Raw genomic sequence first — 57,671 nt, 5'->3', positions numbered from 1 at the left:
AAACAGATTATAATCGTCGCGGTGTGGTGCAGGGAAGCGGTATTGATGCACATCTTAACGATCTTGGCGTAGCGCAGGCTAACGCTTTTTTTGAAGTTTATCAAAACATACCCTTTGATAAAGTATATACATCAAAGTTGATACGAACGTTACAAAGCGTACGCGGATTTTTAGATAAAGGACTGCCTCATGAAGCCTATGAAGGGCTCAATGAGATCAGTTGGGGAATCAGGGAAGGACGCACACCCAACAGCATGGACAATGACTATTATCGATGGCTGATTACAAGTTGGCAGGAAGGCAAAACCGACCTGCAGGCCGAAGGAGGAGAAAGCCCCGAAGACGTTCAAAAAAGGCAATTGCCCGTCATGGAACTGATCCTTTCCCGCCCTGAAGAAAAAACAGTGTTGGTGGCAATGCACGGAAGAGCAATGAGAGTACTGTTGGCTACTATTTTTAATCGACCTTTGCACCTGATGGATGAGTTTCTGCACACCAATCTGGGCTTATATTTGTTGCAGTACGATTATAATTCAAAAAGCTTTTCCATGCAAAAGGAAAACGATATTGCTCACTTACTATCGCTCGAAACCCTTTGATTATGAATCGTACTCAACTGATTGAACAAATAAAACGAAAAAAATCTTTCCTCTGCGTAGGCCTTGATCCTGATTTAAGAAAACTTCCCAAACATATTCTCAAAGAGCCGGATGCCATTTTTGAATTCAACAAACGGCTTATTGATGCCACAGCGCAATATGCGGTAGCCTATAAACCCAACATTGCCTTTTATGAAGCTTTGGGGCCGCGCGGCTGGAACAGCTTACAGCGCACGTTAGGATACATTCCCAAAGATTGTTTTACAATTGCCGACGCCAAACGCGGTGATATTGGCAATACATCTTCCTTATACGCTCAGGCTTTTTTTGACAAAAGCTCGTCCGGAATGTCGTTTGACAGTATCACGGTAGCGCCCTATATGGGACGTGATTCGGTCACGCCTTTTCTGGAATTCAAAGATAAATGGGTGATATTGTTGGCCTTAACTTCCAATGAAGGAAGTGCGGATTTCCAAACGATGATGATGAATCCGAAACTGTCTCGCAGCGACGATGATGATTTTGGACTTTCAAACAGTCAGGTAGTATTGGATAATGAAAATGAGTATTTGTTTGAACGAGTTATTCGCGTATCACAGGAATGGGGCGGTTCAGATCGTCTTATGTACGTAGTAGGAGCTACGCAGGCGCATATGTTGAGTCAAATTCGTAAGATCGCTCCGTCGCATTTTTTACTGATTCCGGGCGTTGGTGCGCAGGGCGGGAGTTTGGAAGAGGTTTGTAAATATGGCATGAACAAAGACTGCGGATTATTGGTCAATGCTTCGCGCAGCATTATTTATGCTTCTTCCGGAATAGATTTTGCCCAAAAAGCGACCGAAGAAGCAAAACGAATGCAGCAGGAAATGGAACAGCAACTGCGCTCATTTAAGATAATATAAATGAGTCGCTAACTTTTGATTCTTAGTTTCTTAAACAACCAGGCCTTTTCAACCTCAACCACTTCGGCGGGTTGCAAGGACTCCAATTTAATGTCTTCAATGGCCCATCGCACTAATCGTAACGTAGGAAACCCCACGGCAGCCGTCATTCTGCGCACCTGACGATTTTTGCCTTCATGAAGTGTCAGCGCTATCCAACTTGTAGGGATGTTTTGACGGACACGAATAGGAGGGTTGCGGGGGGGGAATGGTGGTTCATTGACCAACATCATTACTTTGGCCGGAAGTGTTTGGTGAGGTTTACCGTCAATCGAAATTTTCACTCCTTTTTGAAGTTCTTCACAAGCTGTATCGGTAATTTGTCCATCTACCTGTACAAAATAAGTACGTTGGTGCCTGAATTTTGGATTAAGCAAGCGGTTATTCAGAAAAGAATCATTGGTCAATAAAAGCAATCCTTCACTATCCGCATCTAAACGGCCGACGGGATACACATCTTTTGAAAAATCAAATGACAGATCGGCCAACGTGGGCTTATCTCCCTCACGTGAAAACTGTGAGAGCATCCCAAACGGTTTGTAAATAAGGAAATAACGATGTTGCACGTTTAAAAATATAAAATTGCCGAATCCGGGATTTAATATTTCCCGGGTTCAGTAACGAATAATTTAAGGCTGATTTCAGATCTTTTCAATAACGATTGCCGAAGCGCCACCGCCGCCGTTACAAATCGCCGCAAGGCCGTATTTTCCTCCTTTTTGAGTTAATACATTTTGAAGGGTGACAATGATTCGTGCTCCCGAACAGCCCAAAGGATGCCCCAACGAAACGCCGCCGCCAAATACGTTGACCTGTTCGTGCGAAACGCCCATCTCTTTCATAAAAGCCATTGTAACCACCGCAAACGCTTCGTTGACTTCAAAATAATCAATTTGATTGGTTGCAAGACCTGCTCTTTTGAGGGCTTTGGGAGCTGCTACGGTAGGTGCCGTCGTAAACCATTCCGGTTCATGCTCGGCGTCGGCAAATGATACGATACGGGCCAAGGGCGTAATACCCAATTCTTTTACTTTGCGTTCGCTCATTAAGATCAACGCCGCCGCTCCGTCGTTGATGGTGGAAGCGTTTGCGGCTGTTACAGTGCCGTCTTTGCCAAAGGCAGGTCGCAACGTGGGAATTTTATCAAACTTAACGTTCTTATATTCTTCATCCTGCGTCACCACAATGGCATCGCCTTTTCGTTGAGGTACTTCTACTGAAATGACTTCTTTGTCAAAATAACCGGCGTTCCATGCTTCGGCGCTGCGTTGGTACGAAGCAATGGCAAAAGCGTCCTGCTCTTCGCGCGAAAAGCCGTATTTGGTGGCAGTAGCATCGGCACATACACCCATTGCCATACCGCCGTAAGCATCTACCAATCCATCTTTTGCCAAGCCGTCGATAAATGTACCATTGCCGTAGCCATAGCCGCCAAAACGGGCTTTATCTAAATAAAAAGGAACGTTTGACATGCTTTCCATTCCTCCCGCCACCACAATATCGGCGTGACCCAGTAAGATGTCCTGAGCGCCCATCATGACGGATTTCATGCCCGAAGCGCATACTTTATTGACGGTAGTGCAGGTGGCGTATCTACTGAGTCCGCCAAAAATAGCCGCTTGGCGCGCAGGTGCCTGACCTAAATTGGCAGAAAGCACATTGCCCATGTAAACAGCTTCTACCAATTGCGGGTCGAGGGGTAAAGTAGCCAGCGCGCCGCGAATGGCAGCGGCTCCTAATTGAGTTGCTGAAAGTCCTGATAAAGCGCCGCCAAAACTACCGATGGGTGTTCGAACAGCAGAAACTATATAAACGGATTGCATTAGTGTTGATGCGTTGAAGCGATTTTGGAATGATTATTACTGCCTGATTTTTGAAAACGAAGAACCAAAGGTAAAGGTTTTTCAGTTTAATCAATATGTCTAAAACTTACTATTGGCTGGGCGTCTTTTTTGTTTTTTTTGCGGCATTTTGCTTTGCACTCAAGGGAATATTTATCAAACTGGCGTATCGCTACGAGATAGATACTATTTCGCTCCTTACGCTTCGGATGGGAATTGCGCTTCCGTTTTACCTGTTTTTTGCTTTTCGCGTTTCTTCCAAAGAAAACAATGTTCGATTGAATATGCGTGAGTGGGCGTGGGTAGCGGGTTTGGGAGTTATCGGCTATTATATCTCCAGCTATTTTAATTTTTTTGGACTCAACTACATAAGCGCGGGCCTGGAACGTATTCTGCTTTTCATTTATCCCACATTTGTTTTGCTCATCAACGCCGTTTTTTTGAAAAAAAAGGTGACGAAAGTGCAGCTAATGGCGTTAGGATTGACTTATTCGGGTATTTTGTTGGCGTTCCTGCAAAACATTGAGCCGGGACAGCAGAAAAACGTAGCATTGGGCGCTTTTTGGGTCATTCTGAGCGGACTAACGTATTCGTTATTTTTGGTAGGAGGCGACAGAGTTATTCCGAAGGTAGGAACGCAGAAATTTACCGTTTACGCGATGATCGCTGCCACAATTCCCATTGTCATTCATTGCTTTGCGGTTAATCGATTACAGATTTGGCAGTACCCACCTCAAGTATATTGGATCGGACTTTGCATGGCGATTTTCGTAACCGTTTTACCCACTTTTGCCATCACCGAAGGAATTAAACGAGTAGGTTCAGGCAATGCTTCCATTATTGCCGGTATTGGCCCCATTTTCACCATTTTTCTGGCAACGGGTATTTTAGGGGAAACTATTGCCCCACTTCAAATTCTCGGAACACTTCTGGTGTTGTTGGGTGTATTTTTAATTAGCTGGAAAGGAAAGAAATAACAAGTCGATTAGGTATAAATAAGCTATAAGAATTATTTGTCGGCTGTTTGACCCCATCCGGGGTCACATGTTTGTAGAAATCGGGTTATTATTTATAAGCATATGACCCCGGATGGGGTCAAACAGCCGACAAATAATTTAAACTAATTTTGAGCAGGTACTTAAATGCCATAGGCCGAAACATAGTTTCGGCCTATGGCATTTATAATTTTTGTCAATTTATTTACTGGCTCCAACTTGTCGGTGTACGATCCCAGCGGTGCCCTTTCAGGCTTTCAATCAAGGCGGAATCCAACGCTTTGCCGTCGGAAGAAGCCATGTTTGCTTCTACATTCCGAATCTTACGCATGCCCGGAATGGTTGTTGCCACGTCGGGATTATTCAGAATGAACCGCAGCGCCATTTCAGGCATGTTCATTCCTGATGGAATCAGTGGCCGAAGCGCGTCAGCGTGTTCAACACTCGAATTGAGGTTTTCGGGTACAAAGTACGTAGCGCGCCAATCGTTCGACGGGAAGGTGGTTTCTTTGGTCAACGTTCCGGTCAGGGTGCCTTCATCGAACGGAACGCGGGCAATGACTGCCACATCCAACTCACGGCACAGCGGAAACAAGTTATCTTCCGGTGCTTGGTCAAAAATATTATAAATAACCTGTACGGCTGAAATAAGACCTGTTTTGAGCGTATTCAACACATTATCCGGTTCCCAACGATTTACGCTTATACCCCAATGCTGCACTTTTCCGTCGCGGGTGAGTTGTTCAATCGCTTTTTGCCATTCTTCGTGTTGTGCCCAATCGTCTTCCCAAACGTGAAACTGTTGTAGATCAATGGTTTCTACACCCAAATTATGGAGGCTTTTTTCTGTATACTCAATAATATGCGATGCCGGGAAGCATTCTTCCAAAGGATATTCAGGTTTAGACGGCCATTTGAAGTTTTTTGGCGGAATTTTGGTAGCGATGTATAAACGTTTGCCGGAATTGCGTTTTACCAATTCTCCAAGGGTGCGCTCGCTTTGTCCGGCGCCATATCCCCAGGCGGTATCAAAGAAATTACAGCCAAGTTCAACCGAACGGTCAAGGGCGGCATTGTATTCATTTTCTTCGGAGCCGGTCCATCCTGCCAGCCCCCACATTCCATAACCGATTTCGCTAACCTGCCAATCAGTTCTTCCAAATCTTCTATATTGCATTGTGTTGGTATGATATTTTTACAGATAAAAGTACTGTATATTGTGGTATTACTTTGATAAGCATGTTGTTTTCCAAAATAATTAAAATAGCCCTTTACATATTCGGCGCATTGGTGGTTCTGATGGGAGGTGTATTGGTTTGGGCTTATCAATACCGCGACGATGCTTTTCAGTACATTTTGAAACAGGCAAATCAAAACGTAAATGGCCAATTTACGGCCAAAGATTTTGGTTTTACTCCTTTTGCCAACGGATTTGGATTCACTTTCTCCCTTTTTGATGTTCATTTGCAGGATACCGCCTATGCTCGCCATCATACAGAACTTCTTTCGCTCCAAAAACTTACGATTCAAATAGACGCAAAAAGCCTTTTTAAAAAAGAATTTCAGGTCAAATCGGTCTGTTTTACCGAGGGTAAGATTGATATTTTCGTTGATAAAAATGGGTACAGCAATCTCAGTATTTTTCAGTCGCGGGATACGTCAACTGCAAATAAGAAGAAAGACCCCACTGCTATCAATAATTTATTGAGAAACCTACACGATGTATGTATAAAAAATGTGTCTTTTTCACTGCAAAATTTCCCCAAAAATCAGCGTATTGCCTTTAAGGCAGAAGAGTTGACCAATAATGTACATTTGAGAGATACGCTTTGGGAAATGGACCTGGAAGGAGAAGTTTATTTTGAAGGATTGGCATTTAATAAAAAGCGCGGTGCGTTTCTGGAAAATAAGCCGGCTGAGCTGGATATGAATCTGACGTTTAGTTCCCAAACATCTTTTCTGCGGGTGTTTCCTTCCAAGGTCAAAGTAGATGATGATACCTTTGAACTTAAAGGCAGTTTTGATTTAGCTCCTGAAGGGCATGCACGCCTTGAGATCAAAACCGACACCATCAATGCTGCACGCGCACTTACGATCGTTCCCAAACGATTAGCTGACAGAATCAGCCAATTCAAGATTTTACCCGTTGTCACGGCCACCGTTCGGATGGATGCACCGTTATTTCGGCGTGCAGACCCTGCGGTTTCCATTGATTTTCAGACCAAAGCATTTAATTATGAAAGCCCCATCGGACCTATCACAGATGTAATGGCAACAGGTCATTTTACGAATCAGGCAAATCCGGATTTACCCACAAGCGATAAAAATTCGCGGATTTCAGCCAAGGAGATCACCGGTCTATTTTATGGAAGTGTACCGTTAAACACCGTTTTTACCGTTACTGATTTTGAGGAACCTTTCCTTTCCATGGAAGGAAATTTTAAGGCCCAACTGGTTCAGTTGAATGGCTTGTTTGACGAAAACCATTTTAAGTTAAATGCCGGAAAAGCGGTTGTCAGTTATTGCTATAACGGTAAGATGAATCCCATCTTTAATGATAAAACGAATAAACTCAACGGCAAACTTGATGGTCATGCTAAGCTTGAAAATGCTGCATTTACCTACTTTCCGCAAAAAATGACCTTCAATCGTATGTACAGTTCTATACGGTTCAATGAAAAAAATGTGGATGTATCTTACCTGCATTTCAACCACCGCCGCAATCAGATCCGTATCAGTGGAAAAGTAACGGGACTCTTGCCTTACGCTTTTAATTCTTCGGAAAAGGTGGATGGATACATTGCTTTATATACTCCCGATTGGGGGTTGGACTGGATTCGTGACTATCATAGACCATCAACTCAAAAAAATCAAAAATTCTTCACTAAGCTGATCGCTAAAATCGCGGCGCAACTTGAACTTGATGCGGTAGTAATTGCTAAAAAGGTTCACTACCGTAAGTTTGAAGCTGAGAATGTAAAAGGAAGAATTCATTTCAGCGACCGGGCCATAAAATGTGAGGACGTTAAAATGCATGCATTTGGAGGTGACTTTTTGGTAACGGGCGGTATTGATAATTTTGATCAACCTGTTCATCGTTTATATGCCAAGGGCAAGGTAACTCATGCCGATGTCAAAAAAGTTTTTTATGCCTTTGAGAATTTTGGCCAAAACACAATTTCAGACCGTAATCTAAGCGGAGAGATCAGCACAGATTTTGCCTACAGCAGCCAACTGACTTCAGCCTTTAAACTTGTTCCTGCCAGCATGACCGGACGCCTTGCGTTTGAACTGTCGAAAGGAGAGTTGAATCATTTTGAACCGATCAAACGAATTCAGCGCATATTTTTCCGAAGAAGAGACTTTGACAATGTGCGATTTGAGAATTTAAAAAATCAATTTGTGCTTCAGGGCGAGGAGTTAAACATGGAACAAATGAAAGTGGCTTCCAGCGTTTTGACCTTTTTTGTGGGGGGTACTTATAGTTTCAGAGACAAAACTGATTTGTTGGTGCAGGTACCGCTCAGCAATCTTAAACGAGACGTCAATGATACTGTAAATCATAACTTGAGTGGAAATAATCTGGTTATCAGAGCTCTGGATGAAAAAGGAGAGATAAAACTGAAATACCAACTCGACTGGCGTAAAAAGACAAGACGTAATAATCGCTCCGATTCATTACTTGTAAATTAAGTCAAATCTCATTTGCTCATTATTTGGCTTATTTAGGAGAATTGTGTTAACAATTTCTTAACATACACCTCAAAAGTTTACTTTACCTTTGCCTCCAAAACCTAACTTAGTAATCCTAAAAAGTAGGTAGTTCACGTTGATATAACCCTTTAAGTACCAAAACGGAAGGTGAAAACGGTGAACGGTAAACTATAAACTACGAACTCCTCATGTTTGGCTTAGAAACAGACATTTTTATTCTTCTCTGTATTTGCATTTTATGCGCCTGTGCTTTCGAATTTGTCAATGGTTTTCACGATACCGCCAATGCCGTAGCAACGGTTATCTACACTAATTCTCTTAACCCTACTACTGCCGTAATTTGGTCGGGTTTTTGTAATTTTTTAGGTGTGATCTTGGGCGGAATTGCCGTAGCGATGGGAATTGTCAACCTTTTACCCGTTGAATTGCTTATTGATCAGAACGTATATCACAGTATTGCAATGGTGCTTTCTTTACTGCTTAGCGCCATCATCTGGAACTTTGGAACGTGGTATTTTGGATTACCCTCGTCCAGTTCGCATACGTTGATCGGCTCTATTCTAGGTGTTGGATTGGCATTCTCAATGATGCCGGAAGCAACAGACGGCGCAGGAGTCAACTGGAGCAAAGCCACTGAAATTTTTGGTTCTTTGTTGTTGTCACCATTGGTAGGATTCAGTTTGGCGGTTACGCTCATGTTTGTTTTACGACGTGCTTTGAGCAAAGAAGCACGCGAGCAGGTATTCAGCGAACCCAAAAAGAATCAGAAACCGCCCATGTGGATTCGGGCCATTTTGATCTTAACCTGTACGGGCGTAAGCTTCTTTCATGGCAACAACGATGGTCAAAAGGGAGTGGGTTTGGTGATGCTGATTTTGATCGGAATTGTGCCGACTTATTTTGCCCTTAATACGCAGTTTGAACCACAATCCTTGAAGCAAAATCTGACAGCTATTGAGCAAACAATTGCCAAAATAGACACCACACTTTTGGGAATTGATGAGAAAAAACAAATCCTTGCCATCAGAAACAGCAGCAAAGACTTGAATACGTTGGCTCAACACAGCACGCAGGGGAAAATAAAGCAAGATGAAAGATTAAATGCTCGTCGTGATATTTTGTTGATCAATAACAACTTAAAAAAATTGACATCAAGTGGCTCGGTAAACTTAAGTGACCAAGACAAAGCAGCCATCAAAGAAAACACAGACGATAAAAAAGGTCTTCGCCGTTTCACGGATTATGCACCTTTTTGGGTTGTTCTCATGATCTCTCTTTCATTAGGTTTGGGTACGATGGTAGGTTGGAAACGAATTGTGGTAACGGTAGGTGAAAAGATCGGCAAATCTCACCTTACCTATGCACAGGGAGCATCGGCCGAGTTGGTAGCCGCCAGTACCATTGGCTTAGCTTCCGGGTTTGGACTTCCTGTAAGTACTACGCACATGCTTTCGTCAGGAATTGCGGGTACGATGGTGGCGAGCAAAGGAATCAAAAACCTTCAGGCCAAAACAGTTCGGAATATTTTACTCGCCTGGGTTTTAACCTTACCGGTATCTATCTTCTTGTCGTTTACCTTATATGTATTCTTTCGCTGGATATTGTAAATCTAAAGCGTTACTATAAACTTCATTTCAGCACCTGATGGAATTTCGACTCCATCAGGTTTTTTTATGCAACATTTGAACACTATTTAGCGTTAAAGTTTAGCAGAAATTAATCATTTTGCTAACTTAGCCGCTTACGCATCGCACCCGACTTATTATGCAAAAGCATACATTCATATCCGGCTTGGCCTTTGTGGGCTTATTGGCCGTTTTAACCGCGTGTAATTCTACACAAGCTATTTTTAAACAGGGAGTTCGCAAGTTTGATAACGGCGAATACAGCCTGGCGATCAAAGATTTACAGACGGCTGCTGCTGCCGGTTATGAGCCCGGCCGTTCCAATTACCTCATTGCTGAATCGTTCCGAATGTCGAATCGGTTTCAGTTAGCCGTTCCGTATTATCAAAAAGCCCTTGAGAATGGTGTAACCAATCCGGAAGCGCCCTTTAACTACGCTTTTGCGCTCAAGGCTGCCGGTCAATATGCTGAAGCGGCTACTCAACTCGAAAAATACATTGCAAGCAACCCGACCAATAAAGTGGCGACGGAGAAAGCTAACCGTGAATTGTACACGCTGAAAGCAATTGACATTATTCAGCAAAAAAAGACCTTTTATTTGGTCAAAAATCTGGGTAAACTTAATACCGCAGGGGCAGAGTTTTCGCCTTTTGTCAAAGATGAAGACCTGATTTTTGCCGCCACCCGCAAAGAAACCCAGTACAAAAACAACGGGATGCCGATGACGGGAATTTATAAAGTAAAATTGGCCGAAAATTACGACGAAACGGGTGGCGAGCCGGAGATTTTCAGCCCGTCCCTGTTTTTAGAAGGGGTGAATGAAGCTAACGTTACGTTTACCAAAGACGGAAAAACCGTTGTGTTTGCTCGTGGAAATACGGGTAAAAAGAAAGGAACAGCTGATGTGGATTTGTACCTGAGCCGTTTTGCAAGCAATAAATGGACCGCGCCGCGCCTGATTCCCGTGAGTGATTCAGCTTCTTGGGACGGCAGCCCTGCTTTCTCTCGCGACGGACGTACGCTTTATTTCTGCTCTAATCGCCCCGGCGGAGTGGGAGGAATAGATATTTATCGGGCCAACATGGATGCCTCGGGGCGTTTCAGCAAGCCTGTAAATATGGGTAAAGACATCAATACGCCAGGCGATGAGATGTTTCCGTATGTAGGACCCGATGCTAAGTTATACTTTGCTTCCGATGGTCATCCGGGTTTAGGGAAATTAGATTTATTTGTTGCTACACGTTCACAGGGTGTTATTAGTATTGAGAATCTTGGCGCTCCCATCAACTCCCGCTTTGATGATTTCGGATTGGTATATGCCGACGATGATATGAAATACGGTTTCTTCTCTTCCAATCGGGAAGGAGGAAAAGGCGATGACGATATTTACACGTTTGAAGATGAAAGCGTAGGCTTGGATTCTACCCAAATTGCAGAACTTGAGAAGTTGCCTTTGGATGACCCACGCCGCAAAACTGTTGGCAAGCCAGAGCCGCCCAAAATCGTAAATTACTATTTGGGAGGTACTGTGGCATCCAATGAAACACCGTCAGCTTTGCTCGACTCTGCCATTGTGAAAATATACGAAGTCAGTGCCGATAGTTTGGTAGGACAGGGAGTATCGAAAGGCGGTGGTATTTTTGGAACATTCCCGTTGGAAGAAGGAAAAGATTATGCGCTTTTGGTTGAAAAGAAGGGATATATCACCAAACGAGAGTCGTTTACGATGGCAGGTAAAGGAATTCCGCAGATTTTCCGTAAAAAGCTGACAATGGATACTACCTTCTACGTAGCGCTTAAATTAGATCGTCTGGCGTTGAACAAAACGTTTGTGTTGGAAAACATTTATTATGACCTTAACAAGTTTAATATCAGACCTGATGCAGCGGTTGAATTGGATAAGTTAGTACAGATTCTAACTGATAATCCAACCGTAAATATTGAGCTAAGTTCTCACACGGATGCTCGCGATACCGACTCTTATAACAAGAAACTTTCTCAAAATCGGGCGCAGTCGGCGGTAGATTATATTGCTTCCAAAGGAATAGCCCGCGAGCGAATGGTCGCCAAAGGATATGGTGAAACACAGTTGGTGATCAAAGACGCCAAAACAGAAGAAGAGCACCAGAAAAACCGCCGTACTGAATTTACGATTTTGAGCTATTAGTGCCGGTTGGTTTGTAGCAAAACTTCAGATTTATAGTTGTAGAGACGCATCATGATGCGTCTCTACGTTTTTTTACGCTTTTCAAACATGATCTTGGCAAAAGTTTTTTCAGGATGTATTTCGTTAAATAGGATGGCTTCCTGTACTATCTCTAAAAAACCTTCTTCAATTTCTTTAAACTCCTGAAGGTTACGAACCGTAATTCCCCGAATCAGTTTCCGGCCTTTATCTTCCAAAAGACCTTGCTCATTTGACAATACAAACCCCTTCACAAAGCAAATCTCAACCCCCTTCGTTTTGTGTATTTTGCCGAAATAGCATACATAATCTTGGCACATATAAAAAGGAAGGCTGTTGTACATGAACCGTTCACGCATTTTCGGATCAGCTACAAGCAACAATTGTCGTACATATTGTAGCAATTGCCTGATCTCAGGGGTTTGATGAGCGAAAAAATCGTCGATGTCTGAATACTGAACCATGACGTTAGAAGACTTTTTTGGATTGAATTCGGTAAGCGTTAAGAATAGCCAGTAACGCTACGCCCACGTCGGCAAAAACGGCTTCCCAAAGATTTGCAACACCGCCTGCGCCCAGCGCCATTACCGCTATTTTGACGCCCATTGCTAAAATAATATTTTGCCAAACAACTTGCTTTGTGAGTTTGCCGATTTTGATAGCAGCAACGATTTTGGAAGGTTGGTCATTCTGAATCACAATATCGGCAGTTTCGATAGTAGCATCTGAGCCTAAACCGCCCATCGCAATGCCGGCATCGGCCAGAGCAACAACGGGCGCATCATTTACGCCATCGCCAACAAACGCGATTTTTTTACCTGCGTTTTTAAGCTCCTGCACTTTTTGTACTTTATCCTCAGGAAGTAAGTCACCATAAGCTTTTGAAATATGAAGTTGATCGGCGACTTTCTGAACCACCGCTGACTTATCGCCCGATAACATGACCGTTTCGATACCCAATGCTTTTAAATCAGCAATGGCTTTGGCAGCGTCTTCTTTTACTTCGTCGGCAATGGTGAGATAGCCGGCGTATTTATTGTCAATCGCCACGACTACGATGGTATCTATGATCTGTTCGAGTTCGGCAGGATACGGAATGTTGAATTTTCGGAGCAATTTTAAATTGCCGCACAAAACGGTTTTTCCATTCACAATTCCTTTTAAACCGTGCCCGGCAATCTCTTCTGCCTTTTCTGCTTTGGTCTCAGATGTTTTGCCTATTTGCGCTTGGGCATAGTCCACTACGGCTTTGGCAATAGGGTGCGTTGAGGCGCTTTCGATAGCCGCGACTATTTGAATAAATTCTTTTTTGTCAAGGCTTGTGTTTACCTCCTGAACTTTAAAAACACCTTTGGTGAGGGTGCCTGTTTTATCCGAAACGACGGTGTTTAATCCTGTCATTACATCCAAAAAATTGGAGCCCTTCACTAAGATTCCGTGACGGGAAGCCAACCCGATTCCTCCAAAATAACCCAGCGGTATCGAAACTGTCAACGCGCACGGACACGCAATCACCAGAAAGACCATGCCCCGATACAGCCACTCGTTGAATTGATAAGAATCAACAAAAAAGTACGGCAGAAAGATGACCGCCAATGCCAGAAAAAATACAATGGGTGTATATATCTTGGCGAAACGACTGATAAACAATTGCGTAGGTGCTTTACGAGCCGTAGCATCCTGCACCATTGCGAGAATACGCGACAATTTAGAGTCTTTGAACGCCGTTGAAACTTTCATCTCAATGACTGTATCCAGGTTGATCATTCCTGCCAGCACTATGTCGTCGGCACGTTTGGTGTCAGGTCTGGATTCTCCCGTTAATGCGGCGGTATTAAAGCTTGCTTTTTCGGTTAAAAGCGTACCGTCAAGCGCTATTTTTTCACCCGATTTTACCACAATCGTTTCTCCAATGGCTACTTTTGAAGGATGAACAACCTGTTGATTTCCATTGCGTAAAACGGTCACAGCATCGGGACGAACGTCCAACAATGCTTTAATGGAGCGTTTGGAGCGATTGACGGCCAAGTCTTGGAATAACTCACCGATCTCATAAAAAATCATCACGGCGACGCCTTCGCTGTATTCACCAATGTAAAAAGCACCCAACGTGGCAATAGACATTAACGTAAATTCATTAAAAAAATCACCGCGCCGCACTGAGCGAAAAGCCCGTTCGAGGGTAGGATAACCCGCTAACAGATAAGCAACCAACATCAATCCTATCTCAATAGGTTTGATCACTTTGATAGAAAATACATAAACGGTTACTATAAATCCAATCAGGATCGTTAGGCTCAGCCATAATCGCCAACGGCTTTTCAGAAGGCTTTTTTCTACAGAATGTGGGTGGCTATGTTCGTGGTCATGTTCATGTTCATGACCGACATTTGTTTTGTCAGCAACATCTTGAGAAATATGGGTATGACCTGCTTCGGTATTTTTCATAATTAACGTCGATTTCAAAACTCAATAAAGAAATTCAGAATGGCCAATCCGATGAGTGTCAATCCCGTGATGAGATTTTCGTTGTGTTCAAACCAATGAGCATTCACTAATCGTAATCCGCGACCTGCCACGGTCACCATCAAGAGCATTCCGGCAAGGGTGATCACATTATAGATCAACGCCACTAAGCTCAATGCCTGCCATCCCAACGCTCCTGCACTCAGAAAATAAGCATTGATTTCCATGCAGGGGGATAAAAACATACCAATGCATAGCGAAAACAAGAGCGTAGTGAAGGATTTTCCCTGTTGCTTTTGTGCGTCAATGTGTTCGTGAGAATGTTGATGACGCAAATGCTGCATAAGATACCACAGACCCAACATCAGCAATACGGCAGGAATGACGCTTTCGGCCAATTCGTGGTAGTTTTCGGAGAGTTGGTAGCCGGCCATGCCCACGATTAGACCCAAAATGGTCGTGCTGACTGTATGAGCCAATCCCGCCAGACCCGTAACCATCAACGTGCGACTTTCGGGCCAACGCTCGGTTTTGCCAATCGTGACAAAAGGCAGCCAATGGCTGGGAATCAGCGCGTGTAAAATGCTCAGGATCAGGGAGCCGATAATAATTTGATTCATAATTGTTATGTTTTTTCAGATGTAAAGCTTACGATTATATTCAATGGCCTTTACTGTTTAATATAAAGCTGTTTCCGACTAATAGTTAGTTGTATATACTGAATGTGAGTGTTTAAGAGAAATATTGAAAATGAGCTTTTTTGAATGAAGGAATTGAATTGAAATTTTGATTTTGCATATTTAATTTTGTTTTGTGTATTTTTGTGTCTTAAAACAGAATTAAACGTTGATTATTATTTCTAAGTCAATCATCCGGGAATTTGGGTTAAAACATGCTGATGCACACGATGCTTTGAATGATTGGTACGATATTGTATCCGGAGCAGATTGGTCAAATCTGAATGACATAAAACAAACTTTTAATTCAGTTGACTATGTGGGTAATGAGCGTTATGTTTTTAATATCAAAGGCAATCGCTATCGACTTATTACGATGATTTTTTTAGATATTCGCACCATTTTTATTCGTTTTATAGGGACTCATGCTGAATATAACAAAATTGATGCAACTACCATTTAAGTTATGATAACGACATTAAAAACTGAATCAGAGTATCAACAAGTCATGTCTGAGATTGAGGTTTTATTAAAAAAAGCTACCCATAACGGTGGTTTTGAAAGCCTGACACCGGTTGAAACCGAACATTTACGAATACTGTCTTTACAAGCAGAAGCTTACGAAGATGCTATTCCAATTATGCCTATACAAATACCCAAACCTCAAACGCTTTCTGAAATGTTGAATCTTAAAATGTTTCAGTTAAAACTTAAACAAAAAGAGTTAGCGGCTTTGCTTGATATTACACCTACCAGGCTCTCTGAAGTCATGACAGGGAAGCGAAAAGTCAATATGGATTTAGCAAAACGCCTGTATCAAAAGTTAGCCATTGATCCTACTTTTATTTTGGAACATGCTTAAAACTCTTCTCGTTTTTTTATAGTCTCAAAATAGGTATGTAACGCTTTTTTACCAAAAGTATAAAACACAACGGGCGTTACAATAATATCCAACAACGTACTCGAGAGCAGGCCGCCCAAAATGACCGTTGCCACGGGATAAAGTATCTCTTTGCCTGCGGCTTGCGGATCAAGTGTAAGAGGAATGAGCGCCAACGCCGCCACCAACGCCGTCATTAATACCGGAACGAGCCGTTCGAGCGAACCTCGGATGATCATAGACGCGCCGAATTCTTCGCCTTCTTTTTCCACCAAATGAATGTAGTGCGAGATCATCATGATTCCGTTTCGACTGGCAATCCCCGTCAGCGTAATAAAACCAACCAGCGTAGCGACCGAAAAAGTGCCCCCCGTAAGCATGACCGCCACCACGCTTCCGATCAATGCCAATGGAATATTGAGCATGATCTGCAATACCATGCGGACAGATTTGAAATGCGTATAAAGCACCAGAAAAATGGATAAAACCGAAAAAATAGCCAAAAAGATAATCAGTTGAGAAGCAGATTCCTGGCTCTCAATTAAGCCCGAATACACAATAAAATACCCTTGAGGCAACTGCACCTTGTTCATTTTTTGCTTGATCTCTTCAACGGTACTGCCCAAATCGCGACCCGCTACATTGGCTGAAACCACCATGCGCCGTTGGGTATTTTCGTGTACCACTTGGTTGACCGTAACGGTTTGTTCGATGTCGGCAATTTGGTGCAACGGGATCAACTCACCTTCGGGCGTAGCGATCTGTGTATTTCGGATGGCTTCCAAGTTGCTGCGTTCGCGCTCGTTGGTGCGAATCAGAATATCAAACGATTTTTGGCCTTCGTAGATTTGCCCGGTTATTTTTCCATTATAAAATACTTCCAATTCTTCTGCGACCTTACCGGCCTGTAAGCCAAAACGTTGGAGATCATTGCGTCGAATCCGAATCAATAATTGAGGAACGAGCGTTTGTCGTTCAATGGCAAGGTCTGTAATGCCTTGGATGCCTTGCATATTCGCCTGCACTTTCTGCGCGGTGTTGCGTAATTCGGTCAAATCATTGCCGTAAATCTTCAGCACGACCTGCGCCTGTACGCCCGATAACAAGTGCTCAATACGGTGAGAAATCGGCTGACCGACACCAACAGAAACGCCTTTTAGAACGCTTAGTTTTTTACGAATATCGGCAATGATCTCGTTGCGGGTACGCTCAACATTGGGTTTTATCGTAACGTCAATTTCAGACCGACTTACAGGCTCAACGTGCTCATCCAGTTCGGCGCGGCCCGTTCGGCGACTGGCGTACTCCACTTCGGGAATTTGCAGCATCAATTTTTCGGCCAGTGTTCCGATCTTATTGGATTCCTGAAGCGACGTGCCCGTTGGCGCAATTAAATTGACCGTAAAAGCGCCTTCATTAAAAGGAGGCAGAAATTCGGTTCCGAAAAAAGGAATGGTGCCTAATGAAATCAAAATCAATACAATAGCTGAACCGATAATGGCCTTTGGGCGATTGAGCGACCAATGAAGCAATTGTGTATCTTTCTTTTTTAACCATTTGACGAGTGATGTGTCGGTCTCCGAAGCAGTTAAATTGGAGGAAAAGAAACCGGTAATGCTTTCCCAAAAACCTTTTTGCTCTTTTTCGACTTGCTGACTTCCGGTATTTAGTTTTAAAAAATAACTGCACAGTACGGGCGTAAGCGTAAGAGAAACAAACAAAGAAGCAGTAATGGACGTAATATAAGCAATGCCCAACGGCGCAAAAATGCGGCCTTCGATGCCTTCCATGTAAAACAACGGTATAAAAACCAACACCACAATAACCGTTGCGTAAACGATGGAATTACGAACTTCAGAACTTGCTTCGTAAACTATTCTTAAAGTAGGTTTGGGGTTTTCAAGTTGTTGATTTTCGCGCAATCGACGAAAGACGTTCTCCACATCCACTATGGCATCATCCACCAATTCACCAATCGCAATGGCCAAGCCTCCCAATGTCAGGGTATTAATGGACAGATCAAATGCTTTGAAGATCAGAGCGGTAATAACCAACGAGACCGGAATGGCCGTTAAGGTAATCAGGGTAGTGCGGAGATTCATTAAGAATAAAAACAGCACAATAACAACCAAAATAAATCCATCACGCAGCGCTTCTACCACGTTGTCGATGGATGTTTGGATGAACTTGCTTTGCTGGAAAATATACGGATTGATCTTAATGTCTTTGGGCAATGATTTTTGAAGTTCACTGCATGCTTCCTCAACTTGTTTTGTCAGCCCAACGGTATTAGCGCCGGGTTGTTTTTCTACGGCCATGATTACGGCGGGTTTTCCATTGATGCTGCCGTCACCTCTTTTAAAGGCGGCACCAAATTTCACTTCCGCCACTTGCGACAATAGAATTGGCACACCTCCCTGACTTGTTACGACGGTATTGGCCAGATCTTCCAACGATTGGGCACGACCAATATTACGGATCAAAATCTCACTTCCGTATTCATAATAGAAGTTGCCCGACGTATTTTGCGAAGCTTTCGACAACGCATTTTCCACTTGGTCTAAACTTACATTGTACTGTTTGAGGCGTTGGCTCGAAACCTGTACTTGATATTGACGGCGCTCACCGCCGATCGGAATGACCTGAGATACTCCTTTGATACTTAAAAGCCTGCGCCGAATGCTGAAATCTGCCAACGTTCGAAGGTCAGCGGGATTAGTGGTGTCGGCGCTGACGCCCACGTACATGATTTGGCCCATGACCGAACTTATCGGCCCCATAATGGGCGTAATGCCGTTGGGCAATTGTACGGTTTGCAGCTTTTCGGCTACCAACTGCCGGGCTTTGTAAATTTCAATATCCCAACCAAATTCCACAAAAACCATCCCCAAGCCGATGGCCGAAGTACTTCTGACAATCTCTACCCCCGGGGCGCCGTTGAGAGCCGTTTCGACCGGCAATACTACCTGCGTTTCTATTTCTTCGGGAGCTAATCCGTTGGATTCCAAAAAAATAGTAACGCGTGGACGATTCAAATCGGGCAAAACGTCGATGGGAAGGTGAAGGCTTACATACACTCCGTACACCAATAGCATCGCCGATAATGCAATGACCAATAGGCGGTTACGAAGTGAGAATTTTATTATTTTATCAAGCATTTTTTATTTATCTAATCATGAAGACTGTTTTTTAATTAGACGCAAGAAGGGCAGACGCAAGGCCTGCCCCTACGGCCGAATGTCAAATCACTGTAGGGGCAGGCCTTGCGTCTGCCCTACTGATTCAGAAAGATCATTTTTAATTGGTACGCCGAGGCCACTACTACTTTATCGCCGTTGTTGATACCTTTGAGAATGGTGGTAAAATCGCCGTTGTTGTGCCCCGTGGCTACGTATTCAATTCGATAGATTTCGGGAGATTGTTTTATAAATACACACGGTTTTCCATTGTGCTGACTTAAGGCTGAATTAGGCAAAGCCAATGTGTTTCCATTCGATTTTCCCTGCACGCGTATTGTTACAAACTCGCCGATCTTAAAATCTCCATCGGGGTTTTCAACTTCAAAAAGCGCTTTTTGGGACTGATTGGCATTGACGGATTGAGCCGCTGAAAGAAGCCGAACGCGCGTTGTACGATGCTGCCCTGCTTCGCGTTGGCATATTACCTCATAGCCATTGGCCGAAAGCAGGCTTTCTGCATCTCGCTCAAACACCTGAGCTTCCACGTATACTTTAGACAGGTTCGTGAGTTGGAAAACGGTGTCGCCCGTGCCGACCGTAGTGCCAATGGCAACGGTGAAGGGTGATACCAAACCGCTGATGGGCGCAACGAGGGGAAAACGACGGTGAGTGCCTTTGCCGCCTTGCGCAATGTCATTGAACACTTTAAGGTTTTCTTCGGCTTTTTGCAGTCTGGCTTCGGCTTCTGATACATCTCTTTTGGCGGCAATGTCTTCAATTTTTTTGAGGCGGTCGTAGTCTTTACGAGCCACGGAAAGCTCGGCTTCGAGCGTGTTGCGTTCGGCTTGGAGGCTGACCAACGCCGTTGCATCAAGCGTTTGCTCAACAACAGCTAATGTCTGCCCTTTTGATACTTTTTGTCCAACCCGAACATTCAAGGATACAATTCGCCCTGATTGAGGAGGCTGTACTACCGCAAGGCCGGTAGAAGAAGGGATAACAGTGCCGTTGAGCTGTGTAGTAGGCAGAAAACCGCCCGCATTTACTTGCTGAGTCAATACTTCAAATAAGAATTGGGTTTCTTTGGGAACCTCAAATTCGTCGGTTAACGTCGCTTTCGCTTGGCTTTTATTTTCTCCTTCATGGTCGTGATCATGGTCATGTTGCGCCACGACAGGTTGATAATGAGCCAAAGGCAAAAGACAGAATCCCATAATTAAAATGATCAGTAACGTACGGTTGCGGCTTTTCAATACCAGAAACATCACCAATAAACCGACCAAAAGCCCTCCGCCAAAAATAGCCCATGTTTGCCAATTTCCTAAGGCAGTTTTCCAACTGCTCTCTTCCTCGTGCGCGTGTTCTTCTTCGTCATGTCCTACTTTGATGCCTTTCAAAAGCAGTATGTCATCGCCATTACTTCCTTTGATTTCCAGCGTCAATGAAAAGGTTCGTTCCCGCGAAAAAGTGGTTAAAACCTCATATATTCCCGCTTCTTTGGCTGTGAAGGCAAATTTGGCTTTACTGTCCAATGACGTAGACAGCTTTAAAACAGCACCCGCAATGGCTCGATTTGTGGTAGGGTCGGCCAAATAAACAGTCATCTTTTCGGGCTCGTTGGCATGAAGATGTTCGTATTTCAACACTACTTCATATTTGTCGGAAACAGCCTCGGATTTCTGCATTTTTACTTCTTCTGTCGCCGCCGCTTCTTCGCCATGACTATGGCCGTGGTCATGATCGTGGTCGTGTTGAGCATAAGCGGAAGGAGTTAGGGAAAATGAAGCAATTGCAGTTGCGATAACGAGTATCAGTAAAAAAATGCCTCGTTGTCCCTTATGTCTTGCCTCCTCCACTTTAAAATGGTTAATTTTCATAGTGTTCCCGTTAAATAATTGATGGTCAGAATAGATTGATGATAATTTCGCAGGGTTTCCAGGTAGCGCAGTCGGATACCGTAAGCGTCGTTGGTGGTTCTAAGAAAATTGATGTAGTCGGTTTGGCCGCTTTCAAAAAAACGCCGTGCGGTAGTTATAATATCGTTGGCTTGCTGTAAGGCAACGGTTTCGTAAAAATTGAGTGAATTTTTAAACTTAACGGCATCGCCTTGGCTTGCCTGCAAATCGACCGAAAGCGCGTTGGTTTGCGCTTCGGTGCGTTGACGAGCTACTTCCTGCCCCGTTTGGGCGGCAGCAATGCGACTTTTGTATTGTCCTGCCCACAGCGGAATACTTACACCTGCTCGCCAGCGAAGTCCCAAATTGGTTTCTTGGGTGCCTTGGTTGTAATAGCCTACCATAAATCCGGGCAGGGCATTGGCTTTTTCTACATCGAGTACTTTTCGGTTTATGATTTCCTGTTGTTTGGCCGTTTCGATCAAAGGGTTTTGCGAAATAGCTTCCGGTTGCAAATCAGGGCGTGGCAAGCCGGTAAGTGGTAAAACGGCAAAACCTGTTTCTTGTCCTTTGCTCATTAATAGTGCCAATTGACTTTTACGTATTGTCAGTTCCTGCGAAGCAACAGCTACTTGATTTCTTAAATCAGCGGATTGGGTTTCGGCAAAAATCAGGGCCAGTTTATCAATGGTACCGGCCTCAAAATTACGTTTGGCCGCTTGGCTGATTTGTGCATAAACACTGTCTTGGCTTTGTAATTGTCGGAGATATATTTCCGTAAACTGTATGGCCAAATACGCTGTTCGAACGCTGAATTTAAGGTCGTTTTCGGTAACGGTTTTTTCCTTTTGAGCCAATACAACTTGCTGTCGTTGCAGTTTGGCCTGTTGGGTATAAACTGTAGGAAAACGAAAACTTTGCTGAACGCCTAAAGTGTAAAAATTACCGGTAGGGCTATCCAACGTAATATCAGGATTCGGAATATTGCGGGCTGAGCGCACCAATTGTTCATTTTGCCGCACCACCAAGCCCGAAGCTTTCACCGCAGGACTGTTTTTGAGGGCAGCGTCTACCGCTTCATTGGCGGTAAGAATAGTTTGGGCAAAAGCCGAAAAAGCAGGTATGGAAAACAATGCCCATGCCAAACCCCAAAGGATTTTCTTTTGCATGATTGAATGGGTAAATGATAAAATAGGAAAAGCGTTCCGGTAAGCACAGAACGTAGATTGTCATTGAAGGTCAATGAATTGGAAGGAGTTTTAAATCAAAAAAGATTGTACCCAAGCCAAAAGGGAGCGCCCCAACGTTCGTCGAAATACGCTTGTTGGTAAAGGAGAAATGTGAATTTCCGAAGAAAAGCCGGTCGCTTTAAAAAGAAACGAGTATGGTAAAGCAACTTGAAGAAACGGAGTAATTACGACCGAAATAACCGAAGTTTTTTGTGGGGTTTCGGCGTAGAAATGAATAAAACTTGCTTGTTCTTCTGAGTGTGAAGTATGAAAACCCGAATCGGTGTGTTGGTGTTCGTGCGATTCGGGATCTTGATGATGATCGTGTTCGCAGGAAGTATTAATCCAATTGGTGAGAATGTGTTGGTGCTTTCCGTGTTCCTCGCATGAATGTTCCAGCACTCCATAGCCATTGCCCGCCCAAAGAACGAGAGCTGCCATAGTAAATGCCAAAAATTGTTTGAAGGTTTTCTTCACCGGTGCATTAAACAGTTTTAGCAAAAGTAACCTAAAATACGATGCAACAGGGAGTCAAAAAGAAAAAATCACTTTACGGCCACGATAACCATGAATGAAACCGAGTCGATGATTGTCTAAATGATTTTATAGTTTCGGTATTCGCCGATGTACCAACCGGTCAATTGAGCTACCCACATCTTAAGTCGGTATTTCAGGCTTAGATTTTTATGAGAGAGATCATGACTGAACTGCCAATTTTGATGTTTCAGTCGTTCGTGCATTACGCTTGGGTGCGTACTCTTAAACTTTGCCAACGAATCAATTTGTGAATAATCAAATCCTTCAGAAGAGATATCCACGGGTTGTTCGTGTTCGCTCTCATGCCAATATTTATGAATATGCAGGTGTTTTTCCTGCATTACGCGTGGATCTTTTACCCACCCATAATGATAAATACTCGCCTCAATGGGCTTAACACGTAATTTTTGATTATCGTCTTTGCGGAATCCCTGAGCGTCGCGGTAAGAATAAATGCCCTTCTTGTTCTTAACTACTCGGATCTCATTTCGGTACCATTTAGGCGAATCGCCTACGTAGTCATAAGAGCCGTAAAAATGAATGTAATTGAACAACAACCCATCTACTGCGTTATCGTCTTTCCAACGTTGCATAGCTGCTTTAATGGTTGGGAGGTCTTTTTCGTGAATTACTTCGTCTCCCTGAATGTAAAATGCCCAGTCTGATTTGGCCGAAATTGCCTGAAATGCCTTGTCTGTTTCTTTGGCATATACCGTTCCACCTTCTCGCAATGACTCGTCCCATACAGTTTCGATGATACGGATTTTGTTGGGGTCTATCCGGCGAATAAGTTCGAGCGTTTCATCTTCACTTTTTCCAACGGCCACCACAAAATCATCGCAAATAGGTAAAATTGAGGTGATTGCCTCAACAATCGGAAAGTCAAATTTGACAGCATTGCGGATGAAAGTGAAGCCTGTTATGTGCATAGTATTTCTGTTATTGCCACAAAGGTAAGGGCTTTCTTCCGCTTTATGGCCTTTTTCGTCCGTTTCAAAAACCTTCACTTTGACATTTGTCATAGGTAGAGTTGTTTTGAATCGTAATCATTGCCAATACAATAGGTACTTAGTCCATACAGCGTAATGAAAATAGCCCTTTTTATCTCTATCCTTGTTCTCTCATTTACCGATGGGCTTTTCAGCCAGATAGTTATCAAGGATGTAAATGAAGCAATTGAATTGGCCCGTAAAAATAACCTCGACCTTCAGATCTCGCGTCAAAACTCCCAAGTGCAGCAATGGAATGTAACAACCGCCAAAGGCACTCGATTGCCGCAATTGAAATTTACGACCGCTTTTGACTATAATTTTCTTTTACCTACTCAATTGATTCCCGCGCAGTTTTTCGGCGGCAAAGAAGGAGAGTTTCGCAGTATACAATTTGGGGTTCCGTACAATCTTACGGCGGGTTTGGAAGGAAACATACCTATTTGGAATGCAGGACTGAAACAGGATGTGGAGATCGCCAAAGCCAACCAAAAAATAGGGAATATACAAACGTTGGTATTGCAGGATGATATTAGTACCCAAACTGCACGCCTCTATTTTGCAACGATATTTACAAAGCTATACATTGATATTACTCAACAAAATCTCACCAATACCGACAGCATTGTCCGCATAGCCTCCGAGCGCAAAGAAAAAGGATTGATCGATCAATTGGAATACAACCGCGTACGCTCCACTCGTCTGACCATAGAAGATGTACTTCATCAAAATGAAATGGCGTACCGGAAAAACTTGAATCAGTTAAGGTTAATCGTTGGCGATTCAACGGCTTCTGTGATAACCTCACCCCCGGCCCCTCTCCTTAAACAAGGAGAAGGGAGCTATAAGGGAGATGAACTCCCTTCTCCTTATGCAAGGAAAAGGGCCGGGGGTGAGGTTCCCCGACTCCAACTTCGTGCTGCCCAGTTTTCATTGGCGAAAGAGCAACTTAAAAAAGAACAAAAGCTCAGGTTACCAACGCTTTCGGGGTATGCGCGCTATTCGGAACAGGCGCAGCGAAATCAGCTGAATTTTTTGAACTTCAATGAGAAATGGTTCGGAATAGGGGTAGCTGGGCTGCGATTTGAAGCGCCGATCTACAGCGGCCGCATTCGTGAAAGCGGTATAGCGCGTGCCCGTGTCAACGCCGAAGTCGCTCAAATGCAGCTGGACAATGAACACCGCAAGTACGATTCCGAAACGCAGGATTTGCTCATCACCTACGATCAATCACTGAACTCGCTCAAGATCAACCGAGAGGCCTATCAATTGAATGAAGAAAATATGAAATTGGTGCTCATCAAATACAAAGGAGGCATCTTGAGTTATGATCAATACCTCAATGTTTTCAACGAAGTACTCAATGCCCAAAACAAATACCTGCGCACGTTGGCGGATGTGATGATCAATGGTAAGTTGTTAGAAATAAGGGCTTCCTATTAGCAGTAATATTTGATATTAGATGTTAGAATTGACTATAAAATGAAAAAGATACCGGTTTTCCGCTTCGTAAAGGCCTATTGTACAGCAGGGATATTGTTGACTATGTGTTTCTTTCTCACTTCCTGCAATCAGAAAGCCGAAATTGCATCGCCAACCTACAAAGACCTTACAGAAGCGGTATATGCTTCCGGGAATGTATTTCCTAAAAACGAGTACAAAGCCGTTGCCAATGCTGATGGTTATTTACAGCAACAGTTGGTCAACGAAGGCGATGTGGTAAAAGAGAATCAGTTGATGTTTTCGCTCGAAAGCCTTTCTCAGGATGCTCGTGGCGAAGCGGCAGCCAATATCTACCGACAGGCCGAAGCCAATTATGCTGATAATTCCCCCGTTTTGGCCGAATTGGAAGCGGCACTGCGCAATGCCCGTACAAAGCTTGAAAATGATTCAGTGAATTACGTGCGCTATAAAGCATTATATGACCAAAATGCAACGGCTAAAGCCGACCTTGAACGCGTAGAATTGGCCTATCGTACGTCCAAAAATGATGTGTCGGCGCGCCAAAAAGCGTTGGCACGAACTAAAAGCCAATTGTACGTGGATCTGCAAAATACGCGTTCCAATTTTCGGGTCAATGTCCGGGAAGCAGATAACTATCGTATTCGCAGCATTGAGCCGGCACGGGTATACGAAATATATAAAAAAGTAGGCGAGTTGGTTCGGAAAGGCGAAGCCATTGCGCTGCTGGGAAATCCAAACGCGGTGTATTTGCAATTGGCCGTGGACGAGACCGATTTTTCCAAACTTAAAGAAGGTCAAGAGGTATTGATCAAAATGGACGCTTACGGCGACAAAGTGTTTAAAGCTAAAGTCATCAAGATATATCCAAAGCTTAATAAAGTAGATCAATCGTTTCGGGTAGATGCCGATTTCATAGGTGAAAGCCCCTCCGCTTATTATGGTCTGACGGTCGAAGCCAATATTATTATTTCCCAAAATCCTAAAGCATTGACCATTCCTAAGGCGTATTTAGTAGGTAATGACAGTGTATGGATTGAAGAAGGAAAAGAAAAGAAAAAAATAAAAGTGCAAAAAGGCGCCGAGAATTTTGAACTGGTAGAAATAAAAGGCGGCCTAACGGAGAAAAGCGTTTTGGTAAAAGAGTAACATGAAAATGAAGCAAGAGCCACTTTAAAGAGAACAGATAGATTATTTCAGCATGATAAACTAAAATTTCAATGCCTGACTATACTCAAATATTCGACGGAGAACAGCCAATCACCAAACATGAGTTTGAAGATTGGCACAAAAAAACTGTCCTTGAAATGATCATTAAAAAACCGACATCATCTGTTGGGTGGGCTGCAAAAGCCCTGAATTATTTTTTAAAAACAACGGTCAACATCGCAGGTTTTGGACGTCCCGATTTGGTAAAATGGATTCATCCACTGATCGACAGAGGCTTGTGGGAAGGAATCGAAGATGCTTATAAAGACCGACTTGATATTTTGGAAAAAACCCATTATCGTCAAAAAGAGAAAGACATTGTGACTTACAACGATTACAGAATCATCATTGAAGGCATGGAAATCATTGCCAAAGAACGTGGGTATTTACTGATCGGGGTAGAAGAGTTTCGGGAAGAAAGATGCAATGGAAAATTTGAGATACTATGAACCTGAATCTGTCTTTCCAAATCGCTAAAACCCACCTTTTAGCCAAAAAACGCCAAACGTTGGTAGCCATGTTGGGTGTCACGTTTGGAATAGCGATGTTTATCGTGATGATAAGTTTTATGCAGGGTGTTAACCAATTTTTGGAAGACTCTGCATTGGATGCCAGCCCGCACGTTCGTATCTACAACGAAGTTAATACCCAACGCGAAAGCATTCTTGATGCCGCCGATAAAAAAAACGGCCATATAAATATCGTTTATCACCAAAAGCCAAAACAACAGTTGGCCCGCATTAAGAACGGCCTTCAAATGGTCAATATGATTGAGCAAATGCCCGGCGTATTAGGTGTATCGCCCGAAGTGAGTTCTCAGGCTTTTTTTAATAACGGTCCCATTCAGATTTCAGGGGTGATTGCGGGTATTGATTACCCGCGTGAAAATCGCCTTTATAACCTTGACAACAGGATAAAAACGGGCAGTTTCAAATCGCTTTTGGCCAATCCCAACGGCATTGTCGTTGGAGCTACTCTGGCTCGTAAACTGAACGTAGGTGTAGGCGACAAAGTCAGCGTAACCACACCGCTCGGCGGGAATCTTACGTTAAGAGTAGTCGGTACTTTCGGCTTTGGGATTGGTACGGTCGATAATATCCGTTGTTACACAAGCATCAGTACGGTTCAGGAGATATTGGGCAAAGATGCGAGCTACATCACCGACATTCATATCAAAATGAATGATCCGTTGCAGGCCATTACTTTTGGCAAATCGCTGAGCAAACAATTTAATACTTATACCGAAGATTGGTCTACGGCCAATCAGGCTATTTTAGCGGGTGAAAAAATCCGTAACGTAATGACGTTTGTGGTCTCGATGACGCTATTGGTAGTGGCCGGATTTGGGATCTATAATATCATGAACATGAACGTTATCAATAAACTCAAAGACATTGCTATTCTGAAAGCGACCGGTTTCGGCGGGAAAGATGTAGTGGCGGTGTTTTTATTGCAGGCCATCATCATTGGCTTGGCGGGAGGATTGTTGGGTTTGGGAATAGGATTTGGTATCAGTTATCTTTTATCCATAACTCCCTTTAATACCGGCGATATGATCAGTCTCAAAACATTTCCCGTCATTTTTCGAGCCGAATATTATGTGATGGGGTTGGCCTTTGGGTTGATTACCACGGTGTTGGCGGGCTATTTTCCTTCCAAAAAAGCTGCTAAAATTGATCCCGTAGCGATATTAAGAGGCTAAATAGCGTAATGATTACGGAAAGTATTTATAAATATCTTTTCGATGGTCAAATGTTACAAAGTATACGGTATTGTCAACAACATTTAAACCGATACGATAATCACCGACCCGAACGCGATAATACGTGGTATAGCCCGTCAATTTTTTGATTTTGGGAATGTCCTCTATGGTTTCAGCATTTTCCACAGAGATAATAACCTTATAGATGGAATCCTGTAAAGCTTTATCCTTCAGCTTTTGAAGTTGTTTCAGAAAACTTGCTTTAAATTCAACGGTCATTTACCCAGTGCTTTCATGATTTCATCACGGCTTACGTTGGAGGATTTCATTCCTTCAGAAATATTGTGAGCAATAACATGCTCCTCAAATTCTTTAGAACTCAAATAACGAGCGCGGATGCCTAATTTTTTGGCAAGTTCCATAAGAATTTTCAAATCATTTTTTGATTCACTTTCGAAGAGTGCCGCTGTCATACGTATCTGTTTTTGCAAAAATAATCAAAAGTTAAACACTAACTATGAGTACTGTTCTTCAAGCCGGCCATATCAACAAATACTTCTACGAGCCTGAAAAGTTTCAGGTGTTGCAAAACGTAAATTTTGAGGTAAAAAAGGGAGAGTTCTTATCTATTATCGGCAAATCCGGCTGCGGTAAATCCACCTTACTCTATATTCTCTCCACCATGGACACCGACTATGAAGGCAACTTAGAAGTAAACGGCAGTCGCCTCACAGGACTGAGTCAAGATCGCTTGGCTGATTTTCGCAATGAACATTTGGGGTTTGTATTTCAGTTTCACTTTTTATTGCCTGAGTTTACGGTATTGCAAAACGTGATGTTGCCTGCGCAGAAATTGGGAAAATACAGCACCAAAGAAATTGAAGCACGTGCCTACGAAAAATTAAAGCTGGTCAATATGGAAGAGTACGCCCGTAAACAATCGTCGAAGCTGTCAGGTGGACAACAACAGCGTGTAGCCATCGCCCGTGCGCTTATTAACGACCCCACCATCATTATGGGAGACGAGCCGACGGGCAACCTCGACAAAGCAAATTCGAATTTAGTGTTTGATATTTTTCGCAAAATTTCTCACGAAAACCACCAAACCATTATCACCGTCACCCACGATCCCGACTTCGCCAAAGGCGGTGACAGAATCATTGAAATGTCAGATGGAAAAATTGTGAGCGGATGGTAAGTAAATGCATGATTTTCAGTTTATTATTCCACCAAATGTCCCACAAACTGTGCAGTATTGTCAATGATTTTCCCACCTCGGCGGTAACCTAAACCGCAGGCGTCGCCGGCCCAAAATACGCCTGCCTGATAGCGTTGGCCTAACGCATCACGCGGGAATTCTACGTATTCCTGGTATACTTTTTCGTAATCACCATAGTCACCATCAGCGGCGGTGATCACGGTGCCATTGGTTTCCAGAATACGCACATTGGCACCTTCCCGGCCAAAGAGCACTTTTTCCACACTTATTTTATTGGAAAGAGGCTGCGAAGTGGTTGGCAATAACAACGGGTGATTTGGATATAAGTCCCACAGTAATTTCAGAATGTATTTCGATTGAAACAGCAATGTATAGGCAGGATTGATGATCATTGCTTTGCCGTTTTTAACGATGCTTGTCAGCAACTCGGCCAATTCGGGTTCTTCGTAGCCGATGTATTCCCACGGTACTAATTTAAACCAGAAATCAAATTGCTCAAATTGACCGTTTCGGGGATTTTGCTTGAAAATGCCTTCCGTTGGAGTAAATTCGACTTCATCCATGTAGCTGAATTCCACATCAAAACCCGCCTCGCGTGCAGCTTCACCCAGTACCGCCACGTTGGTGTCATCTTCAGGGGCGTCGCGCATGGTCGAAAACAACAGCGTGGGCGCAAGGTGCATATTGCGGCGACGTAATTCGGCAAACTGCGCTTTCAACGCTTCGTAAACGTTGTTGAACTGCTTGCTTTCATCCATAGTGTTGGCCTTGAGGTGCGCCCATTGAACTACGGCCGTTTCAGGAATACACGTAGCGGTATCAGCGTTGAACTCAATAAGTTTGATGGGTTCTCTGCTCACGCCACCGGCTAAGTCAAAGCGCCCATAGATATGCCAATGGCGGTCGTCTTCCCAAGAAATTTTGATCAATTCAATAAGGCTTTCGGGAATACCCATTTCTTTCCAAAGATTACGATCAATCGCGTGTTGAGCGGCCTCTGCGTAAATTTCGTACAGCTCATTGGCGGCATTGTAATATGCTTCGGCCTCATACGATTTAACGGTAACGACTTCATTGGTCAGATAAGGCAATGTATCTGCTCCCAGCATCCAATCCCAGCCAACATTGCGTAATTGAGCTTCAGGACTATTATTTAAATATCGTGTATTTATCATTTGTATATCAATTGTAAATTTGCCGAAGGAGAAATTGCTTTGCGACTTTGCCCCTCATGCCTCTCTGCGTAAAAAAACTACCCGCCAAAACTCCGTCCGCTGCGGCTGAAAAATCCACTGCGACTGCGACTTGGACGTGCCGCTACGCTTTTGCGATGGCTATGATAACTTTCGTGAATCCCTGCTGAACGCTGATAAACAGCAGAATTGGCATAGGCTCCTGAACTATAACCGCGCTCACGACCTTCATTATAAAATTGAGAATTGTTGTTCCGTCCCAACATATAGCCCATTCCTCCCCAAAGCAATGCATTTGACAAAGAACTGCTGTGGTGATGATGCGAATGATAATGATTAGGGTTGCTATAATACTCGCGGGTTGTGGAATCGGTTTTAACCAGATTTTTCGCCTCGTTGACGGTCAATGTATCGCGCCGCCCGTCGTAATAACGCACAATGGCGCCCGCTTCCGCATCGCTGTTGACGGCTACCTCGTCCGTAATTTTAAATTCTCCCGGCTTTAATTCTGTAATATATGTTTTTACCGGGCGTCCTTTGTAAGGCGTTTCCTGTTGGTCGTTGTCGTCGGATGAACTGCTGCAACTTTGAAGCATCATGCCTCCGTTTAATAATGCCACCGTCAGGGCAGCGCCGATTGTAATTTCTTTGACAGTCTTAACGACCGCTCCTTTGCGTTTAGGTGTCATGTTTGAAAAGATTGGGTGATAATCAATGTAAAGTTAGTGTTTCGTGGCTGAAAAGGGAGAACAAAGATAAGGCATTGATTTAAAGGCCTGCAACCGAAATCGGATGAGCAGTCTTTTTCAGGAAAGACGCTCTTGTAAACAGTGGATGAACGGTAGTTGTCGCTATGCATGTGACGGTTTGAACGGGGTGTCCTGCCCGTCGGACGCATAACCATTACCAACCATTCCTGTGCATGTTCGGAGAAAATCGTTCAAAAGAAATGATTATTAATAATCAGATAGGCAAAAACGAATAAATAGCCTTTCCTTACCATTTTTAGCATTAAAAATACCGTTGAGAGTAGCTTTAAAAGGTTTTCACCCTATCTTTACGCCTGGTTTTAAAAAAACGTTAATTCACTAATAAATTCATAATCCCAATGAAAATTACCGTAGTAGGAGCAGGAGCAGTAGGCGCAACCTGCGCTGACAACATCGCTCGCCGTCAGTTGGCTCAGGAAGTGGTATTGCTCGACATCAAAGAAGGCTTATCGGAAGGAAAAGCTTTGGATATGTTTCAAACAGCTACTTTGAACGGATTTGATACTAAAATCACCGGTTCGACCAACGACTACGAAAAAACCAAAGGTTCGGAAGTAGTTGTAATTACTTCAGGAATTCCCCGTAAGCCGGGCATGACGCGCGAAGACCTTATCGGTATCAACGCAGGTATTGTAAAAGGAGTGGCCGAAAATATTTTGAAATACTCTCCTAAAGCCATCATTATCATTGTTTCCAATCCAATGGATACCATGACCTATTTGGCATTTAAAGAATTGGGATTACCTAAAAAACGCATCATCGGAATGGGTGGTATTTTGGACAGCGCACGTTTCAAAACGTATTTGTCGCTGGCCATGAATGTCTCTCCTAACGACCTTCACGGAATGGTAATTGGTGGACACGGTGACACAACCATGATTCCGTTGACTCGTCTGGCTACTTATAACGGTATTCCGGTAAGTCGTTTCTTATCCGAAGAAAAACTGCAACAGGTAGCTGCTGATACAATGGTAGGCGGCGCCACATTAACCAAAATGATCGGTACTTCAGCTTGGTATGCACCGGGTGCAGCCGTAGCGACATTGGTAGAAAGCATCGTGCGCGACCAAAAACGCATTTTCCCTTGTTCAGTATTTCTTAATGGAGAATACGGCCAAAAAGACATTTGCTTGGGCGTACCTGTAGTGATCGGTGCCGGCGGTTGGGAAAAAATCGTTAGCCTGCGTTTGAGCGAGTCTGAAAAAGCAACATTTGCTAAATCAGCGGATGCCGTTCGTACTATGAATAATGTACTTTCGACCATATAATTGGCGTTATACAAATAGCAAAAGAAAGCGGGGTGCCTGATGTACCTCGCTTTTCTTTTGGGTAAAAACAGGGTTAAGTGGTCTTTATTACTAAAAAATAAGGTTGCTGTTCATGAAAAAAATCATCTTATATTCACTCCTTTTGTCGTTCACTTCCTCATTCGTGGGACAAGCGCAAAGCCGCCCCATGACCGAAGAAGATTATTATCGAATCGTTACACTTCCTGTTCCCGAAAATATTCAACTCGAAATAGGCGGCTTGTCGGTATTGCCCGATGGGCGCTTGGCGGCATCTACCCGCCGAGGTGAAGTATGGATGATCAATAATCCTTACCTTAAAGGTTCCGGACAACCAACGTATAAGCGATTTGCACACGGCTTGCATGAACCACTGGGACTTCTATATCGTCCTGACGGCTCCTTTTTACTTTCACAGCGTGGAGAAATTACGCATTTGGTGGATTCAGACGGAGATGGTGTAGCGGATGTATACGAGTCGTTTTACAAATGGCCTTTGTCGGGCAATTACCACGAATATTCATACGGGCCTGTTTTGGCTCCTAACGGAGATTTGCTTGTTACGCTCAATCTGGGTTGGATCGGCCACGGTGCGAGCTTGGCAAAATGGCGCGGTTGGTTGCTGAAATTCGACGATAAAGCCAACATGAAACCCATCGCAACGGGTCTGCGCTCGCCGGCAGGGTATCTTGCACTGAAAAGTGGAGACATATTTTATACCGAAAACCAAGGCGACTGGGTAGGCTCCGGCCGCATGACTCATTTGGAACCGGGAGACTTTGCCGGTAACGCTGAAGGACTTGTTTGGAGTCAACAACCGGAATCACCGGTTAAATTAAAACCGTCCGATATTCCGGATACGGGAGAACCTTTGTACGAAGTAGCTAAACGGGTACCGGGATTGAAAGTGCCTGCGGTGTGGTTTCCGCATACGTTAATGGGAATTTCTACATCAGACATTGCCGAAGACTTAACAAAAGGCGCTTTCGGGCCTTTTGAAGGGCAGTTGTTTGTGGGCGACCAAGGGCACAGTAAGATCATGCGGGTAATGCTCGAAAAAGTAAAAGGCCGTTGGCAGGGGATTTGCTTTCCTTTCCGTGAAGGATTTCAATCGGGTATTTTGCGCATGGTTTGGGGATTGGACGGTTCGATGTTTGTCGGTCAAACCAGTCGCGGTTGGTCTGCTACGGGCAAAGACCCTTTTGGAGTTCAGCGATTGGTATGGACAGGTCAAACGCCTTTTGAAATGAAAACGGTACGTTCTATGCCGGACGGTTTTGAGGTAGAATTTACGTTGCCTGTTAATAAAAAAACAGCTCAAGATCCTGCCTCCTATCAATTCAATTCATTTACCTATAAATACCACCACATATACGGAAGCCCTATTATCAATGCTTCTGAGCGGGCCGTGCGTCACATTATTGTGTCGGAAAACGGAATGAAAGCCAGAGTTGTGTTGGATAGTTTAAAATTAGGTTATATCCATGAGATCAAAGCTGAAGGAATTCGTTCGGCAGCGGGTTTGCCATTATTGCATAACGTGGGTTACTATACTCTGAACGAAATAGCAGATGGTGATAAGATTCCGGCGTCTCAGTGGACTGCCAATGTACAAAAACCCGCAGCAGAAATCGCAACGGCTCATAGTGGTCATACCATGCCTGCCGTCTCACCAAGTGCATCCACATCAAAAACGCCTAGCACCGCCAAACGGAATGTTGATCAACCTGCCGACTGGACAAATGGCCCGGATCAAGTAGTAACACTCGGTACAGTACCGGGGTTGAAATTTGATGTAACGCAGGTACAGGTAAAAGCAGGCAGTAAAATAAAATGGGTGTTTAATAACAACGACGATATGCTTCACAATTGCGTGATCGTAAAGCCGGGCATGGCTAATCCTGTAGGAGAAGCCGCTATCAAATTAGGGTTGAAAGGCTCTGATATGCAATATGTTCCGAAGTCAACCGGCGTTATTTTTCATACAAATATCCTGCAACCCGAAACAAGCGAAGCGATTTACTTCGTAGCTCCTAATGAACCGGGCGACTATACTTTCTTATGTACGTTTCCGGGGCATCATACATTGATGCAGGGTAAATTGAAGGTGACGAAATAAAGTGCAACCGTCTGTTGGGTTTCGGAAGAAACGGTAACCCGACTGACGTGTGATAGAAGAATTAACTAAAAACGTCAGTTAAGTAATCTTAGCTGACGTTTTTAGTTACCGAAAGGAAGATTTTATTGACGTGTACGATTCTGCACCTCTAAAGGAGTAAAATCCTTGAATGCGCGGCCGATGGCCTTATCGGTGGCTTCTTTTTTATTTTCCCAACCCGCATCCAAGTCAAGTGTAACCAGTCCTTTTATGGAAAGCGCTGCTTTGAATTCGTCTCGTTTTCTGGCATAATCAACTTGACGGCGAGCGGCTTTGAGAGCGTATTCCCGGGCAAAAACGTCGCCTTTGTTCTGGATCTCAATTTTTTTCTCCAGTACATAATTATACCGATCCAACAGATCGCGCAGAGGCTTTCCAATGACTTCGGCAGCTTCTAACGCCCCAATGGTCACAATGGTGGTACCACCCACGGCCGATACAATGGATTTGGTTTGCGCCTCTTTGATAATAGCCGGTGAAAGCCCTGTGGTGGCTCCCAATCCTGCATTGAGCATGGAGCGGTTTTTTTTTCCTTTCTTTGCTTTCAGATACGATTTTTTCAATTCCTGCTCTTTTTCACTGAGTTGCGTTACCAAGTTCCAGGCTTCTACCAATGCCGCTCGGTACAGGTCATAGTATTGACGGTCTTTTTCAGCTTCATTGATGGCGTTAAGAATCGTGAACCTAACTTTACGCTCATCCCGATTTTGCTCTTTATCAATGACGAAAAACGTGATCTGAAACGATAACGAATCATAAGGATCTTTGACAAAATCGTAATTAGGCGTCCAAATGAATTCGTATTGATTGGGAGTATTGCGTACCAATGTACTGCCGGGAACTTCGGGATTGTCTGTTACCAGATCGAAAGCCGCAATATCATCGTCGCCGTTAGGATCAGATAAGAAGAACTTAAGGTTAATGGTAGAATTTTCCTTCGACTTAAAATAATCCCCCTTCGGAACTTGGATAATGCTTGGCGGCAAATCCATCTGAGTCGCTTCTATTTTGAGTCGTCCTTTGGCGCGCGCTTTGCCGGGTTGATCTTCCACAAAGAAATCCACAAAAATAGGATTGGCTTTCAGGTTGTTAAATTGCGTAAGCGAAGGTTGCCATGTTAACTCTCCCGCTGAAGTAAGTTTTGCTCCTTCCGGTAAAGTCTCAGTAACGGGAATAATGACCAATGGATCGCTGTCGTCATCTTTAAGGGCATTTGCATCTATTTTATAGACATTCTGCGTGCGATTTTGTACATAGAAAGGTTTTAGATCTTCGACTCGCGGCGGGCGGTTGACGTGAAAAACCTTTAACTCCACCGAGCGCGTAGTGGTTTCGTTTTGATTGTTGCGTGCTTCAAAAATAACCTGAATGGATTTCTGGGTATTGGTGCGGTCGGCCAAATCGTAGGAAGGAACCCATTCAAAGCGCCCGGTTGAATCAAAGAGCATTCCTTCAATTTTGCCTTGCATGATGATAAACGTCGTGGAGTCACCTTTGCCTCCCGACGTCTTTAACTTAAATTCTAAACGACTTCCTTCCGATACCCAATTCCAGTTAGGTTCGGTTGGGATTTCGATTTGAAAATTGGAACGATTGTCCTGTGCTCGGAGTAATGTGTTAGAGAAAAGAAACAGCAGGACAAGGAAATGAACTGAGTATTTCATAATAGCAGCTAAATTCTCATCTGATTTAATTAAACGCAAAATTAAGCCTTTGATTTTACGCCACCCTAAAAAATTGCTTTATTTCTGCATTAATCTAAGCGTGAATTTAAAAATGACGGTGATTAATTGTATAATTTTAAGAACGATTTTAAAATCATGCGATCTTCTTAGGCTTCTTATTCTAAATACTCGATATTTAACAGATAAGACCTTTTTCTAAATAAACAGCGTAAAGAAATGAGACATTGTATTGGACCGGTGATACTGTTGTTGATTGGAGTTCAGTTTTCTTCTTTTGCTCAGAACAAACGGTTGCGCGAATTGGGAGTGAAAATAGGCGTATTGCCAACGGGTAAATTAAATGCCATTACGGATGTCAGGGGCGTAAAAGTAGGTCAGACAACACTTGTAAATGCCGACAGTATCCGAACAGGAGTGACCGCTGTTTTGCCCCACGAAGGTAATGTATTTCAACAAAAAGTGCCCGCAGCAATTGAATTGGGCAATGGTTTTGGAAAACTGGCCGGCTATAGCCAAGTTGCCGAACTGGGAAATTTGGAAACTCCTATCGTATTAACGAATACGTTGAATGTTTCAACCGCGGCGGCAGCTTTGGTTGATTGGACGTTGCTTCAAAAAGGAAATGAAAATGTACGCTCAGTCAACCCGATTGTGGGAGAAACCAATGATAGCTATTTAAATGATATTCGAGGAAGACACGTCAAGCAGAATGATATTGTAAAAGCATTACAATCAGCAACTTCAGGAAGTGTGGAAGAAGGAAACGTAGGTGCAGGTACCGGAACGGTATGCTTTGGATGGAAAGGCGGCATTGGTACATCTTCACGAAAACTCCCTGCTGCATTGGGTGGATATACGGTAGGCGTTTTGGTTCAAACTAATTTTGGCGGAGTGTTGGAAGTAGCTGGCGCACCTGTGGGAGTTGATTTAGGTAAGTATTCTTTTAAAGAAACATTAGATAAATCGGGCGATGGCTCATGCATGATCGTAGTGGCAACCGACGCACCTTTGGATGCCCGAAACCTGAAACGATTGGCCAAAAGAGCGCTCGTCGGACTTGGTAAAACAGGAGGCATTATGGCCAATGGAAGCGGAGATTACGTGATTGCGTTTTCAACGGCTTATACGATTCCGCACGAATCTAAATCTCCCTTTGAAGAACAAAAACTGCTTCGCAATGACGATACTTCACCGTTGTTTTTGGCAGTGATCGAAGCGACCGAAGAAGCGATTCTTAATTCGTTATTTATGGCAAAAACAACCAAGGGCTATCAGGGCCACACGATAGAATCACTTCCGGTGCCGAAAGTGGTCGAAATCCTTAAAAAGTACGGAAAAATAAAATAGGGGGCGATTATTTGCGCTCAGGCTGTTGTTGCTCCAGATTGAACAGGTCATTCAGTACGTCAATAAGCGTTTCGGCTTCTCCGCGCTTACAGGCTGCTTTAAGTTGCAAAACAGGCAGTTTAAGGATTTTCTGCATCATGCCTGAAGTGATCTTGTCAATTTTTGCCGCTTCTTCCGCATTCATTGATTTCATATAACGAGCTAATTCTTCCTGACGAATCTGCTCCAGCGCATTTTTCAGTTTTTGGATGGTGGGAGAGACAACCATCTCTTTCGACCAATCACCAAATTCTTCCAATGCCTGTGTAATGATTGATTCAACATGCGGCACAGAAGCCAAACGACGGCTAAGTGCTTCGTTGGCGCGCTGCTGAATATTGTCAATGTTATAGACGATCACGCCGGGAACCTGTTCGGCATCTGCCGCTACGCTACGCGGTACCGATAAGTCAATCAGGTATTTGAACGAATAGAGCGATTTTTTTCGAAGAAGGTCTTTTGTAATGAAAGGCTCATCTCGTTGAATAGAAGAAATAATAACATCTGCTTTGCGAATTTCTTCTTCTACATTTTCGAAACTACCTACTTCAAAGCCCAATTCGAGGGCTAATGCCTCAGCTTTGGCATAGGTACGATTGATAACCTTTATATTGGTGTATTTCTTTTCTTTAAGATTACGGCACACGTCGGTTCCTATTTCTCCAACCCCCAATACCAAGATCGAAAGGTTTTCTTTCAGAGTAGTTACGTGGTCAATCAGTTCCACTGCTACGTAAGAGGTAGAAGCGGCACCGTCGCGGAAAGAAGTTTCCTGCGCAACACGTTTATTGGCAAAGAAAATAGTGTGTAACAAACGGTGCAGAAATGGACCTGCCATGCCCAAATCAACCGACCACTGATACGCGTGTTTGACTTGATTAGGGATTTGCATATCGCCCACCACTTGAGAGTGCAAACCCGTCGCTACTTCAAATAAATGACGTGAGGCAGATTCCTGAGTGGGATAATGCGTAAAATAGGAAAGATACGCTTCGGTATTGATTAAGCCTTTTTCAATGAGAAGTAACTTGGCAATAGCCAAGTTGAAATCCTGAGGCGCGTTATAATAAATTTCAGTGCGGTTGCAGGTTGAAACCACTAAAATGTCAGATCCTCCAAAAAATTCCTGCACTTTCAGCATTAAAGCTTTCGCTTCTTCTTCGTTTAATGCAATTTGCTCCCGGATTTCCAGCGGAGCGGTTTTATACGAAATGCCTATACTTCTAAACTGTAATGATTCCATGTCACTTGCCTAACAAAAAGTCCACAAAGTTATTTCAAAAACCTATTTCATGGAATTAAAATGCGCCTATAAAGTAATTTAGAATTAATATAAATTACAGGGTTTTATTCCAACGCAATATGCCTATACTTCAGAACACCTAAGATGACCTTTGAAAGCTTATTATATGATTAAAATCATATTTTTCAGAGAATAGGAGCGTGTTCATAAGGCTTTGGTTAATCAAACGATAGTCTGTACTTTTAATTTCAACCTATCGTTTAATTGTACGTACGTACTTCCTGAAAGATTAGCTGCGTAGTGGCAGATATAAACACGATTTGTGATCTTTCTTTGGTAAAATGAGGAGTTTACAACCATTTTCAACGTATTTTTCAAAACACCTTTGCTAGTAATCAATCCTATGAAGCTTCCGGCAATAGACATTTACGGTCAAAAAAATCTCTATCAAATTTTTATCGGAATAAACCTGGCTCTGATCGGCATCGCGTCCATTATCTATACCTACAACATTGTTGAAAATATAGATGCCCGCGAAAAGAGACAATTGAAGTTATATGCCCAATTGATCGAATATTCAGCCAATCACCCGATTGCTGAAGACAACACTTTTTTGTTTGAAGTGGTGAAAGACAATATCTTTCAAAGCCGTATTCCAACCATTTGGGTAGGTGAAGACAATGTGCCTATTGACGGAACAAACCTTGACTTGCCCACCCACAACCCATCAGAAAAGCAAAAATTGCTTAACGAAGCCTTTGATGAAATGAAGGATGAACATCCTCCCATTGAGGTGGATGTAGCAGGAACCAAGCAATACATTTTTTTTAGTGATTCTTCTCTTTTGGTACAGATGAGGTATTATCCTTATGTACAACTTTTGAGTTTGATCGTTTTGGCGTTTCTTGCTTATTTGGTTTTCAGCGCTTCCCGGACGGCCGAACAAAATCGGGTTTGGGTAGGATTGGCAAAAGAAACCGCACATCAACTGGGAACGCCCATTGCTTCGTTGATGGGTTGGGTAGAATTTTTCCGAACAGATCCCGACCGCTACCCCGATGAATATACCGGCGAGATCGAGAAAGATGTAAAGCGTCTGGAAATGATCACAACGCGTTTTTCCAGCATCGGTTCGACCCCGGCCATGAAAAATGAAAATTTGGCAGAAGTGGTTTCCACCTTTTTAGATTACCTTAAACGGCGAATTTCAACCAAAGTAAAGGTCACGTTTGTGAATGACCTACCGGAAGAACGTCAAATGAACATTAATCGTAACCTTTTTGAATGGGTAATTGAAAATATTTCCAAAAATGCCGTAGATGCCATGACAGGTGTAGGTGCTCTGAAGGTTAGAATATTTATGCTCAACAAACATGAACTTGCCATTGATATTACAGATACCGGCAAAGGCATCTCAAGAGGAAACTGGCAAAAAGTATTTAAACCGGGCATAAGTACCAAAAAACGCGGTTGGGGCTTGGGTCTAACGCTGGCCAAGCGAATTATTGAAGAATACCACGGAGGAAAGCTATTTGTTAAAAATTCGGAAGTTGGCAAAGGCACTACCTTCAGAATCGTTCTGAAACAACTGCCCGTTGAAGTAAAAGCAATGCCATCGGGCGTTGATTGATCTGGCGTTTTTTGGGCAAGCTGAATTTTGTAAAACTCGTTTTTGCACAAGGTTTATTGAAAAATAATGGCATTTATATAGAAAATATCCAAAATACCCGTCAAGTGTTTTGGCTTTAATAAAACAAACGACTAATTTTGCGGCCTGAAACTTAAACAGTTAATAGTCAACAGCAATCAGGTAAGCCTAATTGATACAACTAACTTACTACTGTTAACGAATAACTACTAACGAATAACACTATAACATATACAATGGCAAACACAACAAACATAGGCAAAGTAACGCAGGTGATTGGCCCAGTTGTGGACGTGAGTTTTGAGGGGGAAGGCAAACGCCTACCATCTATCCTTGACGCTTTGGAACTAACCAAGCCCAACGGACAGAAGGTAATTCTGGAATGTCAGCAACACCTCGGTGAAGACCGCGTGCGCACCATCGCAATGGAAGGTACTGAAGGAATTCAGCGCGGGATGGACGTATTTGACTTGGGAAGCCCCATCACAATGCCCATCGGTGAAGACATCAAAGGTCGTCTGTTTAACGTAGTAGGCGATGCCATCGATGGAATGAAGCAGGTAAGCAAAGTAAACGGCTTATCCATTCACCGTTCTGCTCCAAAATTCGAAGATCTGGCCACTGCTACTGAAGTTCTCTTTACCGGTATTAAAGTAATTGACCTTTTGGCTCCTTACGTAAAAGGTGGTAAAATCGGTTTGTTTGGTGGTGCCGGCGTAGGTAAGACCGTATTGATTCAAGAGTTGATCAACAATATTGCCAAAGCATATGCCGGTCTTTCGGTATTTGCCGGCGTAGGCGAGCGTACTCGTGAAGGAAATGACCTGATGCGTGAAATGATCGAAGCAGGGATCATCAAATACGGCGATGCGTTCAAACACAGCATGGAAGAAGGCGGTTGGGACTTGTCGAAAGTAGATTATGAAGAACTCAAAAATTCACAGGCTACTTTCGTGTTTGGTCAGATGAACGAACCTCCGGGCGCACGTGCTCGTGTGGCATTGTCAGGTTTGACGATTGCTGAATATTTCCGTGATGGAGACGGTACAGGCCAAGGTCGTGATATCCTTTTCTTTATTGATAATATCTTCCGTTTTACACAGGCAGGTTCTGAGGTATCGGCCCTTTTAGGTCGTATGCCATCAGCCGTAGGTTACCAGCCTACACTCGCTACCGAAATGGGTGCGATGCAAGAGCGTATTACATCTACAAAACGTGGTTCTATCACTTCGGTACAGGCCGTCTACGTACCTGCCGATGACTTGACTGACCCTGCTCCTGCTACAACGTTTGCCCACTTGGACGCTACGACCGTATTAAGCCGTAAAATCGCTGAGTTGGGTATTTATCCTGCCGTGGATCCACTTGATTCTTCAAGCCGTATCCTTAGTGCTGAAAACCTTGGAGATGCGCATTATGACTGTGCTCAGCGTGTAAAACAAATCCTGCAACGTTACAAAGAATTGCAGGATATTATTGCCATCTTGGGTATGGAAGAATTGTCGGAAGAAGATAAGTTGACGGTAAACCGCGCTCGTCGTGTACAACGTTTCTTATCACAACCATTCTTCGTAGCGGAAGCATTTACGGGTTTGAAAGGCGTTTTGGTTGACATCAATGATACCATCAAAGGTTTTAACCAAATCATGGACGGTGAGTTTGACCACTTGCCTGAATCTGCTTTCAACCTTGTGGGAACCATCGAAGATGCGATCGAAAAAGGAGAGCGTTTGTTGAAAGAAGCTGCGGGCAGATAATTAAATCGAATTTCCGATATGAATTTAGAGATCATCACTCCCGATAAAAAAATATTCTCCGGTGAAGTTTCTGCCGTCACTTTCCCGGGTACGGAAGGACAGTTTCAGGTGTTGAACAACCACGCTGCGCTTGTAAGTACTCTTGGAAAAGGAGACATCATTGTAGAAGGCGCTCATAAAGAGACCTTTTTGGTAGATGGCGGCGTAGTGGAAGTACTCAATAATCGAGTATTGGTACTGGCAGAATCTATTCTGTAAGGAGTTTTTCAATATGAAATAAAAGCGCGGAGCTCACAAGGCTTCGCGCTTTTATTTTTGTTCGTGCTTCCTCAATTCTACAAAGGTTGCGCTTCTCCGAAGCTTTTTTGTTATTCGTGTCTTCTTAATTCTACACAGGTTGCGCTTCTTCGAAGCTTTTTTTGTTATTCGTGTCTTCTTAATTCTACACAGGTTGCGCTTCTCCGAAGCTTTTTTGTTATTCGTGTCTTCTTAATTCTACACAGGTTGCGCTTCTTCGAAGCTTTTTTTGTTATTCGTGTCTTCTTAATTCTACAAAGGTTGCGCCTCTCCGAGGCTTGATTGTTGCTATGCAATATGTATTTGTAAAAATTGATTGATAAACCCAAAAGCCTCAGAGAGGCACACCTTTGTAGAAATTGGCGACCAAGCAGACAAATCCCAAGAGCCTCGGAGAGGCGCAACCTTTGTAGAAATTGGCGACCAAGCAGACAAATCCCAAGAGCCTCGGAGAGGCGCAACCTTTGTAGAAATTGGCGACCAAGCAGACAAATCCCAAGAGCCTCGGAGAGGCGCAACCTTTGTAGAAATTGGCGACCAAGCAGACAAATCCCAAGAGCCTCGGAGAGGCGCAACCTTTGTAGAATTAAAATTAGAACCCGTAACGTAGTCCGGCGCCAATACCGAATAATTGAGGTTTGGCTTCGAAGAGCGCATTAGAGCGGGTGTTGGAGCCTAAAGAGTGTTGGTAGTTGCCTGAAACCAAGGTTGTCCAGCGTTTGCTCATTTTGTATTGGACGCGCATTCCTGTACCTGCCGATAATGAAAGTGTTTTGTAAGGATTATCGGCACCGCTGACAGAAACAATGCGTTGCTGTCCGGAATCAAAACTGTTTCTTAAGAAAATATTATTAATGATTCCACCCAGTAACCAAAGGGAAAGCTTCCGTTTGGGTTTCAACAATGCGAAACCCGCCTGTACAGGTACCTGTAAATATTGGTAAGAATTTGAAATATTTTGATCAGTAGCAAACGACTGAATCTGTGATTTGTCAGCACCTGCACTGACAAAATCATACTGCTTTGTCATGTTATTACTCAAGTTGACAGCTGCTTCGAGATTATTGACATAACTGTTAGTATAGACATTAAAGCCGTTTGTGCCTTCAAAAACGGAGTTCCCCTGCAAATAATTAACACCCGTTTCAATCGACCAACGTTGGTTCAGTTGCAAACCTCCCTGCCATTGTACCGCATAGGAAAGAGCCGAACGATTCGTGCCGGCATTGGTGGAATTGGAAGTATTTGCCAATGCATTTTGACCCGCACTGGCAAATGCCCGTCCCGCTGTGCTGCCGCCAATAGCGACGCCCGCATTGTAGCTGGCAGGCATGATGCCTACCGAAGCCCAATACTCTTTAGTCGATGCTTTTTTGGATGCCGGTACCTCATTTTCCGGTGCCTGATAGGCTACCCAAGGTTGTTTTTTGGATAAGCCCAACAGACTGCGGAGATTTTTACCATCCAGCGAATTAATTTCTAATGATGATGCCGAAGCAAGAGTTGGTGTGGATATAGTTAATGGATCAGTATTTACAGTAGTTGATTGAACACTTTCTTTCAATACTGAATTTGATTTCTCGGAAATCAATGAGCCGGGAGTTTTGGCAGTATGTATTTGAGTAACCTCATTGCTTTCTTTTATCCCAAATCCTTTTTGGGGGTTTGATGGAACAGTCACGTTTGTTGCCTTATCTCTTGATTTAGTTTTTGAATTGTTAGTTTGAATTTGTGCGATGGTTTTTTCTTTAGAGATTTCCAGCGGATTTAAATCAATTTTTTCAACTTCCTTTTCCTCACTCTCGCTGCTTGATTGATTGATTTGTGGAGAAGTAGCGACTTTCGGTTCTGATTTTTTTCCGGGCAATGTTGCAGTTTTCTCCGTTTTTTGGATTAGTATTTTTGATTGATTATGAGCTAAATTACCGTGTAGTGAGCCTGAGCCGGAATTTTGGCTCAACCACCAACCTCCTAACGAAATAGCCAACAACGCCACACCTGCCGCAGCTACCCAATGCATTCCCTGCCACCGGCGCCACAACGGCAAAACAACGACGCGCTCATTCTCCTCATCGTCCAAACGCTCCTCTATCCGCGCCCACACCGAATCGGGGGGCGTGTCAGAAGCGTCGTCAAACGCTTTGCGCCAATTATCCTCAAAATTATTTTGTTCCGACGTATCCATTCTTTCCTAACTAAAACCTCTTTCCTGACTGAAACCACTTAAAAACTTTCCAACATCTTTGCCTGTAATAACTGTTTGGCCCGCGCGTATTGCGATTTGGAGGTGCCTTCTGAAATTCCCAGCATTTCGGCGATCTCATTGTGCTGATAGCCTTCTATTGCGTACAAATTAAAGACCGACTGGCAGCCCGGCGGCAATTCACGAACCAACGCTAATAATTGCTGATACTGAATTCCTGACAGGGCTGTTTCGCTTTCTGCAACTGCTTCGGTGTGATTCTCAATATCTGCCTGATCCAAATAAGCCTTCTCTTTACGCAGATACGAAATGGCGGTATTGATTACCACTCGTTTGATCCACGCTTCCAACGGGCAATCATTTCTGAACGTATGTATTTGGGAAAAAACCTTGATAAACGCTTCCTGAAGAACATCTTCAGCCTCAAAACGGCTGCGCGTATAGCGTTGACAAACGGCAAACATCCTCCCCGCAAAACGCTCATAGAGCGTTCGCTGGGCAATGCGGTCTTTATTTCGACACCCTTCTACTAACGTTCGTTCATCTTTCATGTATGCCGGTATGTTCAAATGACGCGGGCAAGCCAAAAAAGGTTGGAATAAGCTCAAAAAAGTTTATAATCAACACCATCGTCAGTCAATAGATTCCTGATTTTCGAGGATTTTAGCGGCGAGTTATATCGTTTGGAACACATTATGACAAGAAAAACGAGCCATTGAGGAAGCCGAATTTGGAGGAATAAAAGATGATTTGTGTTTTTTTGAACAATTTAGCGTTGGTTTTTAGTTATTTGAGATAATAACTATTCTTTATCAGGAATGATCACAATTGTAGTCGGTACCAATCGGCGAAACTCAAAATCAAAACAAGTGGCTTTGTTTTACCAAAAGTTACTTACCGAATTACACGCCGAAAGCCAACTATTGGACATTGCGGAGCTCCCCGACGATTTTATAAGAACGGCTTTGTACGAAAATAACGGCAAAAATGAAGTTTTTAATGTGTACCGTAAGTTGATGAGGGACTCGGAAAAATTCGTTTTTATTGTTCCCGAATACAATGGTTCGTATCCCGGTGCGTTAAAAGTTTTTATTGACGGTCTGGGATACCCAAGTGAACTGAAACACAAAAAAGCAGCATTGGTAGGAATATCAGATGGCGTACAGGGTTCGGCGTTGGCATTGAGTCACCTGATAGATGTATTTCATTACTTGGGATTGAATATTTTAGCCCAACGGGTAAAGATACCGTTTATGAAGAAAAACTTTATTGAAGGCGTAATTCAAGACAATCTTATCAATCAACTTATTCGGGAGCAGGCAGAATTGCTGGTAAATTTTTAACTTGGCGACCAAACAGGTCCATTTATTAAACGATTAAAGGTATGGCACATCATTTTGATATTCCGTTTGAAGGAACCGCAGAAACAATTTTAGCAAAAGCAAAGAAGGCTATTGAATCAGGAAATGGCACTATGAACGGTGACAACGCCGCAGGTTCGTTTTCGCTTCCTGCCGGAATCAGCAAAGTAAAGGGTAATTACCTGGTAGAAGGTAACAAACTCAAACTAACCATTACCGACAAGCCGATCTACGTAAGTGGGGATATGATTGAAAATATTCTCAAAAAGCACTTGGCTTAACCAAAATGCCCTCGAAGTTTTTAGTTTCGAGGGCATTTCAATTTATTTCAAGAAGTCTAAAGCTCGCCGCTCAGACCAGGTAAACTCGTCATTTTTGACTAAAAAACCCACGTGTCCGCCCGTTTTCGGAGTTTCTACAAAAATCAGCGGATGTTTTTCGGCTAATTCCTTTGGGGCGCAATCCTCATTTAAAATGGGGTCGTTTTGGGCATTACAGATCAATGCGGGTATTTTTACTTCTTTAATGAAATTAACGGCCGATGCCTGTTCGTAAAAGTCCTCTGCATCGCGGTACCCATTGACGGGGGCGGAAAAGAAGTCATCAAAATCCTTCCATACTTTAACGTTTTTCAATTTGGCCAGATCCAACTTTCCCGGGTATAATTCAGATTTTGCAGTTATCTTCTTTGTCAGCTTTTTCATAAATCGGTCTCGATAAAGCCGGTTTTTGGGTAGATCAAGCAGTTGTGCGCTTGTTTTCAAGTTTGTTGGAGCGGAAAAAGCAACTACTCCCTGCACAGCATCAGGAAGTTCTCGGCCCTTTACTCCTGCGTACTTTAAAGAAATATTGCCACCCATGCTGTAACCTACCAATACCACTTTTTCGTAGTGCTTTGTACGAAGCGCGTGGTTGATTAGTTCGCTTATGTCGCCGATCTCGCCGTGATTATATAGCCGAAATGCTCTATTCATTTCACCGCTGCACGAACGACAATTCCAAGCCAATACATCCCAACCGTTTTGGGCAAATAATTTGGCAGTACCTTTAATATAATGGCGTCCCGAATCACCTTCTAAACCGTGTGTCAAAACGACCAATTTTTTGCTGCTTGAATCGAGCCAATCAACGTCTACAAAATCACCGTCTGAAAGCATGAATCGTTCGCGTTCATAGTCTACGCCTTCGATCTTTCGAAAAACACTGGGAACAATGGTTTGCAAATGCCCATTGAACAGATAACGAGGTGAACCGGGATACGTTGATTGACGAATGACAGGCATACAATTGTATTTTCTTACAAAATTGACGGTAATTTTCTAAAAATCGCCAAAATTTCTACCAAACATTCTTTGGAATTATTTCTGAAAATTGACTACTCCGTCGACTCGATAGGTTGATAGAGTAGAACTTTCAGTGTATTTTTGCAGTTAATAAATTTTTGGTGCCTAAAAACACTTCAACAACTACTAAAAACACTCCCATGATTCGCTCCGTAGCTGACCGCGTTTATTTGGACAATGCCGCCACCACTCGTATCTCTCCCGAAGTAATTGAAGCGATGCTGCCTTGGATGACCGAGCAGTACGGCAATCCGTCGTCTATTCACGGACACGGGCGCGTGGTCAAATCGGCCATTGAACAAGCGCGCAAAACAGTTGCGAATCTATTAAATACCTCTCCGGCGCAGATATTTTTTACATCGGGTGGTACAGAAGCCGATAATACAGCCATTACGTGCAGCATTGAGAATTACGGACTTACGCACGCCATTACTTCGCCATTGGAGCATCATGCCGTACTTCATACCTTGGAATATTTGGCTAAAGCAGGGAAAATTAAACTAAGCCTTGTCAATATTGACGAAAAAGGCCACGTAGATTTGAATCATTTGGAAGAATTGCTTCGCACCAATCCTCGGTCGCTGGTATCATTGATGCATGGTAATAATGAAATCGGTAATTTACTGGATCTAAATGTTGTGGGCGATCTGTGCGTGCAATACAACGCTATTTTTCACAGTGATACTGTACAAACCGTCGGGCATTTGCGTCATGATCTGAAACAACTCAAAACGCATTTTATCGTAGGTGCTGCTCATAAATTTAATGGCCCCAAAGGTGTAGGCTTTTTGTACGTCAGTGGTGATGCCAAAATTCATCCTTACATTCACGGCGGAGCGCAGGAACGTAATATGCGTGGCGGAACAGAAAATGTATACGGAATTGTGGGATTGGGGAAAGCCTTGGAAATCGCGTATCGTGACATGGACAGCCATCGCACACACATCGAAATTTTGAAAAAACGCATGATTGCAGGCTTCAAAGAAAAAATGGATGATGTTCGTTTCAACGGCGATTGTGAAAACCTGGAGCGTAGTAACTATACCGTTCTGAACGTCAGCCTTCCGCCTTCTGACATCAGCGATATGTTGCTTTTCAATTTGGATATTGCCAAAATTTCAGCCTCCGGTGGAAGTGCCTGTTCTAGTGGCTCGGAAGTTGGCTCGCACGTTTTGGGAGCGCTCGGTGTATCTCCTGATCGTGGAAATGTGCGTTTCTCATTTGGTAAATACAATACCGAAGCAGATATTGATTATGCCGTTAATACGGTCGTTGAGATGTATAAAACGGTGACAGTGTAATAATTAATTACCACGTTACGCGCACGTCACTTGTAAGCGGATGTGCCATACATGTCAGCACTCGGCCGAGGGTTACTTCTTCGTCGGTCAGGATTTCATTGTATTCCATTTCAACCACTCCTTTTGAGCATTGGGCAATGCAGGAGCCGCATTGACCTGAGCGGCAATTGTAGGGCAACGGCAAGCCTGCTTTTACGCCTGCATCCAGAATCGTTAAATTGTTAGACACTTCAACAATTGTAGATACTCCTTTGAATTCCAATGTAACAGACTGCGGTTCGTACTGTTTTGGAGTAGGAGGTTTAGTGTCGACCGTATAAAATTCACGGTGAATGTTTTCTTTGTCAAAACCCATCGTGAGAAGCGTAATTTGCACCATAAGCATAAAATGCAGCGGCCCGCAGGTATAAAATAACGCATCGTCTTTAGATGAGATCAAATGCTGCCTGACGATCTCCTCCAACAAAGAATTATTAAGCCGCGCTTGGCGTAGATTTTTAGCATTTCCCCAGAAAAAAACTACTTTCAGGCGTTCAGGATACGCTTTTTGCAATTTCTGAAGTTGCTCGTAAAAAATGGTCGATTCAATGGTTCTGTTGCTGTAAAGAAGTGTAATGTATGTTTGTGATTCAGCGTAAAGAAGTTGTTTTAACAAAGAAAAAAGGGGTGTAATGCCACTACCTGCGCCAATCAAAAACACATGACGAGGCACTGCTTGAGCAGGAATAACAAAACGCCCCGACGGTTCTAAAGAAGTAAGCACGTCACCTTCTTTAGCATAATCAAGTAAACGTCTCGAAATCAGGCCGTTGGCTACACGTTTAATGGTAATAGCCGGTAGTTTATCACTGCCCGGAGCGGTTGAAAAAGAAAACGAGCGCCTGACCTCATGGCCGTATTCCTCAAAAAGTAACGTCAGAAACTGCCCTGCCTGATACTCAAAAGGGGCATCATCAACGGGTTGTAAGACAAACGTTTTTGTATCGAAAGTTTCGGGAATGATTTGCGCAATACGCAAGGTGCGAGTGGTCAGTTCCATGGTCAGAAAGAAGGCGAGGGGTTGCCTCGCCTGATGGTCTGTTTATTTTATCCAGCTTTCTACGTCTTCTTTTTTAGGCATGGGAGCCTCAATTTTCAGCTTTTTGCGCAGTCCGCCCAAATCATTGAATATCTTATTGGGGTTGGCGGCTTTGAGCGCTTCGATGGTCAAAAAGCCCATTTTCTGCAAGGCCGGAATCCAAATGGTCGGAACGCCCTGTTGCATGTAATCATTTTCAGAGGCCATTTCCACTTTCTTTTCGGGGCGCATTTGCGGGAAGAACAATACTTCCTGAATGCTGGTTTGATCGTTCATCATCATCGTGAGGCGATCAATACCGATTCCAATTCCCGACGTAGTCGGCATTCCGTATTCCAACGAGCGAATGAAATCTTCGTCCATTGCCATCGCTTCCTCGTCGCCGCGTTCGGAAAGACGAAGTTGCTCTTCAAAACGTTCACGTTGGTCAATTGGATCATTCAATTCCGAATAAGCATTGGCAACTTCTTTTCCGTTGATAAATAATTCAAAACGTTCTACCAAACCGGGTTTGCTGCGGTGTTTTTTGGTCAACGGCGACATTTCAACGGGATAATCAATGATGAATGTTGGTTGAATCAGATTGGCTTCGACCTTCGCACCAAAAATTTCATCGATCAACTTTGCCACGCCCATCGTGTTGTTAGTTTCGATGCCCCATTCTTTACAATGTGCGATCAATTCCGCCTCTGTTTTTCCTTCAACGTTAACGCCTGTGTATTTTTCGATGGCTTCAAAAATGCTTAATCGCTCGTATGGCCCGGCGAATTCAATTTCATTGCCCCATGATTGCACTTTGGTTTGACCGTTTACCGCCAAGGCTACTTTTTCCAGAATCTCTTCGGTAATGCCCATCATCCAATTATAATCTTTATACGCCACATAGAATTCCAGCGCTGTGTATTCAGGGTTGTGCGTGCGGTCCATTCCTTCGTTGCGGAACATTTTTCCGAACTCGTACACTCCGTCAAAACCACCTACAATGAGGCGTTTGAGGTACAATTCGTTGGCAATACGCATATACAAAGGCATATCAAGCGTATTGTGGTGCGTTTTGAAAGGCCGAGCCGTGGCACCGCCGTGAATAGGCTGCAAAATAGGCGTTTCAACTTCCAGCCAACCTTTGTCATCAAAAATACGGCGCATGGTGCTGATGATTTTGGCGCGCTTGATGAAAATGTCTTTGACGTGCGGATTTACGATCAGATCCACATACCGCTGACGATAGCGCAGTTCGGGATCAGTAAAGCCATCATAGGTTTTGCCATCAGCTTCTTTGACAACGGGTAGCGGCTTCAGCGATTTGTTCAGGATCTTAAATTCCTGTACGTGAATTGAGACCTCGTTGGTTTGTGTCGTAAACACAAACCCTTTGACGCCGATAATGTCACCGATATCGAGGAGTTTTTTGAAAACAGTATTATAAAGCGTTTTGTCTTCGTCCGGACAAAGGTCATCGCGACGGAAGTATAACTGAATACGTCCGGTGCTGTCCTGCAACTCCACGAACGAGGCGCTTCCCATGATACGGAAGCTCATTAAACGGCCGGCAATGGAGATGTTTTTATAATTTAGCTTATCATTTTCGTAGTTTTTATGGATGTCGGCTGCGGTGACGTTTACGTCAAAGGCTTCGGCAGGGTAGGGGTCTATCCCCAGTTTCATCAATTCTTCGCGCTTTTGGCGGCGCAATAGTTCTTGTTCGCTTAGCATTGTATTCGACAGTTTGCGGTTGTTCAATCCCGCTTTTGACTTATTATGAGGGCGCAAAATTAAAAAAAATAACGGTTAATCTGTGTTTTTACCGACTCTTCCAATTGATTTTGAGTGCTTTCTTCCTGAAATTGAGTAAATGATGTTTGGTTTAGCCATTCATAAATTAATTCAACCTTTTATCATTGTCATGAAAACTGTTTAATTAAAAATAGATAGTATTGTGATATCATTTTAATATCATATTTCTCATGAAAGAAAAAGAACTTACCTCTACCTCAGGTTATACATTTATTGCCGGAGGGCTGGTCCTGTGGATTTTTGGAATAATTGTGGCTGCCGCTTCTAATGCAGGCTTATTGGCCGGTATTTTATTCTTTGCCGGAACAGTTCTGTCGATGGGACTGACAGTAATCAACCCCAACGAAGCCGCTGTTGCTACCTTTTTTGGCGAATACGTCGGCACCATCAGAGAGAATGGATTGCGCTGGGTCAATCCGCTGTATCGTCGCCGTAAGATCAGTTTGCGGGCGCGTAACCTCAACGGACAAAAGTTGAAAGTAAACGACAAAATGGGGAATCCTATCGAAATTGCCGCCGTTGTGGTGTGGCACGTCAATGATACCGCCCAAGCTTCGTTTGAAGTGGATAATTACCAAAAATTCGTCGAAATCCAGTCAGAGGCTGCTATACGAAAGTTGGCAGGAATGTATTGTTATGATACAATAGAAGATGAAGATGCCACTATTACCTTGCGTGACGGTTCAGGAAAGATCAATGAAATGCTCGAACACGAATTGACCGAGCGCTTAGTTCGGGCAGGTGTGGCTATCCATGAAGCACGCATCAGCCACTTGGCCTATTCGCCCGAAATTGCAGGGGCTATGCTTCAACGTCAACAGGCATCAGCCGTGGTAGCTGCTCGTAAGCAAATTGTAGATGGTGCGGTTGGAATGGTGGAAATGGCGTTGGCAAAACTCTCTGAAAAGGGAATCGTGCACCTTGACGAAGAGCGTAAAGCCGCAATGGTCAGCAATTTGCTGGTGGTGCTGTGTGGTGAAAAATCCGTAAGCCCTGTTATAAATGCGGGTACTTTGTATAACTAATGACTTCGCTTAAATTTTTACTTTTGGGAATGTTTAGACGGATCAATGTCTGAACATTCCCGATTGTGTTAGTTATCAACTTCATTTTCAAATCAATGGCCAACGAAAAAAAGGCGTTTGTACTTCGAATCAGTGCTGAAATGCTCAAAGACTTGGAGCGATGGGCGCAGGAAGAATTCAGAAGTACGAATGGCCAAATCGAATTTCTTCTGAGCGATGCGCTGAAAAAACGACGAAAGCCGTCCGGGAAAGTGCCGCCGCCTGCTGAAGAGTAGAACAAGGTTGTTCAAGCATCAAGCACAAAAGTGTCTATCCATATGCAATTGCTTAAAGTTTGCTATTTTTACCGAGAAATGAGCGTATTGCTCACTTATTAAACACTAAGCGGGCCTTTTATGAAAATCTGCAAAATCATTATTAAAGATTTTCACCAATTCAAAGATTTTGAACTTGACCTGACTCATCCCGAAACAGGAGAGCCATTGGATAAAGTATGTTTCATAGGAAGTAATGGAACGGGAAAGACCAAAACGCTAAAAATAATTGACACGTTATTAAATCCTACAGGTAAAAGCAAGTATCTATTATACTGTAAAGTAATAACAGTAGATAGAGAACTATTTTGGATTGTACTTAGTAAAGACAATAGATTTATATTTAGTAGTGAAATTGAGAAGTTAGAAGATTGGCAAACAAGAATTTCAAGAGACGTTGAATATACTGAAACTTTAATTTACAAGTCAAATGTACTAGATCCTGCTTTAGTTAAATATTTGATTTTGGATAAAAATATCATTGAGCAAGTGTCTCCTGACTTGCAAATATATGTTCCTTCTGAAACAGAGAATAATCAATTCATTGAACTTTCTGATGTTCCTATAACGAATGTTGATGAGGCACTACGAATGTTTCAGGATTTCCCGGTTTACAATATTGTTTCTAACGAAACAATCTCTGATTTTTGGAAAACCCTAATATATTATCTAAAAAAACGTGAAAATGATTTTCAAAATTTTCAAAATCTGGAAGAAAATCAGAGCCAAACAGTGAGAATGGTTAGGTTGAAATTTAATCAACAAAACCCTGATATATTAAAAGAAATAGCAATAGTATGGGACTCTATTTTATCTAAAGCGGGTTTAGAGTTTGATGTGTCAGGGGCGAGCAACCCCATTCAATTGACAGATAATCTTAAAGCATATATTAAACTTAAATCTACAGGTAAGCATATTAATTACAGTGAATTAAGTACAGGGATTCGTAATTTTATATTCAAAGTAGGTCACATTTATTCCTTATATTTTACTCGTGATATTACTCGTGGTTTATTATTGATTGATGAACCGGAAAACAGTCTTTTTCCGGATTTCCTATACGAGCTAGTAGATATTTATAAAAGTATCATATTCGATACCCAAATTTTTATGGCTACGCATAATCCAATTATTGCGGCGCAATTTGAGCCCTATGAGCGGTTTATTCTGGAATTTGATGATCATGGATATGTAAAAGCGAGACGTGGTACAGTGCCTGTAGGAGATGACCCTAATGATATTTTATCTAAAGATTTTGGGGTACGCAGCTTATTAGGAAAAGAAGGAGTGAAAAAATGGGAAAGGTACATTGAGCTTCGCACATTGATACGTCTTACACAGGATGCTGAAGAAAAAAGTAGATTGTTGGATGAGTTTATAAAAATTGGCAACGAATATAATTTCTCCAATGCGCTATCTTAGAAAAAACACTTTCTTGCCACTGATTGGATTAAGCTATGATAGACAATCTGACCGAACCAAAATTCGAGCTAAGCTTTTGGTGGAGCAAAAAGGTTTCTGTGCATATTCTGAACGTTTTATTAGATATACCGACGAAACTCATATTGAACATTTCGATCCGCGTCTGAAAGAAACTCTTCAAGATGATTATTTCAATTGGTATGCTGTTTTACCATGGTTCAACTCACATAAGTCTAAGCAAATTGAACCCTTTCTGCCAATCCTTTCGCCTAATTCCCCCGATTTATTCGATAGAATTGCCTATCAAAAAGGCGTTGGTATTTTCCAAGCGGTAAATTTCGAAGATGTTGAAGCTAAAAATCTAGTGCATTTTTTAAAATGGGATAGTTTTGAATTGTACCAAGATTGCCAAAAACATATACAACGAATCCGAGACCTATTTGAATTATGCGGCGATGAATTCCTTTTTAGAAGCAAACTCATATCTGATAAAGACAATCTTAGTTTTGCAACGGCGTTAAAGGCTGAACTGGGAATAGATGTTGAAGAATTGTTGGAAGGAAAAAACTAAGTACACTATTTTACTGTCTAACAGTCACCTCATCCAATGAAATTTACGAGTCTTCTTTTTGCTTTTTACATGAGTTGTTGCGCAACTGCCTTCGCGCAGGCGGGAGGAGCAACGGCAGAAGAATATTATGTTTTGATTGATGCCAATCATATTGATACAAAACAGCCTGTTTCAATCGCTAAATTTTACGTGAGCGACGAAACCGGAAAGCGCATATTTGAATTGCAAGCCGATGCCGCAGGCAAAGCTTCTGCCAAACTGCCGCGCAAAGCCAACTACTTGGTGGAGTGTATTGCCGAAGGTTTTCTGACGCTTGTTCTGCCTGTTCGAGATTTGCGGCCGCAAAACGTGGTACAGTTTAAAATGATACCAACGCCACCAAAAAAGGAAATTGAGGCCTTTAATAAATTGGAAAAAGGGAAGGCGATTGTTTTGAATAATATTTACTTCGACCGAAGCAGTCCTGTACTTCGCCCCGACTCTTACCCTGAATTGGACGCCTTGGCTGAAGCATTGAACAAAGATGCTGCCATTCGCATTGAAATTCGCGGCCATACCGACAACGCCGGCGATTTTGATCTGAATGTAAAACTCTCAAAAGATCGCTGCCGGGCGGTTGAAGATTATTTGATCAAAAAAGGAATTCGCCAAGATCGTCTTCAAACTTTGGGTCGAGGCAGTCTTGATCCTATTGCACCTAACACGTCGGAGGAAAATAGAAAAAAAAATCGCCGCGTAGAGTTTGTGGTGTTATGATGGAAGGGTTTTGTGTAATTTTGTACAATGCATTTGTACCTTCACATTCCCTTTTGTAAGCAAGCCTGTCATTACTGCGATTTTCATTTCAGCACCAATCTGAAATCGAAAACAGACTTAGTAGCGGCTATTTGCCGCGAAATAGAGCTTCAAAAAGAGTATTTACCAACACGCACGCTTGAAACCATTTACTTTGGCGGTGGTACCCCTTCATTGTTGAGCGAGGCAGAATTAGGGCAGATTTTTGAAACCATTCACCAAATTTACCAAGTTAGCCCGTCGGCAGAAATCACCTTAGAAGCCAATCCCGATGATTTGACCAAGGAAAAACTGGTTTCTCTAAAGCCCTTTATCAATCGACTCAGCATTGGCTTACAGACGTTTCATGAACCTTATCTGCGTTTTATGAATCGGGCTCATAATGCCGCCCAATCAGAAGCTTCCGTAAAATTGGCACAGGACAATGGCTTTGAAAACCTGACCATTGACCTGATGTATGGCATGAGTGAAAGATTGTTAGGAATTGAAAATTCGAATGATTCTTCTGACGAACAGTTATGGCAAAAAGATATGGAAAAGGCCGTTGCTTTGAATACGCCCCATATTTCTGCTTATAATCTAACAATAGAGCCCAAAACTGCTTTGGGGAATTGGCTCAAAAAAGGAAAGATAAAAGCCGTGGATGAAGAGCTTTCTGCGCGTCATTTTGAGCAGATGACGGCGTATCTTATGGCAAATACGTATGAACAATATGAAATCTCTAATTTTGCCCGAAACGGTCAATATGCCCGTCACAACAGCAGTTATTGGAAGCGAAAGCCCTATTTAGGCGTTGGGCCAAGTGCCCATTCATTCAACGGAAAATCACGACAATACAACGTTGCCAACAATACATTTTACGTTCAATCGCTCGAAGAAAAAAAAATACCGTTTGAGATAGAATTTTTGACTTCTTGCGATCAGGTAAATGATTACCTTTTGACCGGTTTACGGACCATGTGGGGCTGTGATCTGGGAATTATAAAAGAGTTGGCAGGGATTGATTTAAAAGAGATACACAACAACTACCTCACTGCGTTTATGAATAACGGTTGGGTATTTATTGAAAACAACATTTTGTATCTTACTCCCAAGGGCAAATTATTTGCCGACCGAATTGCGTCAGACTTATTCATTGTTTGAGAAATTGCCGCAATTTTGTGATTTTTGCAGGAGTATCTTTTAATTCATTTGATGTATTTTCAATACATTTAACAGCCCAACAAAGACATTTTATATGGCGCCTAATCGCATTCGTCCTGCTGCTGCCACTGTATCAAAGCCTGCTTCTGACAATTGGCGTACGGTGGTAGTGAGATATGTTTTAAAAACGATTCTTTATTTTTTGATCGGTTCAGTTATTTGGGTAACGGTTTTGAAATTTGTTCCTGTGTGGTTTACACCATATATGATTGTTCGAAAATTTGAAGCGATATCAGAGGGACGCAGCAGTAAAATTTATTCGGATTGGGCACCCATGAGTAAGATGTCCAAAGAAGCGCCTTTATCGGTGGTTGCATCCGAAGATCAGCTGTTTCCTACTCATTGGGGATTTGATTTCAAAGCGATGGGTAATGCCTTTAAGCATAATTTCCGAGGCAAAAAAATCAGAGGTGCCAGTACAATTTCGCAACAAGTAGCTAAAAACGTATTTCTTTGGCAGGGGCGCAGTTACATTCGTAAGGGGTTAGAGGTTTA

51 protein-coding genes (2 of these 51 running past the window's edge) are annotated in these 57,671 nt (G+C 43.1%); 29 read left to right on the top strand and 22 right to left on the bottom strand.

Annotated features, from left to right (window positions below):
- Together ACQY73_RS18885 and pyrF are read left to right on the top strand one after the other, a co-directional pair.
- Positions 1–599 carry the 3' portion of a histidine phosphatase family protein gene (locus ACQY73_RS18885; protein WP_428653737.1) on the top strand. Its footprint begins 37 nt before the window's first position, so 599 of the gene's 636 nt are visible here — the last part of the coding sequence; the start codon falls outside the window, past its left edge; the stop codon is at positions 597–599.
- 2 nt (positions 600–601) lie between these two features.
- Positions 602–1,501, top strand: a complete 900-nt coding sequence (pyrF, locus tag ACQY73_RS18880) for an orotidine-5'-phosphate decarboxylase (protein WP_428653735.1) — start codon at positions 602–604, stop codon at positions 1,499–1,501.
- Positions 1,502–1,509: 8 nt separating this feature from the next.
- On the opposite strand, the gene ACQY73_RS18875 is transcribed toward pyrF, so the two are convergent.
- Both ACQY73_RS18875 and ACQY73_RS18870 read right to left on the bottom strand, forming a co-directional pair.
- Positions 1,510–2,067, bottom strand: a complete 558-nt coding sequence (locus tag ACQY73_RS18875) for a pseudouridine synthase (RefSeq protein ID WP_428668499.1) — start codon at positions 2,065–2,067, stop codon at positions 1,510–1,512.
- Between the two features lie 114 nt (positions 2,068–2,181).
- The gene (locus ACQY73_RS18870) at positions 2,182–3,363 is read right to left on the bottom strand and encodes an acetyl-CoA C-acyltransferase (protein ID WP_428653732.1); all 1,182 of its coding nucleotides are present in this window, start codon (positions 3,361–3,363) and stop codon (positions 2,182–2,184) included.
- Between the two features lie 95 nt (positions 3,364–3,458).
- On the opposite strand from ACQY73_RS18870, the gene ACQY73_RS18865 reads away from it, so the two are divergent.
- Positions 3,459–4,358, top strand: coding sequence for a DMT family transporter (locus ACQY73_RS18865; protein WP_428653730.1), 900 nt, complete (start codon positions 3,459–3,461; stop codon positions 4,356–4,358).
- Positions 4,359–4,581: 223 nt separating this feature from the next.
- Here the strand turns inward: ACQY73_RS18865 and ACQY73_RS18860 are convergent, their stop codons facing one another.
- Entirely contained in the window at positions 4,582–5,553 is a 972-nt protein-coding gene (locus ACQY73_RS18860; protein WP_428653728.1) for an aldo/keto reductase, read from the bottom strand.
- Between the two features lie 62 nt (positions 5,554–5,615).
- Here ACQY73_RS18860 and ACQY73_RS18855 point away from each other — a divergent pair, with 62 nt between their 5' ends.
- The 3 genes from ACQY73_RS18855 (at position 5,616) to ACQY73_RS18845 (ending at position 11,882) form a co-directional block, all read left to right on the top strand.
- Positions 5,616–8,069, top strand: a complete 2,454-nt coding sequence (locus tag ACQY73_RS18855) for an AsmA-like C-terminal region-containing protein (protein ID WP_428653726.1) — start codon at positions 5,616–5,618, stop codon at positions 8,067–8,069.
- 209 nt (positions 8,070–8,278) lie between these two features.
- Entirely contained in the window at positions 8,279–9,697 is a 1,419-nt protein-coding gene (locus ACQY73_RS18850; RefSeq protein WP_428653724.1) for an inorganic phosphate transporter, read from the top strand.
- Between the two features lie 157 nt (positions 9,698–9,854).
- Entirely contained in the window at positions 9,855–11,882 is a 2,028-nt protein-coding gene (locus tag ACQY73_RS18845; protein WP_428653722.1) for an OmpA family protein, read from the top strand.
- Between the two features lie 62 nt (positions 11,883–11,944).
- Here ACQY73_RS18845 and ACQY73_RS18840 read toward each other — a convergent pair whose 3' ends face one another.
- Genes ACQY73_RS18840 through ACQY73_RS18830 form a run of 3 tightly spaced genes read right to left on the bottom strand, consistent with a single transcriptional unit; the run spans position 11,945 to position 14,986 of the window.
- On the bottom strand, positions 11,945–12,364 hold the full coding sequence (locus tag ACQY73_RS18840; RefSeq protein WP_428653720.1) for a DUF1801 domain-containing protein: 420 nt from the start codon (positions 12,362–12,364) through the stop codon (positions 11,945–11,947).
- 4 nt (positions 12,365–12,368) lie between these two features.
- A complete protein-coding gene (locus tag ACQY73_RS18835; RefSeq protein ID WP_428653718.1) occupies positions 12,369–14,348 on the bottom strand; it encodes a heavy metal translocating P-type ATPase in 1,980 nt (659 codons plus the stop codon).
- A 14-nt stretch (positions 14,349–14,362) separates the two neighbouring features.
- The gene (locus ACQY73_RS18830; protein WP_428653716.1) at positions 14,363–14,986 is read right to left on the bottom strand and encodes a hypothetical protein; all 624 of its coding nucleotides are present in this window, start codon (positions 14,984–14,986) and stop codon (positions 14,363–14,365) included.
- A 226-nt stretch (positions 14,987–15,212) separates the two neighbouring features.
- Between ACQY73_RS18830 and ACQY73_RS18825 the strand changes: the two genes are divergently transcribed.
- Together ACQY73_RS18825 and ACQY73_RS18820 are read left to right on the top strand one after the other, a co-directional pair.
- Positions 15,213–15,506: a type II toxin-antitoxin system HigB family toxin gene (locus ACQY73_RS18825; protein WP_428653713.1), complete on the top strand. Its 294-nt coding sequence runs from the start codon at positions 15,213–15,215 to the stop codon at positions 15,504–15,506.
- A 3-nt stretch (positions 15,507–15,509) separates the two neighbouring features.
- Positions 15,510–15,905, top strand: a complete 396-nt coding sequence (locus ACQY73_RS18820) for a helix-turn-helix domain-containing protein (protein ID WP_428653711.1) — start codon at positions 15,510–15,512, stop codon at positions 15,903–15,905.
- Here the strand turns inward: ACQY73_RS18820 and ACQY73_RS18815 are convergent.
- The 5 genes from ACQY73_RS18815 to ACQY73_RS18795 form a co-directional block, all read right to left on the bottom strand.
- A complete protein-coding gene (locus tag ACQY73_RS18815; RefSeq protein WP_428653709.1) occupies positions 15,902–19,081 on the bottom strand; it encodes an efflux RND transporter permease subunit in 3,180 nt (1,059 codons plus the stop codon). The genes ACQY73_RS18820 and ACQY73_RS18815 overlap by 4 nt on opposite strands.
- A 116-nt stretch (positions 19,082–19,197) precedes the next feature.
- Positions 19,198–20,979 carry an efflux RND transporter periplasmic adaptor subunit gene (locus tag ACQY73_RS18810; RefSeq protein WP_428653707.1) on the bottom strand — a complete coding sequence of 594 codons (1,782 nt, stop codon included), beginning with the start codon at positions 20,977–20,979 and terminating at the stop codon, positions 19,198–19,200.
- Positions 20,976–22,166: a TolC family protein gene (locus ACQY73_RS18805; protein ID WP_428653705.1), complete on the bottom strand. Its 1,191-nt coding sequence runs from the start codon at positions 22,164–22,166 to the stop codon at positions 20,976–20,978. The genes ACQY73_RS18810 and ACQY73_RS18805 overlap by 4 nt, the downstream gene beginning before the upstream one ends.
- 90 nt (positions 22,167–22,256) lie before the next feature.
- Entirely contained in the window at positions 22,257–22,667 is a 411-nt protein-coding gene (locus ACQY73_RS18800; protein WP_428653703.1) for a hypothetical protein, read from the bottom strand.
- A 152-nt stretch (positions 22,668–22,819) separates the two neighbouring features.
- Positions 22,820–23,692 (bottom strand): glycosyltransferase family 2 protein, encoded by an 873-nt coding sequence (locus tag ACQY73_RS18795; RefSeq protein WP_428668497.1) that lies wholly within the window; start codon positions 23,690–23,692, stop codon positions 22,820–22,822.
- Positions 23,693–23,848: 156 nt separating this feature from the next.
- Between ACQY73_RS18795 and ACQY73_RS18790 the strand changes: the two genes are divergently transcribed.
- The 4 genes from ACQY73_RS18790 to ACQY73_RS18775 all read left to right on the top strand — a co-directional run bounded on the left by ACQY73_RS18790 (position 23,849) and on the right by ACQY73_RS18775 (position 28,124).
- Positions 23,849–25,195 (top strand): TolC family protein, encoded by a 1,347-nt coding sequence (locus ACQY73_RS18790; protein ID WP_428653701.1) that lies wholly within the window; start codon positions 23,849–23,851, stop codon positions 25,193–25,195.
- Between the two features lie 39 nt (positions 25,196–25,234).
- Positions 25,235–26,362 carry an efflux RND transporter periplasmic adaptor subunit gene (locus tag ACQY73_RS18785; RefSeq protein ID WP_428653699.1) on the top strand — a complete coding sequence of 376 codons (1,128 nt, stop codon included), beginning with the start codon at positions 25,235–25,237 and terminating at the stop codon, positions 26,360–26,362.
- A 71-nt stretch (positions 26,363–26,433) separates the two neighbouring features.
- Positions 26,434–26,871 (top strand): hypothetical protein, encoded by a 438-nt coding sequence (locus ACQY73_RS18780; protein WP_428653697.1) that lies wholly within the window; start codon positions 26,434–26,436, stop codon positions 26,869–26,871.
- Positions 26,868–28,124, top strand: a complete 1,257-nt coding sequence (locus tag ACQY73_RS18775; RefSeq protein WP_428653695.1) for an ABC transporter permease — start codon at positions 26,868–26,870, stop codon at positions 28,122–28,124. Before ACQY73_RS18780 ends, ACQY73_RS18775 begins: the two co-directional genes overlap by 4 nt.
- A gap of 12 nt (positions 28,125–28,136) precedes the next feature.
- Here the strand turns inward: ACQY73_RS18775 and ACQY73_RS18770 are convergent, their stop codons facing one another.
- Positions 28,137–28,403, bottom strand: a complete 267-nt coding sequence (locus ACQY73_RS18770; protein ID WP_428653693.1) for a type II toxin-antitoxin system RelE family toxin — start codon at positions 28,401–28,403, stop codon at positions 28,137–28,139.
- A complete protein-coding gene (locus tag ACQY73_RS18765; RefSeq protein WP_428653691.1) occupies positions 28,400–28,597 on the bottom strand; it encodes a hypothetical protein in 198 nt (65 codons plus the stop codon). The genes ACQY73_RS18770 and ACQY73_RS18765 overlap by 4 nt, the downstream gene beginning before the upstream one ends.
- A 44-nt stretch (positions 28,598–28,641) precedes the next feature.
- On the opposite strand from ACQY73_RS18765, the gene ACQY73_RS18760 reads away from it, so the two are divergent.
- The gene (locus ACQY73_RS18760) at positions 28,642–29,322 is read left to right on the top strand and encodes an ABC transporter ATP-binding protein (protein ID WP_428653688.1); all 681 of its coding nucleotides are present in this window, start codon (positions 28,642–28,644) and stop codon (positions 29,320–29,322) included.
- A gap of 23 nt (positions 29,323–29,345) precedes the next feature.
- Here the strand turns inward: ACQY73_RS18760 and ACQY73_RS18755 are convergent, their stop codons facing one another.
- Both ACQY73_RS18755 and ACQY73_RS18750 read right to left on the bottom strand, forming a co-directional pair.
- Positions 29,346–30,518, bottom strand: a complete 1,173-nt coding sequence (locus ACQY73_RS18755) for a glutathionylspermidine synthase family protein (protein WP_428653686.1) — start codon at positions 30,516–30,518, stop codon at positions 29,346–29,348.
- 77 nt (positions 30,519–30,595) lie between these two features.
- Positions 30,596–31,225, bottom strand: a complete 630-nt coding sequence (locus tag ACQY73_RS18750; RefSeq protein WP_428653684.1) for a hypothetical protein — start codon at positions 31,223–31,225, stop codon at positions 30,596–30,598.
- A gap of 419 nt (positions 31,226–31,644) precedes the next feature.
- Here ACQY73_RS18750 and mdh point away from each other — a divergent pair, with 419 nt between their 5' ends.
- Positions 31,645–32,574 carry a malate dehydrogenase gene (gene mdh, locus ACQY73_RS18745; protein ID WP_428653682.1) on the top strand — a complete coding sequence of 310 codons (930 nt, stop codon included), beginning with the start codon at positions 31,645–31,647 and terminating at the stop codon, positions 32,572–32,574.
- Positions 32,575–32,686: 112 nt separating this feature from the next.
- A complete protein-coding gene (locus tag ACQY73_RS18740) occupies positions 32,687–34,711 on the top strand; it encodes a plastocyanin/azurin family copper-binding protein (protein ID WP_428653680.1) in 2,025 nt (674 codons plus the stop codon).
- 122 nt (positions 34,712–34,833) lie between these two features.
- Here the strand turns inward: ACQY73_RS18740 and ACQY73_RS18735 are convergent, their stop codons facing one another.
- A complete protein-coding gene (locus ACQY73_RS18735; RefSeq protein WP_428653677.1) occupies positions 34,834–36,414 on the bottom strand; it encodes a hypothetical protein in 1,581 nt (526 codons plus the stop codon).
- A 237-nt stretch (positions 36,415–36,651) separates the two neighbouring features.
- On the opposite strand from ACQY73_RS18735, the gene ACQY73_RS18730 reads away from it, so the two are divergent.
- A complete protein-coding gene (locus ACQY73_RS18730; RefSeq protein ID WP_428653675.1) occupies positions 36,652–37,782 on the top strand; it encodes a P1 family peptidase in 1,131 nt (376 codons plus the stop codon).
- Positions 37,783–37,789: 7 nt separating this feature from the next.
- Here the strand turns inward: ACQY73_RS18730 and hemA are convergent, their stop codons facing one another.
- Complete coding sequence (hemA, locus tag ACQY73_RS18725; RefSeq protein ID WP_428653673.1) at positions 37,790–39,064, bottom strand: glutamyl-tRNA reductase; 1,275 nt, start codon at positions 39,062–39,064, stop codon at positions 37,790–37,792.
- 403 nt (positions 39,065–39,467) lie between these two features.
- On the opposite strand from hemA, the gene ACQY73_RS18720 reads away from it, so the two are divergent.
- The 3 genes from ACQY73_RS18720 to atpC all read left to right on the top strand — a co-directional run bounded on the left by ACQY73_RS18720 (position 39,468) and on the right by atpC (position 42,727).
- Positions 39,468–40,694: a sensor histidine kinase gene (locus ACQY73_RS18720; RefSeq protein WP_428653669.1), complete on the top strand. Its 1,227-nt coding sequence runs from the start codon at positions 39,468–39,470 to the stop codon at positions 40,692–40,694.
- Between the two features lie 254 nt (positions 40,695–40,948).
- Positions 40,949–42,469 (top strand): F0F1 ATP synthase subunit beta, encoded by a 1,521-nt coding sequence (gene atpD, locus ACQY73_RS18715; protein WP_428653667.1) that lies wholly within the window; start codon positions 40,949–40,951, stop codon positions 42,467–42,469.
- An 18-nt stretch (positions 42,470–42,487) separates the two neighbouring features.
- Positions 42,488–42,727: an ATP synthase F1 subunit epsilon gene (gene atpC / locus ACQY73_RS18710; RefSeq protein WP_428653665.1), complete on the top strand. Its 240-nt coding sequence runs from the start codon at positions 42,488–42,490 to the stop codon at positions 42,725–42,727.
- Positions 42,728–43,358: 631 nt separating this feature from the next.
- On the opposite strand, the gene ACQY73_RS18705 is transcribed toward atpC, so the two are convergent.
- Both ACQY73_RS18705 and ACQY73_RS18700 read right to left on the bottom strand, forming a co-directional pair.
- Positions 43,359–44,951 carry a hypothetical protein gene (locus ACQY73_RS18705; protein ID WP_428653663.1) on the bottom strand — a complete coding sequence of 531 codons (1,593 nt, stop codon included), beginning with the start codon at positions 44,949–44,951 and terminating at the stop codon, positions 43,359–43,361.
- A 38-nt stretch (positions 44,952–44,989) separates the two neighbouring features.
- Positions 44,990–45,520, bottom strand: a complete 531-nt coding sequence (locus ACQY73_RS18700; protein ID WP_428653661.1) for an RNA polymerase sigma factor — start codon at positions 45,518–45,520, stop codon at positions 44,990–44,992.
- A 267-nt stretch (positions 45,521–45,787) separates the two neighbouring features.
- On the opposite strand from ACQY73_RS18700, the gene ACQY73_RS18695 reads away from it, so the two are divergent.
- Positions 45,788–46,312, top strand: coding sequence for an NADPH-dependent FMN reductase (locus ACQY73_RS18695; RefSeq protein WP_428653659.1), 525 nt, complete (start codon positions 45,788–45,790; stop codon positions 46,310–46,312).
- 41 nt (positions 46,313–46,353) lie between these two features.
- Positions 46,354–46,611, top strand: a complete 258-nt coding sequence (locus ACQY73_RS18690) for a hypothetical protein (RefSeq protein ID WP_428653657.1) — start codon at positions 46,354–46,356, stop codon at positions 46,609–46,611.
- Positions 46,612–46,653: 42 nt separating this feature from the next.
- On the opposite strand, the gene ACQY73_RS18685 is transcribed toward ACQY73_RS18690, so the two are convergent.
- Positions 46,654–47,613 carry a YheT family hydrolase gene (locus ACQY73_RS18685; RefSeq protein WP_428653655.1) on the bottom strand — a complete coding sequence of 320 codons (960 nt, stop codon included), beginning with the start codon at positions 47,611–47,613 and terminating at the stop codon, positions 46,654–46,656.
- A 200-nt stretch (positions 47,614–47,813) separates the two neighbouring features.
- Between ACQY73_RS18685 and ACQY73_RS18680 the strand changes: the two genes are divergently transcribed.
- Positions 47,814–48,974: a cysteine desulfurase family protein gene (locus ACQY73_RS18680; RefSeq protein WP_428653652.1), complete on the top strand. Its 1,161-nt coding sequence runs from the start codon at positions 47,814–47,816 to the stop codon at positions 48,972–48,974.
- A gap of 7 nt (positions 48,975–48,981) precedes the next feature.
- Here ACQY73_RS18680 and ACQY73_RS18675 read toward each other — a convergent pair whose 3' ends face one another.
- Both ACQY73_RS18675 and lysS read right to left on the bottom strand, forming a co-directional pair.
- Positions 48,982–50,013: a 2Fe-2S iron-sulfur cluster-binding protein gene (locus ACQY73_RS18675; RefSeq protein WP_428653650.1), complete on the bottom strand. Its 1,032-nt coding sequence runs from the start codon at positions 50,011–50,013 to the stop codon at positions 48,982–48,984.
- 42 nt (positions 50,014–50,055) lie between these two features.
- Positions 50,056–51,765: a lysine--tRNA ligase gene (gene lysS / locus ACQY73_RS18670; RefSeq protein ID WP_428653648.1), complete on the bottom strand. Its 1,710-nt coding sequence runs from the start codon at positions 51,763–51,765 to the stop codon at positions 50,056–50,058.
- Between the two features lie 251 nt (positions 51,766–52,016).
- Here lysS and ACQY73_RS18665 point away from each other — a divergent pair, with 251 nt between their 5' ends.
- The 7 genes from ACQY73_RS18665 to mtgA form a co-directional block, all read left to right on the top strand.
- On the top strand, positions 52,017–52,871 hold the full coding sequence (locus ACQY73_RS18665; protein ID WP_428653646.1) for an SPFH domain-containing protein: 855 nt from the start codon (positions 52,017–52,019) through the stop codon (positions 52,869–52,871).
- A 95-nt stretch (positions 52,872–52,966) separates the two neighbouring features.
- A complete protein-coding gene (locus tag ACQY73_RS18660) occupies positions 52,967–53,146 on the top strand; it encodes a ribbon-helix-helix domain-containing protein (protein WP_428653644.1) in 180 nt (59 codons plus the stop codon).
- Between the two features lie 120 nt (positions 53,147–53,266).
- On the top strand, positions 53,267–54,607 hold the full coding sequence (locus ACQY73_RS18655; protein WP_428653642.1) for an AAA family ATPase: 1,341 nt from the start codon (positions 53,267–53,269) through the stop codon (positions 54,605–54,607).
- Positions 54,570–55,178, top strand: coding sequence for a hypothetical protein (locus ACQY73_RS18650; RefSeq protein WP_428653640.1), 609 nt, complete (start codon positions 54,570–54,572; stop codon positions 55,176–55,178). The genes ACQY73_RS18655 and ACQY73_RS18650 overlap by 38 nt, the downstream gene beginning before the upstream one ends.
- A 36-nt stretch (positions 55,179–55,214) precedes the next feature.
- A complete protein-coding gene (locus ACQY73_RS18645) occupies positions 55,215–55,934 on the top strand; it encodes an OmpA family protein (protein ID WP_428653638.1) in 720 nt (239 codons plus the stop codon).
- A 27-nt stretch (positions 55,935–55,961) separates the two neighbouring features.
- Complete coding sequence (gene hemW / locus ACQY73_RS18640; RefSeq protein WP_428653636.1) at positions 55,962–57,116, top strand: radical SAM family heme chaperone HemW; 1,155 nt, start codon at positions 55,962–55,964, stop codon at positions 57,114–57,116.
- A 94-nt stretch (positions 57,117–57,210) separates the two neighbouring features.
- Positions 57,211–57,671: the 5' portion of a monofunctional biosynthetic peptidoglycan transglycosylase gene (mtgA, locus tag ACQY73_RS18635; protein WP_428653634.1), read on the top strand. It continues 289 nt past the right edge of the window; 461 of the gene's 750 nt are visible here — the first part of the coding sequence; the start codon lies at positions 57,211–57,213; the stop codon falls past the right edge of the window.

The organism is Runella sp., from assembly GCF_965279615.1.
GTDB lineage: Bacteria > Bacteroidota > Bacteroidia > Cytophagales > Spirosomataceae > Runella.
Note: the sequence above shows the minus strand (reverse complement) of the source record. Positions and strands in the feature narration are given on the sequence as shown.

What these genes read in the sequence shown, in the direction of transcription:
- ACQY73_RS18730 (WP_428653675.1), top strand. Translation starts at nt 36,652, where the DNA reads ATGAGACATTGTATTGGACCGGTGATACTGTTGTTGATTGGAGTTCAG.
- ACQY73_RS18860 (WP_428653728.1), bottom strand. Translation starts at nt 5,553, where the DNA reads ATGCAATATAGAAGATTTGGAAGAACTGATTGGCAGGTTAGCGAAATC.
- ACQY73_RS18785 (WP_428653699.1), top strand. Translation starts at nt 25,235, where the DNA reads ATGAAAAAGATACCGGTTTTCCGCTTCGTAAAGGCCTATTGTACAGCA.
- hemW (WP_428653636.1), top strand. Translation starts at nt 55,962, where the DNA reads ATGCATTTGTACCTTCACATTCCCTTTTGTAAGCAAGCCTGTCATTAC.
- ACQY73_RS18655 (WP_428653642.1), top strand. Translation starts at nt 53,267, where the DNA reads ATGAAAATCTGCAAAATCATTATTAAAGATTTTCACCAATTCAAAGAT.
- ACQY73_RS18835 (WP_428653718.1), bottom strand. Translation starts at nt 14,348, where the DNA reads ATGAAAAATACCGAAGCAGGTCATACCCATATTTCTCAAGATGTTGCT.
- ACQY73_RS18680 (WP_428653652.1), top strand. Translation starts at nt 47,814, where the DNA reads ATGATTCGCTCCGTAGCTGACCGCGTTTATTTGGACAATGCCGCCACC.
- ACQY73_RS18780 (WP_428653697.1), top strand. Translation starts at nt 26,434, where the DNA reads ATGCCTGACTATACTCAAATATTCGACGGAGAACAGCCAATCACCAAA.
- ACQY73_RS18800 (WP_428653703.1), bottom strand. Translation starts at nt 22,667, where the DNA reads ATGGCAGCTCTCGTTCTTTGGGCGGGCAATGGCTATGGAGTGCTGGAA.
- ACQY73_RS18750 (WP_428653684.1), bottom strand. Translation starts at nt 31,225, where the DNA reads ATGACACCTAAACGCAAAGGAGCGGTCGTTAAGACTGTCAAAGAAATT.
- ACQY73_RS18695 (WP_428653659.1), top strand. Translation starts at nt 45,788, where the DNA reads ATGATCACAATTGTAGTCGGTACCAATCGGCGAAACTCAAAATCAAAA.
- ACQY73_RS18665 (WP_428653646.1), top strand. Translation starts at nt 52,017, where the DNA reads ATGAAAGAAAAAGAACTTACCTCTACCTCAGGTTATACATTTATTGCC.
- ACQY73_RS18805 (WP_428653705.1), bottom strand. Translation starts at nt 22,166, where the DNA reads ATGCAAAAGAAAATCCTTTGGGGTTTGGCATGGGCATTGTTTTCCATA.
- ACQY73_RS18700 (WP_428653661.1), bottom strand. Translation starts at nt 45,520, where the DNA reads ATGAAAGATGAACGAACGTTAGTAGAAGGGTGTCGAAATAAAGACCGC.
- ACQY73_RS18850 (WP_428653724.1), top strand. Translation starts at nt 8,279, where the DNA reads ATGTTTGGCTTAGAAACAGACATTTTTATTCTTCTCTGTATTTGCATT.
- ACQY73_RS18690 (WP_428653657.1), top strand. Translation starts at nt 46,354, where the DNA reads ATGGCACATCATTTTGATATTCCGTTTGAAGGAACCGCAGAAACAATT.
- ACQY73_RS18820 (WP_428653711.1), top strand. Translation starts at nt 15,510, where the DNA reads ATGATAACGACATTAAAAACTGAATCAGAGTATCAACAAGTCATGTCT.
- ACQY73_RS18855 (WP_428653726.1), top strand. Translation starts at nt 5,616, where the DNA reads ATGTTGTTTTCCAAAATAATTAAAATAGCCCTTTACATATTCGGCGCA.
- mdh (WP_428653682.1), top strand. Translation starts at nt 31,645, where the DNA reads ATGAAAATTACCGTAGTAGGAGCAGGAGCAGTAGGCGCAACCTGCGCT.
- ACQY73_RS18830 (WP_428653716.1), bottom strand. Translation starts at nt 14,986, where the DNA reads ATGAATCAAATTATTATCGGCTCCCTGATCCTGAGCATTTTACACGCG.
- ACQY73_RS18810 (WP_428653707.1), bottom strand. Translation starts at nt 20,979, where the DNA reads ATGAAAATTAACCATTTTAAAGTGGAGGAGGCAAGACATAAGGGACAA.
- ACQY73_RS18815 (WP_428653709.1), bottom strand. Translation starts at nt 19,081, where the DNA reads ATGCTTGATAAAATAATAAAATTCTCACTTCGTAACCGCCTATTGGTC.
- ACQY73_RS18705 (WP_428653663.1), bottom strand. Translation starts at nt 44,951, where the DNA reads ATGGATACGTCGGAACAAAATAATTTTGAGGATAATTGGCGCAAAGCG.
- ACQY73_RS18795 (WP_428668497.1), bottom strand. Translation starts at nt 23,692, where the DNA reads ATGCACATAACAGGCTTCACTTTCATCCGCAATGCTGTCAAATTTGAC.
- lysS (WP_428653648.1), bottom strand. Translation starts at nt 51,765, where the DNA reads ATGCTAAGCGAACAAGAACTATTGCGCCGCCAAAAGCGCGAAGAATTG.
- ACQY73_RS18675 (WP_428653650.1), bottom strand. Translation starts at nt 50,013, where the DNA reads ATGGAACTGACCACTCGCACCTTGCGTATTGCGCAAATCATTCCCGAA.
- ACQY73_RS18845 (WP_428653722.1), top strand. Translation starts at nt 9,855, where the DNA reads ATGCAAAAGCATACATTCATATCCGGCTTGGCCTTTGTGGGCTTATTG.
- ACQY73_RS18760 (WP_428653688.1), top strand. Translation starts at nt 28,642, where the DNA reads ATGAGTACTGTTCTTCAAGCCGGCCATATCAACAAATACTTCTACGAG.
- pyrF (WP_428653735.1), top strand. Translation starts at nt 602, where the DNA reads ATGAATCGTACTCAACTGATTGAACAAATAAAACGAAAAAAATCTTTC.
- ACQY73_RS18790 (WP_428653701.1), top strand. Translation starts at nt 23,849, where the DNA reads ATGAAAATAGCCCTTTTTATCTCTATCCTTGTTCTCTCATTTACCGAT.
- ACQY73_RS18720 (WP_428653669.1), top strand. Translation starts at nt 39,468, where the DNA reads ATGAAGCTTCCGGCAATAGACATTTACGGTCAAAAAAATCTCTATCAA.
- ACQY73_RS18735 (WP_428653677.1), bottom strand. Translation starts at nt 36,414, where the DNA reads ATGAAATACTCAGTTCATTTCCTTGTCCTGCTGTTTCTTTTCTCTAAC.
- ACQY73_RS18775 (WP_428653695.1), top strand. Translation starts at nt 26,868, where the DNA reads ATGAACCTGAATCTGTCTTTCCAAATCGCTAAAACCCACCTTTTAGCC.
- ACQY73_RS18685 (WP_428653655.1), bottom strand. Translation starts at nt 47,613, where the DNA reads ATGCCTGTCATTCGTCAATCAACGTATCCCGGTTCACCTCGTTATCTG.
- ACQY73_RS18755 (WP_428653686.1), bottom strand. Translation starts at nt 30,518, where the DNA reads ATGATAAATACACGATATTTAAATAATAGTCCTGAAGCTCAATTACGC.
- hemA (WP_428653673.1), bottom strand. Translation starts at nt 39,064, where the DNA reads ATGGAATCATTACAGTTTAGAAGTATAGGCATTTCGTATAAAACCGCT.
- ACQY73_RS18865 (WP_428653730.1), top strand. Translation starts at nt 3,459, where the DNA reads ATGTCTAAAACTTACTATTGGCTGGGCGTCTTTTTTGTTTTTTTTGCG.
- atpC (WP_428653665.1), top strand. Translation starts at nt 42,488, where the DNA reads ATGAATTTAGAGATCATCACTCCCGATAAAAAAATATTCTCCGGTGAA.
- ACQY73_RS18645 (WP_428653638.1), top strand. Translation starts at nt 55,215, where the DNA reads ATGAAATTTACGAGTCTTCTTTTTGCTTTTTACATGAGTTGTTGCGCA.
- ACQY73_RS18870 (WP_428653732.1), bottom strand. Translation starts at nt 3,363, where the DNA reads ATGCAATCCGTTTATATAGTTTCTGCTGTTCGAACACCCATCGGTAGT.
- ACQY73_RS18740 (WP_428653680.1), top strand. Translation starts at nt 32,687, where the DNA reads ATGAAAAAAATCATCTTATATTCACTCCTTTTGTCGTTCACTTCCTCA.
- ACQY73_RS18875 (WP_428668499.1), bottom strand. Translation starts at nt 2,067, where the DNA reads ATGCTCTCACAGTTTTCACGTGAGGGAGATAAGCCCACGTTGGCCGAT.
- ACQY73_RS18770 (WP_428653693.1), bottom strand. Translation starts at nt 28,403, where the DNA reads ATGACCGTTGAATTTAAAGCAAGTTTTCTGAAACAACTTCAAAAGCTG.
- atpD (WP_428653667.1), top strand. Translation starts at nt 40,949, where the DNA reads ATGGCAAACACAACAAACATAGGCAAAGTAACGCAGGTGATTGGCCCA.
- ACQY73_RS18840 (WP_428653720.1), bottom strand. Translation starts at nt 12,364, where the DNA reads ATGGTTCAGTATTCAGACATCGACGATTTTTTCGCTCATCAAACCCCT.
- ACQY73_RS18765 (WP_428653691.1), bottom strand. Translation starts at nt 28,597, where the DNA reads ATGACAGCGGCACTCTTCGAAAGTGAATCAAAAAATGATTTGAAAATT.
- ACQY73_RS18660 (WP_428653644.1), top strand. Translation starts at nt 52,967, where the DNA reads ATGGCCAACGAAAAAAAGGCGTTTGTACTTCGAATCAGTGCTGAAATG.